The sequence below is a fragment of the Christiangramia aquimixticola genome (assembly GCF_048285835.1).
Lineage (GTDB): Bacteria > Bacteroidota > Bacteroidia > Flavobacteriales > Flavobacteriaceae > Christiangramia > Christiangramia aquimixticola.
Map to the genome: position 1 here is coordinate 220,424 of NZ_JBLVTL010000002.1, position 57,671 is coordinate 278,094.

The 57,671-nt window shown below is 39.3% G+C and carries 46 protein-coding genes (1 of these 46 cut by a window edge); 17 read left to right on the plus strand and 29 right to left on the minus strand.

Annotated elements, in window-relative coordinates:
* On the plus strand, positions 1-1,015 hold a 1,015-nt coding region (locus tag ACNKXV_RS04620; protein ID WP_417906530.1), incomplete at its 5' end, for a WD40/YVTN/BNR-like repeat-containing protein.
* Positions 978-1,538: a GNAT family N-acetyltransferase gene (locus ACNKXV_RS04625; protein ID WP_417906531.1), complete on the plus strand. Its 561-nt coding sequence runs from the start codon at positions 978-980 to the stop codon at positions 1,536-1,538. The genes ACNKXV_RS04620 and ACNKXV_RS04625, both read left to right, overlap by 38 nt.
* Here the strand turns inward: ACNKXV_RS04625 and ACNKXV_RS04630 are convergent, their stop codons facing one another.
* From ACNKXV_RS04630 to ACNKXV_RS04640, 3 genes are read right to left on the minus strand one after another with little or no spacing between them, the layout of a single operon-like run.
* Positions 1,539-1,829 (minus strand): chaperone modulator CbpM, encoded by a 291-nt coding sequence (locus ACNKXV_RS04630; protein WP_417906532.1) that lies wholly within the window; start codon positions 1,827-1,829, stop codon positions 1,539-1,541.
* Positions 1,826-2,743, minus strand: coding sequence for a DnaJ C-terminal domain-containing protein (locus ACNKXV_RS04635; protein WP_417906533.1), 918 nt, complete (start codon positions 2,741-2,743; stop codon positions 1,826-1,828). The genes ACNKXV_RS04630 and ACNKXV_RS04635 overlap by 4 nt, the downstream gene beginning before the upstream one ends.
* Before the next feature lie 3 nt (positions 2,744-2,746).
* Positions 2,747-3,256: a DinB family protein gene (locus tag ACNKXV_RS04640; protein ID WP_417906534.1), complete on the minus strand. Its 510-nt coding sequence runs from the start codon at positions 3,254-3,256 to the stop codon at positions 2,747-2,749.
* Between the two features lie 264 nt (positions 3,257-3,520).
* Here ACNKXV_RS04640 and ACNKXV_RS04645 point away from each other — a divergent pair, with 264 nt between their 5' ends.
* The 6 genes from ACNKXV_RS04645 (at position 3,521) to ACNKXV_RS04670 (ending at position 9,732) form a co-directional block, all read left to right on the plus strand.
* Positions 3,521-4,237 (plus strand): succinate dehydrogenase cytochrome b subunit, encoded by a 717-nt coding sequence (locus ACNKXV_RS04645; protein WP_417906535.1) that lies wholly within the window; start codon positions 3,521-3,523, stop codon positions 4,235-4,237.
* A gap of 3 nt (positions 4,238-4,240) precedes the next feature.
* The gene (locus ACNKXV_RS04650; RefSeq protein ID WP_417906536.1) at positions 4,241-6,244 is read left to right on the plus strand and encodes a fumarate reductase/succinate dehydrogenase flavoprotein subunit; all 2,004 of its coding nucleotides are present in this window, start codon (positions 4,241-4,243) and stop codon (positions 6,242-6,244) included.
* An 80-nt stretch (positions 6,245-6,324) separates the two neighbouring features.
* Positions 6,325-7,068 (plus strand): succinate dehydrogenase/fumarate reductase iron-sulfur subunit, encoded by a 744-nt coding sequence (locus ACNKXV_RS04655; protein ID WP_417906537.1) that lies wholly within the window; start codon positions 6,325-6,327, stop codon positions 7,066-7,068.
* A 78-nt stretch (positions 7,069-7,146) separates the two neighbouring features.
* Positions 7,147-8,298, plus strand: a complete 1,152-nt coding sequence (locus ACNKXV_RS04660) for a methionine aminotransferase (protein ID WP_417906538.1) — start codon at positions 7,147-7,149, stop codon at positions 8,296-8,298.
* A 1-nt stretch (position 8,299) separates the two neighbouring features.
* On the plus strand, positions 8,300-8,935 hold the full coding sequence (gene pdeM, locus ACNKXV_RS04665) for a ligase-associated DNA damage response endonuclease PdeM (protein WP_417906539.1): 636 nt from the start codon (positions 8,300-8,302) through the stop codon (positions 8,933-8,935).
* Positions 8,936-8,946: 11 nt separating this feature from the next.
* A complete protein-coding gene (locus tag ACNKXV_RS04670) occupies positions 8,947-9,732 on the plus strand; it encodes a tryptophan-rich sensory protein (protein ID WP_417906540.1) in 786 nt (261 codons plus the stop codon).
* 5 nt (positions 9,733-9,737) lie between these two features.
* Here the strand turns inward: ACNKXV_RS04670 and ACNKXV_RS04675 are convergent, their stop codons facing one another.
* Positions 9,738-11,093, minus strand: a complete 1,356-nt coding sequence (locus ACNKXV_RS04675) for a dihydrolipoyl dehydrogenase family protein (protein ID WP_417906541.1) — start codon at positions 11,091-11,093, stop codon at positions 9,738-9,740.
* 189 nt (positions 11,094-11,282) lie between these two features.
* Here ACNKXV_RS04675 and mfd point away from each other — a divergent pair, with 189 nt between their 5' ends.
* Complete coding sequence (mfd, locus tag ACNKXV_RS04680) at positions 11,283-14,663, plus strand: transcription-repair coupling factor (RefSeq protein WP_417906542.1); 3,381 nt, start codon at positions 11,283-11,285, stop codon at positions 14,661-14,663.
* A gap of 1 nt (position 14,664) precedes the next feature.
* Here the strand turns inward: mfd and ACNKXV_RS04685 are convergent, their stop codons facing one another.
* Complete coding sequence (locus ACNKXV_RS04685) at positions 14,665-16,044, minus strand: DUF5689 domain-containing protein (protein ID WP_417906543.1); 1,380 nt, start codon at positions 16,042-16,044, stop codon at positions 14,665-14,667.
* Between the two features lies 1 nt (position 16,045).
* Positions 16,046-18,838: a TonB-dependent receptor gene (locus ACNKXV_RS04690; RefSeq protein ID WP_417906544.1), complete on the minus strand. Its 2,793-nt coding sequence runs from the start codon at positions 18,836-18,838 to the stop codon at positions 16,046-16,048.
* Between the two features lie 96 nt (positions 18,839-18,934).
* Here ACNKXV_RS04690 and ACNKXV_RS04695 point away from each other — a divergent pair, with 96 nt between their 5' ends.
* Positions 18,935-19,990, plus strand: a complete 1,056-nt coding sequence (locus ACNKXV_RS04695) for an endonuclease/exonuclease/phosphatase family protein (RefSeq protein ID WP_417906545.1) — start codon at positions 18,935-18,937, stop codon at positions 19,988-19,990.
* 90 nt (positions 19,991-20,080) lie between these two features.
* Here the strand turns inward: ACNKXV_RS04695 and ACNKXV_RS04700 are convergent, their stop codons facing one another.
* From ACNKXV_RS04700 to uvrC, 12 genes are all read right to left on the minus strand, one after another.
* Positions 20,081-20,518 (minus strand): hypothetical protein, encoded by a 438-nt coding sequence (locus ACNKXV_RS04700; protein WP_417906546.1) that lies wholly within the window; start codon positions 20,516-20,518, stop codon positions 20,081-20,083.
* A gap of 48 nt (positions 20,519-20,566) precedes the next feature.
* Positions 20,567-22,195: an Ig-like domain-containing protein gene (locus tag ACNKXV_RS04705; protein WP_417906547.1), complete on the minus strand. Its 1,629-nt coding sequence runs from the start codon at positions 22,193-22,195 to the stop codon at positions 20,567-20,569.
* A gap of 107 nt (positions 22,196-22,302) precedes the next feature.
* Positions 22,303-24,018 carry a hypothetical protein gene (locus tag ACNKXV_RS04710; protein WP_417906548.1) on the minus strand — a complete coding sequence of 572 codons (1,716 nt, stop codon included), beginning with the start codon at positions 24,016-24,018 and terminating at the stop codon, positions 22,303-22,305.
* A gap of 10 nt (positions 24,019-24,028) precedes the next feature.
* Complete coding sequence (locus tag ACNKXV_RS04715) at positions 24,029-26,563, minus strand: TonB-dependent receptor (RefSeq protein WP_417906549.1); 2,535 nt, start codon at positions 26,561-26,563, stop codon at positions 24,029-24,031.
* 349 nt (positions 26,564-26,912) lie between these two features.
* Positions 26,913-28,547 carry a glucose-6-phosphate isomerase gene (gene pgi / locus ACNKXV_RS04720; RefSeq protein ID WP_417906550.1) on the minus strand — a complete coding sequence of 545 codons (1,635 nt, stop codon included), beginning with the start codon at positions 28,545-28,547 and terminating at the stop codon, positions 26,913-26,915.
* Complete coding sequence (locus ACNKXV_RS04725) at positions 28,548-29,780, minus strand: peptidoglycan DD-metalloendopeptidase family protein (protein WP_417906551.1); 1,233 nt, start codon at positions 29,778-29,780, stop codon at positions 28,548-28,550. It lies immediately after the preceding gene.
* Between the two features lie 5 nt (positions 29,781-29,785).
* The gene (locus ACNKXV_RS04730; RefSeq protein WP_417906552.1) at positions 29,786-30,754 is read right to left on the minus strand and encodes a tryptophan 2,3-dioxygenase family protein; all 969 of its coding nucleotides are present in this window, start codon (positions 30,752-30,754) and stop codon (positions 29,786-29,788) included.
* Positions 30,755-30,756: 2 nt separating this feature from the next.
* Positions 30,757-31,533, minus strand: a complete 777-nt coding sequence (locus ACNKXV_RS04735) for a DUF3108 domain-containing protein (RefSeq protein ID WP_417906553.1) — start codon at positions 31,531-31,533, stop codon at positions 30,757-30,759.
* A gap of 295 nt (positions 31,534-31,828) precedes the next feature.
* Positions 31,829-32,971 carry a 4-hydroxyphenylpyruvate dioxygenase gene (gene hppD / locus ACNKXV_RS04740; RefSeq protein WP_417906554.1) on the minus strand — a complete coding sequence of 381 codons (1,143 nt, stop codon included), beginning with the start codon at positions 32,969-32,971 and terminating at the stop codon, positions 31,829-31,831.
* A gap of 104 nt (positions 32,972-33,075) precedes the next feature.
* A complete protein-coding gene (locus ACNKXV_RS04745) occupies positions 33,076-34,248 on the minus strand; it encodes a homogentisate 1,2-dioxygenase (RefSeq protein ID WP_417906555.1) in 1,173 nt (390 codons plus the stop codon).
* 161 nt (positions 34,249-34,409) lie between these two features.
* Positions 34,410-36,635, minus strand: coding sequence for a patatin-like phospholipase family protein (locus tag ACNKXV_RS04750; RefSeq protein ID WP_417906556.1), 2,226 nt, complete (start codon positions 36,633-36,635; stop codon positions 34,410-34,412).
* Positions 36,636-38,429 carry an excinuclease ABC subunit UvrC gene (gene uvrC, locus ACNKXV_RS04755; protein WP_417906557.1) on the minus strand — a complete coding sequence of 598 codons (1,794 nt, stop codon included), beginning with the start codon at positions 38,427-38,429 and terminating at the stop codon, positions 36,636-36,638.
* Positions 38,430-38,583: 154 nt separating this feature from the next.
* On the opposite strand from uvrC, the gene ACNKXV_RS04760 reads away from it, so the two are divergent.
* Genes ACNKXV_RS04760 through ACNKXV_RS04785 form a run of 6 tightly spaced genes read left to right on the plus strand, consistent with a single transcriptional unit; the run spans position 38,584 to position 43,372 of the window.
* The gene (locus tag ACNKXV_RS04760; RefSeq protein ID WP_417906558.1) at positions 38,584-39,036 is read left to right on the plus strand and encodes an ATP-dependent zinc protease family protein; all 453 of its coding nucleotides are present in this window, start codon (positions 38,584-38,586) and stop codon (positions 39,034-39,036) included.
* Positions 39,005-39,877 carry a 30S ribosomal protein S6--L-glutamate ligase gene (gene rimK, locus ACNKXV_RS04765; RefSeq protein WP_417906559.1) on the plus strand — a complete coding sequence of 291 codons (873 nt, stop codon included), beginning with the start codon at positions 39,005-39,007 and terminating at the stop codon, positions 39,875-39,877. The genes ACNKXV_RS04760 and rimK overlap by 32 nt, the downstream gene beginning before the upstream one ends.
* A 3-nt stretch (positions 39,878-39,880) precedes the next feature.
* A complete protein-coding gene (locus ACNKXV_RS04770; protein WP_417906560.1) occupies positions 39,881-40,876 on the plus strand; it encodes a succinylglutamate desuccinylase/aspartoacylase family protein in 996 nt (331 codons plus the stop codon).
* Entirely contained in the window at positions 40,863-41,435 is a 573-nt protein-coding gene (locus ACNKXV_RS04775) for a 5-formyltetrahydrofolate cyclo-ligase (RefSeq protein ID WP_417906561.1), read from the plus strand. The genes ACNKXV_RS04770 and ACNKXV_RS04775 overlap by 14 nt, the downstream gene beginning before the upstream one ends.
* A gap of 54 nt (positions 41,436-41,489) precedes the next feature.
* Positions 41,490-42,944 (plus strand): PAS domain-containing sensor histidine kinase, encoded by a 1,455-nt coding sequence (locus tag ACNKXV_RS04780; protein ID WP_417906562.1) that lies wholly within the window; start codon positions 41,490-41,492, stop codon positions 42,942-42,944.
* Between the two features lie 11 nt (positions 42,945-42,955).
* On the plus strand, positions 42,956-43,372 hold the full coding sequence (locus ACNKXV_RS04785; RefSeq protein WP_417906563.1) for a response regulator: 417 nt from the start codon (positions 42,956-42,958) through the stop codon (positions 43,370-43,372).
* Here ACNKXV_RS04785 and ACNKXV_RS04790 read toward each other — a convergent pair whose 3' ends face one another.
* The 7 genes from ACNKXV_RS04790 to gdhA all read right to left on the minus strand — a co-directional run bounded on the left by ACNKXV_RS04790 (position 43,373) and on the right by gdhA (position 53,606).
* On the minus strand, positions 43,373-43,987 hold the full coding sequence (locus ACNKXV_RS04790) for a lipoprotein signal peptidase (protein ID WP_417906564.1): 615 nt from the start codon (positions 43,985-43,987) through the stop codon (positions 43,373-43,375).
* A gap of 43 nt (positions 43,988-44,030) precedes the next feature.
* Positions 44,031-44,648, minus strand: coding sequence for a DUF4097 family beta strand repeat-containing protein (locus tag ACNKXV_RS04795; protein WP_417906565.1), 618 nt, complete (start codon positions 44,646-44,648; stop codon positions 44,031-44,033).
* Positions 44,649-44,881: 233 nt separating this feature from the next.
* Positions 44,882-45,265, minus strand: coding sequence for a TraR/DksA family transcriptional regulator (locus ACNKXV_RS04800; RefSeq protein WP_417906566.1), 384 nt, complete (start codon positions 45,263-45,265; stop codon positions 44,882-44,884).
* Between the two features lie 2 nt (positions 45,266-45,267).
* Positions 45,268-48,672 (minus strand): isoleucine--tRNA ligase, encoded by a 3,405-nt coding sequence (gene ileS, locus ACNKXV_RS04805; RefSeq protein WP_417906567.1) that lies wholly within the window; start codon positions 48,670-48,672, stop codon positions 45,268-45,270.
* A 397-nt stretch (positions 48,673-49,069) separates the two neighbouring features.
* Positions 49,070-51,469 (minus strand): TonB-dependent receptor, encoded by a 2,400-nt coding sequence (locus ACNKXV_RS04810; RefSeq protein ID WP_417906568.1) that lies wholly within the window; start codon positions 51,467-51,469, stop codon positions 49,070-49,072.
* The gene (recO, locus tag ACNKXV_RS04815; protein ID WP_417906569.1) at positions 51,470-52,189 is read right to left on the minus strand and encodes a DNA repair protein RecO; all 720 of its coding nucleotides are present in this window, start codon (positions 52,187-52,189) and stop codon (positions 51,470-51,472) included.
* 73 nt (positions 52,190-52,262) lie between these two features.
* Positions 52,263-53,606 (minus strand): NADP-specific glutamate dehydrogenase, encoded by a 1,344-nt coding sequence (gdhA, locus tag ACNKXV_RS04820; RefSeq protein ID WP_417906570.1) that lies wholly within the window; start codon positions 53,604-53,606, stop codon positions 52,263-52,265.
* A 201-nt stretch (positions 53,607-53,807) separates the two neighbouring features.
* On the opposite strand from gdhA, the gene ACNKXV_RS04825 reads away from it, so the two are divergent.
* Positions 53,808-54,584: a THC0290_0291 family protein gene (locus ACNKXV_RS04825; protein WP_417906571.1), complete on the plus strand. Its 777-nt coding sequence runs from the start codon at positions 53,808-53,810 to the stop codon at positions 54,582-54,584.
* Here ACNKXV_RS04825 and pncA read toward each other — a convergent pair.
* The 4 genes from pncA to ACNKXV_RS04845 form a co-directional block, all read right to left on the minus strand.
* Positions 54,581-55,189 carry a bifunctional nicotinamidase/pyrazinamidase gene (gene pncA / locus ACNKXV_RS04830; RefSeq protein ID WP_417906572.1) on the minus strand — a complete coding sequence of 203 codons (609 nt, stop codon included), beginning with the start codon at positions 55,187-55,189 and terminating at the stop codon, positions 54,581-54,583. The two genes, ACNKXV_RS04825 and pncA, sit on opposite strands and share 4 nt — an antisense overlap.
* The gene (locus ACNKXV_RS04835; RefSeq protein WP_417906573.1) at positions 55,186-56,598 is read right to left on the minus strand and encodes a nicotinate phosphoribosyltransferase; all 1,413 of its coding nucleotides are present in this window, start codon (positions 56,596-56,598) and stop codon (positions 55,186-55,188) included. Before ACNKXV_RS04835 ends, pncA begins: the two co-directional genes overlap by 4 nt.
* A 10-nt stretch (positions 56,599-56,608) precedes the next feature.
* Positions 56,609-57,145: a macro domain-containing protein gene (locus ACNKXV_RS04840; RefSeq protein WP_417906574.1), complete on the minus strand. Its 537-nt coding sequence runs from the start codon at positions 57,143-57,145 to the stop codon at positions 56,609-56,611.
* Positions 57,146-57,252: 107 nt separating this feature from the next.
* A protein-coding gene (locus ACNKXV_RS04845; protein ID WP_417906575.1) for an inorganic phosphate transporter crosses the window boundary here: on the minus strand, positions 57,253-57,671 show its end. It continues 1,825 nt past the right edge of the window; 419 of the gene's 2,244 nt are visible here — the last part of the coding sequence; its start codon lies off the right edge, out of view; its stop codon occupies positions 57,253-57,255.

The window sequence follows — 57,671 nt, forward strand, 5'->3', positions numbered from 1 at the left end:
AAACAAATTGATGAGAAGTATGGATCAGGGAGAAACCTGGACTGCAATTTCAAATGATCTAACCGGTGGCGGCAAAAAAGGTGATGTGCCTTTTGGAACCCTTGCCACAATTTCTGAATCACCTTACCAGTTTGGATATTTATATACAGGAAGTGATGACGGTAAAATCTACCGAACAAAAGACGGTGGCGGTTCCTGGACCAATATTGGCGAGAAATTACCACAAGATCTGTGGGTTTCGAGAATAATCGCATCACAGCACGCAAAAGACAGGGTATATCTGAGCCTTAATGGCTACCGTCAGGATGATTTTACACCTTATATATATGTATCCGAAAATTCGGGTGAGAGCTGGAAAAGCATCAGCTCAAATTTACCCTTAGCTGCGGTAAATGTAATACGGGAAGATCCAAATAATGAGAATATTCTATATCTGGGAACAGACAATGGGCTATATATTTCTTTAAACCGCGGTGAAAGCTGGGATGCCTTCAGCACTAATTTTCCAAATGTTCCCGTGCACGATCTAAGAATTCATAAAGAAGAAAGAGACCTGATTGTAGGTACCCATGGAAGGTCTATCTATATTGCCGATGTTGCGGCAATTTCAGAAATGAAAAAGGAAAATTTAAAGGACGCCTTAAGCCTTTCAACAGAAGAAAGTATTCGCTTCTCACCAAGATGGGGTAATTCTTATAGTAAATGGAGAGATCCTTACCAGCCAACGATAGATTTTACTTTTTATTCAGCTAAGGCTGGGAAAGTAAGTATCACTATTGAATCTACTTCCGGAGTCGTTTTACAAAAGATCGATATGGATGCAGAAAAAGGTTTCAATACCGGTGAATATGACCTTACAATCACCTCTGATGCCGCTCAAAATCTTGAAAAGGAAAATAAGGACACAACCTCTTCAAAAGCAGATAATGGCCTTTACTATATTCCGAAAGGAAAATATAAAATGGTATTAAAGCTTAATGGCAAAACTGCTGAAGAGAAATTTGAGGTTAAATAAGCTTATGACGGAGGTTAAGATATTCGAAACGGAAAGATTATGGATAAGACCAACTTCAACTGAAGATGCGAAATTTGTTTTCGAACTGTTCAATTCTCCAAAATGCCTTCGTTTTATAGGTGATCGAAATATTCACAATATAGATAAGGCCAGGTTATATATAGAGGATAAAATGTTGCCTCAATTTGAGAGATTAGGCTTCTCCTCTTATACGGTAGTTCAAAAAAGTGATGAGAAGAAAATTGGGGCCTGCGGATTATACGATAGGGAAGGTATCGAAGGTATAGACCTTGGTTTCGCATTTTTACGGGAATTTGAAAAGAAGGGTTATGCCATGGAGGCTGCTTCTTTCCTTGTAAAGGCGGCTAAAACCTATTTTAATTTAAAGGAGTTATCTGCAATTACAGTAGAGGAGAATTCCGGTTCCCAAAAATTACTTGAAAAGCTGGGATTCGAATTTATAGAATTTACCACGATTCCCAACGATCCCGCCAAACTGATGCTTTATAAAAAGGAATTGTAATCACTCATATAGGTCCAGGCGGTTTTTTAATCGCCTGTTATCTTTTTGCAATTCCTCAACCTTATTCAACAGGTGATTTATGGCTTCCAGGCCTTCCATATTTATTTGAAGGTCCCGGTGAAGCCTCATCATTTTCTCAAACTGGGCCAGATGATCACAATGTATATATTCAGTTTCCTGCTGCTTGATTATCTCAATAATTCCACTTTCACCAAGAGCGTTTACAAACCACCGTTCTACCTTATATTGAACGCAAATTACATCTGCAGGAATTAAATCTTGTTCTTTCATAATCCTGTTTTTTTCAATTCCCGGAATAATTCCGTTTGTTTCTCAGTCAGTTGCTCTGGAACTTCAATTTTGTAAGTAATGTACAGGTCTCCAAATTCATTTTGTTTCTTATAACGAGGAAAACCTTTTCCTTTTAATTTAACCTTGCTTCCACTCGCGGTTCCCGGTTTTACCTTTAGTTTAACCTTTCCATTGAAGGTATTTACTTCAATTTCTCCACCAAGAACAGCAGTAGTTAAAGGTAAATTATGAGTGGTATAAAGATTTGCTTTTTCTCTCCTGAAATTAGTATCGTTAAGTATATTAAAGGTGATATAAAGATCCCCTTTGGGACCTCCCTGAATTCCGGGGCCACCATAGCCTTTAATTTTAATGGTTTGCCCATTCTCTACTCCGGCAGGGATTGTGAGTCGTATATTTTTCCCATTTACGGTAATGGTATGTTTTTTACTATCATATACATCACTTAATCTTAGCTGAAGTTCCGCATTAAAATCCTGACCTTTAAAATGTGCACCCCTGTGGGCACCCTGCGCTCTTGCTCTACCCCCAAACATTTGCTCAAAAAAGTCTGAGAAAGTATCATCATCAAAATTTCCGGAGTAGCCCTGGGATTGAGCACCTCCAAATCCACCACCAAAACCTCCCGAAGAGGCTTGCTGTCTTTTAGCTTGCTCAAATTGATCGGCATGTTGCCAGTCTTTGCCGTACTCGTCGTATTTCTTTCGTTTTTCAGGATCACTTAAAACTTCATGCGCCTCATTGATCTGTTGGAATCTTGCCTGAGCTGTTTTATCATCGGGATTAAGATCCGGATGATATTTACGAGCCAGTTTACGGTAGGCTTTTTTGATCTGCTCAGGAGTAGCAGACTTATCAAGTTCCAAAAGTTTATAGTAATCTATAAAATCCATCTATCAAGCTTTAAATATTCCTGCGTCAGTTTCAGATTTTTTAAACTGACTGGAGATCAATCCAATTTGACCAATGTGATAAATATCATGCTGAAGGATACCTCTTATCAAATAGGCGAAATCATAATCTTTGCCTTCTACTTTCTCCTCCAGATATGAATCATCAGGTTTATTATTTAAGAATTCATAGATCTTGGATTGTATAGCCACAAGTTCCTTTTTAAGGTCTTCCCAGGCTTCCTGAGAATTTACTGTCACAGGCGGCCAGTCCTTTTTGGAATCTATTTCAATTTCACAGTCTTTGTCCTTCTTCAATTTCGCCAGAGCAAATTTTTTCCAGCTTATAAGATGTCCCACAATTTGCGCTACGCTATGTGAATCCGGAATGCAGGATTTATACCCAACTTTATAAGGTACATTTTCCAATTGCCGCATTACGGAATCTCCATACCAGGGATCACCTTCAAAGGTTTCAGACAACATTCGTATTAATTCTTTGGTTTTCTCCTTCATAAATTTTGCTATGATCTGAAATTACAAAAATTGAATTTTGAAGGCAGTTAAGCTTTTCCCAAAACAGATTTAGAGAAATATTAATTCCGGAAGAATAAATAATTGAGCCTGATTATTTATGAAGTTAGAATTTAAAAAATTCAGCAAATTATGAAGTACTTTAAATTAGTTCTAAATAGATGGGAAAAAGACACCTAAAGTTTGTAATAAATTCAAATGAACTGTATTTTTGCTGCACTCTTATCAAAATAATTCAAAACACTTATGGCGAAATCTGCGCTTTTAAAGTCATCACTGGCAAAAAAATACTGGATGGCTTTCACCGGCCTTTTTCTGTGCCTGTTTTTAGTAGGTCATTTACTAGGAAACCTCCAATTACTCTTACCGGTAGGTGACGCGGCAAAGGATCAGTTCAATGAATATGCATTATTCATGTCTACTAATCCGGCTGTAAAAATTCTTTCTTATTTAACTTATATCAGTATCCTGTTCCATGCGATCGACGGTTTAATGTTAACCATTAACAACCGCAAGGCTAGACCACAGGGCTATGTAAGCTTTAAACCTTCTACCAATTCAACCTGGTCTTCAAGAAACATGGGAGTTCTTGGAACAGTAATTCTGGCCTTTATCATTATCCATATGATACAATTCTGGTCTGAGATGAAATTTGGCGGACTGGACGATACAATTTACGTAACCGAGAACGGAGCCGAGGTTAAAGATCTATACACCCACACCATCAGAGCTTTTCAGGATGTAGAATACGGTCTTATATGGGCCTTTGCATATGCGATTGCCATGCTGGCCATTGGGTTCCACCTTTACCACGGATTTGGAAGTGGATTTCAATCATTGGGTGCCAATCACCCAAAATACAATGGGTTTATCAGAAAAACAGGTTATGCATTCGCAGTGCTGGTTCCTCTGGCATTTGCTGTTATACCTTTTTATATTCACTTTGTACTAGAAAAAATATAAGCTATGGGATTATTTGAATCGAATACACCTAAAGGCCCATTGGCAGAAAAGTGGACCAATCATAAAAACGACATAAACCTGGTTAACCCGGCCAACAAACGAAACATCGATGTTATCGTGGTTGGAACCGGACTTGCAGGAGGTAGTGCAGCTGCGACTTTGGCTGAACTTGGTTATAATGTGAAAACATTTTGCTACCAGGATTCGCCTCGTAGAGCTCACTCTATTGCTGCTCAGGGTGGTATTAATGCCGCTAAAAATTATCAGGGAGATGGTGACTCTGTTTACCGTCTTTTCTACGATACTATTAAAGGAGGGGATTACCGCTCCAGAGAGTCCAATGTATATAGATTGGCAGAAGTATCAGGAAATATTATTGACCAGTGTGTGGCACAGGGAGTTCCTTTTGCCCGCGAATACGGTGGTCTATTAGATAACCGTTCTTTTGGAGGAGTACTTGTTTCAAGAACTTTCTATGCAAAAGGACAAACAGGTCAGCAATTATTGCTTGGAGCCTATTCTGCTATGAACCGCCAGATAAACCGTGGTAAGATCAAATCTTACAACAGACACGAGATGCTGGATATTGTAAAGGTTGATGGTAAGGCACGGGGGATCATTGCGAGAAACCTTGTAACCGGAGAACTTGAAAGACATTCAGCTCACGCGGTAGTGATCGCTTCCGGTGGATATGGAAACGTTTTCTTCCTTTCCACAAATGCAATGGGAAGTAATGTTACTGCAAGCTGGAAAATTCATAAGAAGGGTGCATATTTTGCCAACCCTTGTTTTACACAAATTCACCCTACCTGTATTCCTGTTTCCGGAGATCATCAGTCTAAACTAACCTTGATGTCTGAATCTCTTCGAAATGATGGTAGAATCTGGGTTCCTAAGAAGAAAGAAGATGCAGAGGCTATTAGAGCCGGAAAGAAAAAACCAACAGACCTTTCAGAAGAAGAAAGAGATTATTATTTGGAAAGAAGATATCCAGCCTTTGGTAACCTTGTACCACGTGATGTGGCCTCAAGGGCAGCAAAGGAACGTTGCGATGCCGGGTTTGGTGTAAATAAAACCGGTGAAGCTGTTTATCTGGATTTCAGTTCTGCGATCATGCGTTACGGAAAAGAAGCCGCAACCACGCAAAAACTGAATAATCCTTCAGATGAGCAGATCAAAAAACTTGGAAAAGAGGTTGTAGAAGCCAAATATGGTAACCTTTTCCAGATGTATGAGAAGATCGTAGATCAAAATCCATACGAAACTCCTATGATGATCTATCCTGCGGTACACTATACTATGGGTGGAATCTGGGTAGATTACAACCTGCAAACAACCATCCCGGGTTGTTACGCGATTGGAGAAGCAAACTTCTCAGATCACGGAGCAAACAGGCTTGGAGCTTCGGCTTTGATGCAGGGACTTGCAGATGGATATTTTGTGTTGCCTTATACTATTGGTAATTACCTTTCTCAGGATATTAGAACCGGAAAAATTCCAACAGATTCTCCTGAATTTGATGCAGCTGAAGCTGAGGTTAAAGAAAGACTTGAGAAATTAGTGAACAATAACGGAACAAAATCTGTTGACCACTTCCATAAGATCTTAGGAAAGATCATGTGGGACAAAGTTGGAATGGCCAGAAATGCTCAGGGATTAACTGAAGCTATTCAGGAAATCAAAGAACTTCGCGAAGAATTCTGGAAAGATGTTAGAGTTCCGGGATCTACCAACGAAATGAATGCTGAGCTTGAAAAAGCCGGTCGTGTTGCAGATTTCCTTGAATTAGGAGAGCTTTTCGCAAAAGATGCACTTCACAGAAATGAATCTTGTGGAGGTCACTTTAGAGAAGAGTACCAAACCGCAGAAGGTGAAGCTCTTAGAGATGATGAGAACTTTATGTATGTTGCAGCCTGGGAATACACTGGAAATCCCGGAGATGCCATCCTGCATAAGGAAGCACTGGATTACGAAAATATCGAAGTTAAAACAAGGAGTTATAAATAGATTTGAGATTTGAGATTAAAGAACGGGCATTCGCCTAAAAATTTCTAAGATCTCATTTCTAAACGCTCAATACTTTAAGTATGAACCTTACATTGAAAATATGGCGTCAAAAAAACGCCGACACTAAAGGAAAAGTGGTAACCTATCAGGTAACAGACATTTCATCTGACATGTCTTTTCTTGAAATGATGGATGTTCTTAATGAACAACTTATCAATAAAGGTGAAGAACCGGTTGCATTTGATCACGATTGTCGTGAAGGAATCTGCGGATCGTGTAACCTTCAGATCAACGGGGAACCTCATGGTCCCGATCGCGGTGTTACTACGTGTCAACTGCACATGAGAAAGTTCAAGGATGGAGACACCATTGTTATTGAACCTTTCCGCGCAAAAGCATTTCCGGTAATCAAGGATTTAGTAGTAGACCGTAGTGCCTTTGAACGTATTCAACAGGCCGGTGGTTATATTTCGGTAAACACTTCCGGAAATACTCAGGATGCCAACTCTATTCCAATTGATAAGGAGAGTGCAGATATGGCTTTCTACGCCGCAACCTGTATTGGATGTGGAGCTTGTGTTGCTGCTTGTAAAAATGCCAGTGCCATGCTTTTCACCTCGGCTAAAGTAAGCCAGATGGCTTTACTTCCACAAGGTCAGGTTGAAGCAGATCGCAGGGTTCTACAAATGGTGGAGCAAATGGATAAAGAAGGATTTGGTAACTGTACCAATACCGGAGCCTGTGAAATTGAATGTCCTAAAGGAATCTCTCTGGAGAACATCGCAAGGATGAACAGAGAATATTTGAAAGCATCTATTAAGTAATTCTTATCAGGCTAATAAATATCAATCCCGGGCTTTGCAGTCCGGGATTTTTTATGCAATTTATTTAAAAATTGATCTATGGCCTCTTTAGACCTCACTTCAAAATTACCCGGCACTAAAACGAGCATTTTTTCCAAGATGAGCAAAATGGCTCAGGAACATGATGCCTTAAACCTGTCTCAGGGATTTCCAAATTTTGAGACAGACAGCAAACTTCAGGAATTGGTAACAAAAGCGATGGAGAATGGCCATAACCAATATCCCCCAGACGCTGGAGTTGTAGAACTGCGGGAGATGATCTCTGAAAAATTCAGAAGTCTGTATGGCTACACTTATAATCCTAACAATGAAGTTACGGTAACTTCTGGTGCTACTGAAGCTTTGTTTTGTACCATTTCAGCATTTGTAAAAAAAGGGGACGAAGTAATAGTATTAAAACCTGCCTACGATAGTTATGAACCCACAATCCAACTTGCTGGCGGGAAGCCTATTCAAATTCAGCTTAAAGGCCAGGATTACAAAGTTGACTGGCAGGAAGTGAAATCGGCAATTACTTCCCGAACAAGGATGATCATCATTAATACACCGCATAATCCAACGGGAACTGTACTTTCCAAAGAAGATATGCTGCAATTACAACAGATCCTTGAAGGAACCAATATAATCCTGCTGAGCGATGAAGTATATCAGCACCTCATATTTGACCAGCTCGAACATAACAGTGCGGCACGTTTTCCCAAACTGGCTGAGAGAGCCATTATTTGCGGATCTTTTGGCAAAACATTTCACAATACAGGCTGGAAGACGGGCTATTGTGTCGCTCCGGAATTTTTAATGCAGGAGATAAGGAAGATCCATGAATTAACCGTCTTTTCGGTTAATCACCCAATGCAGCGCGCCTATGCTGAATATTTGAAAGAGCCTGAACACTATTTGGAACTTCCTGAATTTTATCAGAAAAAACGGGACTATTTTCTAAATCTCATCCAGGGATCAAGATTCACCTATATCCCGTCTAAAGGGACTTATTTTCAGCTTCTTAATTTTTCTGGTATAACAAGTGAAAATGATGTAAATTTCGCAGAACGACTGGTTCGCGAATATAAACTCGCGGCCATCCCGGTTTCCGTTTTTAATATTAATCAACAGGATAATAGTCAGTTAAGATTTTGTTTCGCAAAGACTGATGAAACCCTGGAAAAAGCTGCAGAGATACTTTGCAATCTATAATATGAACCTGAACATCAGGATACGTCAACAGGATTTTGTATTACACCCACTGGGAGCGGCTTATTGGCCTGAACAGGAGATCTTACTGGTAGCAGATGTGCATCTTGGCAAGGTTTCTCATTTCAGAAAATACGGAAGTGCGGTTCCGGTACAGGCCATAGTACAAAACTTTATACGCATGGACCAAATTCTAAAAGATTTTGATCCCGAACATATCTTATTCCTGGGAGACCTTTTTCACAGCTCGCTTAATATGGAATGGGATATTTTCTCAGATTGGGTTGAAAAAATAAATAATCAGGTTCACCTTATCGCCGGAAACCATGATATTATCTCCCCGTTACAATACGAGGCTTTAGGGATAGATATTTTTTCACAGCTCCAGATAGGAGAATTTATGCTTACACATCACCCCGAAGATCATGGTGATCTTTTTAATATTTGTGGTCATGTTCATCCGGGTTACAAAATGCGCGGTGGCGGTAGACAATTATTAAAGCTGCCTTGTTTCTTCAGAAGCGGGAATCAAATGATCCTACCGGCATTTGGGGAATTTACAGGGAATTATTTCATGAAACCTGAAGAAGGCGACAGGATCTTTGCCATTACCGGCAAGGAAGTGATCCCGGTAATTTGATTTTACAACATATGTTCAAAAAACTCGCTCTTTTCAATTTCCTTTCAGTAATCCTCACTATTGCTGTCAACTTCTTTGCGCAAACAGGAAAAATAAATGATACTACTATAGGAGAAATGAGCGCTAAGTATGCGAATTTATTTACTCCTGCGGGTTATGCCTTTTCCATTTGGGGAGTGATTTATCTGGGATTGCTTGCGCTAACCGGTTTTATGTTGCATCAGGCCTTCACAAGAGAAAAACGCACCGATTTTATTAAAAATACGTCCGGCTGGTTAATTTCTGCCAACCTTAGTTCCTGTGTTTGGGTAGCAACCTGGCTTTATGATCTTCCCGGAATTTCAGTTCTCTTCATGTTTCTTATTTTATTCAGCCTTTGCATGGTCATTATCAAAAATAAAATGGAGATCTGGGATGCGCCTCTGGCTGTCATCGCCTTTTACTGGTGGCCAATTTGCTTTTATTCCGGATGGATCACCGTAGCCAGTATCGCCAATGTCGCTGCCTGGCTTACTTCGCTTGGCTGGAATGGAGCCATTTTTTCAGCACAACAATGGACTATTATAATGATTATTATCGCCACTGTTATTAACGGACTAATGATCTATTATAGGAACATGAGGGAATTTGCCCTTGTAGGAGTATGGGCTCTGGTTGCCATCTATTCTAAACACACAGATGCAAATCCTGAAATTGCCTATACGGCGCTAAGTGCCGCGTTCTTTCTTTTTATTTACGTTAGCTACCACGGCTTTAAAAACCGGAAAACCAATCCCCTATCTCAACTATTAAAATAACCGGATCAAATCATTGATTTTATATCTCCTGCCCAACTAGGATATGTAAAGATCATGCTTTTTAAGGTTCCGGAATCTAATTTTCCGCACATGGCCATTACAAACATATTGATGGTTTCACCTGCCTCACTGCTTAGCAAATGCGCTCCCAATACCAGGTCTGTTTTGTTATCCACTATGGTTTTATAAGCGTAGATATCTTCATTGATCCTTTTTGAATTGAACCAATCGGGTACACATTTAGACTCTACCCGAAAGTCATATCCTTTTTCTTTAGCCTGCTTTTCAGATAAGCCCACAAAAGCCAGATTTGGCAAGGTGAAGACTACAGATGGTTGTGGCGGATAATCATATTCCCTGGGCCTATCCAAATTAAGAATATTCGCACTTACCACTCTTCCTTCCTGCGAAGCCAGCGGTGTTAGCGGCAAACCTTCACTATTGGACACATCCCCACAGGCATATACATTCTTATTGGAAACGCTTTGGAGATTCTTATTTACACTTATTCCTTTGTTGGAATATTCCACATTTCCCTTCTCCAGCTCAAGCTCGCCGATTGCCGGCACTCTCCCTGCCGCGTTCACCACGCAGGCGGCCTTGAACTCAACCTTTTTCCCGTTTTGATCGGCAATTACCCGATAGTTTTTCCTAAGCTTTTCAATTTCGACCACTTCAGCATTAAAAATGAATTTAATTCCAATCTTTTCTGAATACTCTACCAGATATTTTACAAGGTCTGCATCAAAATTATTTAAAGGCGCAGGCGCGGTATCTATTACAGTAACGTCAACCCCGCAACGCACCGCGATATGAGCAAACTCCATCCCAATGTAACCGGCTCCAATAAAGATCATACTTTCCGGCAATTCCTCCAGCTCCAGGAAATCATCACTTTCAATGGGAAATTCCCTTCCCGGGATTGGTAATTCCATTGGCTTCATTCCTGTGGCGATCACCAGTTTATCAAAGTTTACGGTCTTCCCTTCTACAGAGATGGTGGTTTCATCAATAAATTTTGGTGACTGGTGATACATCGTGATCCCTAAATTTTCCAGATCAATTTCGGTAGCTGCAGGAACGGCTTCTGTAAAATTTCCTTTAAATTTCATAAGATCTTTCCAGCTCATTTTTGGCATGGCACTTATCCCATTCCCTTTCATTTTCTCTGCCCGGTCCATGATCTCGGTAATCCCAATAAGTACTTTTTTAGGATCACAGCCTCTGTTGGCACATGTTCCTCCAAATTCCCGATTATCGGCAATAGCCACTTTCAAACCTGCTTTTGCACATTCTTTAGCAACACTTTTTCCCGCTGTCCCGGTGCCTATAACAAAAACATCAAATTTTTCTATTCCCATTTCCCTCAAATTCAATTCCTAAAAAACTTTTTTCTGAAGATATATCCCTGTCTTCTCATTAGCCGAAAGGTACGCATGCCCTCTACTTTCTTATGTTAGAGAAGTGGTAAAAAAAGTTGAATGCTATATAATCGTTAAAAATCAATGATCTGGTTGTAAGGCAATTTGTATGAAATTATCTTTGTGGTAATGAGTACAAATCTTATCGCCCAGAATTTTGCACAATCCCTGCAACAGCAGGAATTGCAAACCGCCATTGCCTCTTCTGAAAAAAACCGCTCGAACATTCATCTTAAGGGACTCGTAGGCTCTGCCCTTTCCTTTGTGGTGGCGAACGCATTTAAAACTGCAGAAAGACCGTTTTTGCTGGTTTTTAATGATAAGGAAGAAGCCGCTTATTATCTCAATGATCTTGAGCAACTGGTTGGGGAAAAGAATGTACTTTTTTATCCGGGGAGTTATCGCCGGCCTTATCAAATCGAGGAAACAGATAATGCCAACGTACTTCTTAGAGCAGAAGTTTTAAACCGAATCAATTCCAGAAAAAAACCTGCCCTTATCGTTACTTATCCCGATGCGCTTTTTGAAAAAGTGGTAACCCGAAAGGAACTGGATAAAAGTACCTTAAAAATCAGTATTGGCGATGAATTGTCGATTGATTTTGTAAATGAAGTCCTGTTTGAATATCAGTTCAAACGAGTGGATTTTGTTACTGAACCCGGAGAATTTTCAGTTAGAGGAGGGATTATAGATGTCTTCTCTTTTAGTCATGATGAGCCTTACAGGATCGAATTTTTTGGAGATGAAGTGGACAGCATCAGAACCTTCGATGTGGAAACTCAGTTATCTACAGATAAAAAGAAAAAGATCTCTGTAATGCCGAATGTCGAGAACAAGCATCTTGACGAGGTTAGAGAAAGTTTCCTCAAATACATTTCAGAAAAGACGGTCACCTTCATAAAGAACCTGGATCTTTTAACCGCTCAGGCAGACAAGCTCTTCAAAAAAGCGGAAGAGGCATTTAAACAGCTTCCACAGGAAGTGAAGCATAGTGAACCTAAAGAACTGTTTTGTAACGGGAAATTAATTAAAGAGCATTTACTCTATTATACCGCAGTAGAACTCAGTAATACCGCCTTCTTAGATTCGGCCAAAACCATACAATTCAACACCAAACCACAGCCATCTTTCAACAAGCAATTCGACTTATTGATAGATAACCTTATTGAAAATCAGGAAAGCGGTTATCAAAATTTTATTTGTTGTGTTAGTGATCAACAGGCACGACGTTTCCATGATATTTTCGAAGATCAGGAAAGAGAAGTAAAGTATCAAACTCCGGTCTTTTCAATGTTCCAAGGGTTTATCGATGAAGATTCAAAAACTGTTTGTTATACAGATCATCAGATCTTTGAACGATATCATAAATTCCATCTTAAAAATGGATATGCCAAAAAGCAGGCCATTACTCTTAAGGAATTAACCAATCTGGAAGTTGGCGATTACGTTACGCATATTGACCACGGGATAGGGAAATTTGGCGGTCTACAGAAGATCGATGTAGAAGGCAAAAAACAGGAGGCGATAAAGTTGATTTACGGGGAACGGGACATCCTTTACCTGAGCATACATTCCCTGCATAAGATCTCAAAATTTAATGGGAAAGATGGGATACCTCCCAAGATCTATAAACTGGGAAGTAACGCCTGGAAGAATCTTAAGAAAAAGACTAAAGCCCGCGTAAAACATATCGCCTACGATCTTATTAAACTTTATGCGAAGCGAAGAATGGAAAAAGGGTTTAAATACGATCCTGATTCCTATCTGCAACACGAACTCGAGGCTTCTTTCATGTACGAGGACACTCCCGATCAAAGTTCGGCCACTGCAGCGGTTAAAGCCGATATGGAAAATGAAAGACCTATGGATCGCCTAGTATGCGGGGATGTTGGTTTTGGAAAAACTGAAATTGCCATCAGAGCTGCTTTTAAAGCAGTGGATAATAACAAACAGGTAGCTGTTTTGGTGCCTACTACCATTCTGGCATTTCAACATCATCAAACCTTTACTGAAAGGCTTAAGGATTTCCCGGTAAGGATCGATTATTTAAACCGATTTAGAACGGCAAAAGAACGAAAAGCAACTCTTGCCGATCTTGAAGCTGGGAAAGTTGATATTATAATAGGAACCCATCAACTGGTTAGCAAAGCGGTTAAATTCAAAGATCTTGGCCTGCTTATAGTTGATGAAGAACAGAAATTTGGAGTTGCAGTAAAAGATAAGCTAAAGACCATCAAAGAGAATGTGGATACCCTTACTCTTACAGCAACACCGATTCCCCGAACTCTTCAATTCAGTTTGATGGCCGCCCGTGATCTTTCCACGATCACTACTCCGCCGCCAAACCGTTATCCTATCGAAAGTCATGTGATCAGATTTTCTGAAGAAACCATTCGGGATGCTGTATCATATGAGATCCAACGTGGCGGACAGGTTTTCTTTATACATAATCGCGTGGAAAACATCAAAGAAGTTGCCGGAATGATCCAGCGGCTTGTGCCAGATGCCAAAATTGGTATAGGTCATGGCCAGATGGAAGGAAAGAAACTTGAGAAACTGATGCTTAGTTTTATCAATGGTGAATTCGATGTTTTGGTTTCCACAACCATTGTGGAGAGCGGACTAGATGTATCTGAAGCAAACACCATTTTTATAAATAATGCCAATAATTTTGGGTTGTCAGATCTGCATCAAATGCGAGGAAGGGTTGGAAGAAGTAATAAAAAAGCTTTCTGCTACTTTATAACTCCGCCATATTCTGCAATGACCGAAGATGCCCGCAAAAGGATCACGGCTCTGGAGCAATTTTCAGAATTAGGAAGTGGATTCAACATTGCCATGAAGGATCTTGAAATTAGAGGTGCCGGAGATCTTCTTGGTGGCGAACAAAGCGGATTTATCAATGATATTGGATTTGACACTTATCAAAAGATCCTGAACGAAGCAATTGAGGAATTAAAAGAAAATGAATTCCGCGATCTGTATGCTGAAACTGAAGATGTGGAGCACAAGGATTTTGTTAAGGACACTCAGATCGATACAGATTTTGAACTGCTGTTCCCTGATGATTACATCAATAATATTGCTGAAAGGCTCAACCTGTACACCAAGCTAAATGAACTCAAGACCGAAGAAGAACTTCAGAAATTTGAAGCAGAACTGGTAGATAGATTTGGTGAATTACCAACACAGGCAGTAGATCTCCTTAATTCTGTTCGAATTAAATGGATCGCCGCAAAAATTGGTCTGGAAAGAGTGATGATGAAAAAGAATAAAATGATTGGATATTTTATAGCCGATCAAAAATCGAGATTTTATCAAACTTCTAATTTCACCAAGGTTTTACAATACGTACAAACGCACAGGCAAAATTGTACGATGAAGGAAAAACAAACCCGTAATGGATTGAGGTTACTACTGACTTTTGATAAGATCACATCAGTTAATAAAGCGCTTAAAGTACTGGAACCCCTGGATTTTAGAGAGAAAAAAGAGGAAGCTGTAAGTTAATTTAATTGCTCAGCACACTGAAATTATCCAGATCATAAGTGGTGGTTTTGTCTGGCGCTGCTCCAAGATATTTAAAGCCTATCCAGAGTTTGCCTTCCACACAGGAAAGATCAATCTGAGATTTTTTAAAGAAATCTTCGTTCCTGCCTGATGGACCCATGGGCACGCTGGCATCAAGCGGGATCCAGGATGTGGTTCGTGGATCTCCTGTAAAATCTGTGGTTACAAACACCTTTAAAAACATTCCGTTATCAAAGGATGAGAGAATATCAAATTCCACTACCCTATTTGGATAAACATCGATAGGCGGGCTTACCAGCCATGCTTCCAGAGGATTTTCCAAAGTATTGTATGCTGAAATCCTTAAAACCCGATTTCCATTAACCATGGTTGGAGTAAATTTTTTCTCACCTCCACTAACATTGATATTGGTCCATTTTCTCGAGGTGAGTATAGAATTGGAGGTAACTCCATCGAAATTTTCTTCGAATCTTACCTGAGAAGCCGGATCTGAATTTTCGCCACAATCCAGAAATTCCACATCACATCTTGGACCATCCAGTTTTATAGCTGAAGGATCATTCACCATAATTACATAATGTTCATCATAATAATCCCGGCTAAGAATTCCCTTCACACTTCCCGATCCCGTAGGTAACAATAGGGATCTAAAATTTGAAAATGTACTCGTGCTTAAAAATATGGTTTCACGGGTGGAGCAACTTTCCATTTGTCTTTCGCCGTCATAGCGGTCATACCGATGGGATGCGAATGAAAATATGTCATTTTCTCTTACCAGGTTTACATCGAATTGGAGATCTTTTAATTCTACAAATATGTTCTTCAACTCTGGCCGGATATCAGAAATATGAATAGGCAGTGCTTTTATTTCTGAAGTTATTTCAGATCGAATTATATGATCATCGATAAGAGAAGGCGGAATAGGCACTATGTCTCCCCTGTTTTGTATTCCCAGTTGATGAACTCCATTACTGTAGCCTAAGCTTAATCCATCCAGTTTTACGTATATTTTCCGACCAAAATTATAGGTTTCATACAGGGAATTATCATCTAAAAGTATATGAATTCCGGCATTGGGATTTTCAGGAAGATCCTGAACGATGAGTTCTTTATAGAAATTCCCGGCAGCATCGTTGCTAATTACATAAGCCTCGAACCAGGTATTAGTTTCGCTAAAATTATGGATCTCCCCTGTATCAGGTTTAAAATTGCCTTTTACGGCCGCGATACTGGTAAGATCACCATCGATTTGAATGTTTTCCAGAGGTAATTCCGGCAGTTCAAAATCGTCTGTCTGCACGCAGGAGACCAGTAATGCGTTTATAACAAGCAATAACCAAAGTAAGCTCCTCTTCCTCATCTTAAAACCTATAATTTAAATTCGCAAAAAATGTTGTCCCCTGCCCGAACCAGTATTTATTTCCAAAGACCGGCATTTTCCTCGCTCTGTCCTCTTTTAAGGTCCTGAAATTTGAATTCCGTGCCTGCTCAAATCCACCCGATTTGTAAAATTTATCGAACAGATTATTGATACTCACGAACATTCCCAGATTCTTATTCTTGATCCGCCAGCTTTTACCACCAATAAGATTGGTTATAAAATATCCCGGAAATTCTTCCTGTTGCAATAAATCTCGAGCTTCTTCCGCATCATATTCCACAAGCGGCAACCCATCATAATCCTTTTGGAAATTAGTTGTTCTAAGAAGCGGATTAATATCTATAAATGCCTTCTCAAAATAATTTACGGAAGCACCAAACCACCAATAGGCGGGATCGCGATATTCGAAACCTAATTGAAAAGCATTTTGTGGCCCACCCGGCAGGCGGTAATTCTTAAGAAAGGCCTGGCCGTAATCCAATTTTTCGGGAAAGGCTGAAGAACTGAGTTTGAGTTGTGGGTTATTGGAATAAATGTACTCACCTAAACCTGCTGCTGCTTTTAGTTTAATCGTGGAGGTGACCTGATACTCGGCCCCGAATTCCAGCCCCATATATTGTTTATCCACATCTGTTAGTATCTCCTGCACAAAAGCACGGGTATTCTCCCGACCAAGCCCGGAAAGGCCATCTGTATAATAATAGCTTACTTCAGTAATTTTCTTTATTTCTGAATAGAACAGGCTTAGGCGGGTATTAAATTTAGAAGTACGGTAACGATAACTTAGATCTGAAGTGAAAATCTGCTCCTCATCAATTTCCGGAACCAGTAAATTATTTACTCTGGGATTCAGGAATACGTTTTTGTAAGCGGGCGGATTGGTTAAAACCGCAGCATTGAATTGAAAATTCTGTTTCCCGGACAGTTTGTACAGTACTCCACCTTTTACCCCATATTCCCGGAAATTCGATTGTTCACCTTCGCCGTAAGAATTTCCCGGATAGGTGCCATTTTGATAGTTGCCCGTACGTTGAAAACTAACAGCTCCAATTTTGCCGGCAAGGCTTAATTCCAGTTTGTCTTTTCTAAATAGAAGCTGTGAAAAACCTTCCCAGCTTTCAGAATCTACGATATAATTATATTTATAAGTTTCACTTTCAGCCACAGTTCTATTAAGATTCCGAAGATCACTTTGAGCGGAATTTGAAAAAATATCTACATCTAAGAATCTATCGGCCCCGAAGAGATCTTTAATTCTGGCAAAATTTTCGCCGGAGAGTTTAGCGAATTTTACGCCGCCAATTAATTTTAAGTGGTCGTGAGGAGTCCAGTTTAAAACTGAATTTCCGTGCAACAGTCTGTCCCGGTTAACATCTTCTGCAAGGGCATAAATAGCATTTCCATCAACCCCTAAAATATTTCCTTCATATAAACCTGACCAGTTCAGTTGTCCGTTAGTAAGTATATCTTGTCTGGCGCGATAAGCTTTTTCAAAATTTTCGTCGCCTTCAAACCGCAGAAAATAAGAAGGCAACTTTTGATAATATACCGGATCAGGGTTGGAGCCCGCACCATAAAAGAATTCCTGTCCATTGGCATCTGCAATGTTCATTCCTCCATAATCGATTCGGGAATTGGCCACTTCACCAAATTGAAATGAGAGTCCGGAATTTATTTCAATTTCAGAATTTAAGATCCATATATGATTTAGCATTACTATTGGTTCTTTCACTTCCCTCATTCGGCTATTCCTGATCTTTCCATTCTGATAGCCCCAATATGGATTGTAAGTAGCGCCTTTTAAATTTAATACCTCACTGGTTAAAGGCGCAGATCTTCCACGCGTCACCGGGGTATAGATCGCGGCGAGATTCAGTGAATGGGCAGGATTAAGTTGTTTCTCAATAGCAACAAAAAAGGAATTGGCAGAGAAGACTGTTCCCTCAATGTAACCTTCTTCGGAATAACGCCTACCTGTAGAAAAAGCATAAAACCAGCCACCGGAAAGCTCACCCGAGGCATAGGTAGCCATTATTCTACCGGTATAACTTCTATTAGAACCAGAAAGGGTTAACCTACCGTTGTTCGGATATTTAGATGCCCGCATCAGGATATTTGTGGTTCCTCCCAGCCCACCAAAATCATAATCATCTGGACTAATTCCCGGAGACAATTCCTGATTTCGCTGTACGTCATTAAGCCCTCCCCAATTGCTCCATTGTGGCCTTCCATCATACAATTTGTTCATTTCGATGCCGTTGATCAACAGTTTTGCATTTTCAGCTCCAAGGCCCCGAACCCGGTAAAAAGTCTGTCCAAAATCAAAAGCAGCCGCATTTAAATATGGATCTTTTGATGCCTGGAGAAGGCCCGAAATATTATCAAATTCGGCTTCCTCCTGTAAAATTTCAGCATCAGTTAATGAAATGCTATTTTGCGCAGCCTTTTCGTAAAACGGATCGGGCTGCAAAACAATTATCCCCAGATCCTTGCTTTCTGAAGTTATTTTAATAGCCAGCCTTTTGGACAGGAAGTTGGGATGTGAAAGTTGAAGAATGATTTCAGAAGAGGCAAAATTTGTTGCCTCCAGAGAAAAGTATCCCTCCGGATTTGTAAAGACTTCTGTAAAAGAGCCTTCGGTTGCAATTTTTACCTGTGGTAAGGGCACATTGGTGATTGCATCTACAATCCTGCCGGTAACGACAGGAGTTTGGGCGTTAAAGCTAAATGTGATAAAAGTAAGCAGACACACCCAAAAAATCGAAATTTTCATTTGTGCCTTATCCTCAAAAATGTATGATAATTTTAGAAATTTAATTTATAACTACCAAATTTTCAGTACTTTAAATTCATCAATAAATTATAAAATTTGAAACATTCATTTTTAGAAATATGCCTAACGCTCTGGCTTATTTTATTTGTTCCTATCCACGTCCTTGCTCAGGGTGCTAAAGATTATCACATTGAAACCATTGCTTTTTATAATGTGGAAAACCTGTTTGACACAGAGAACGACACCTTAACTTTTGATGATGACAGAACGCCTTTAGGAAAGGACAAATGGACCCAGGAGCGATACCGGGTTAAAATTGCCAATATCGCCCGGGTACTTTCAGAAATTGGGACAGAACGAACCGGAAAGCCACCTCTGGTAATTGGACTATGTGAAATCGAAAATAGAAGCGTTCTGGAAGACCTTATTTCACATCCCTTGCTTACAGATTTCAAGTACGGGATCGCTCATTACGATTCTCCAGATGAGCGTGGGATCGATGTAGCTTTACTTTACAGGAAAGAAAAATTTCTACCTTTAAATTCTCAGGCCAGGAAATTATTGATCTTTGATGCCGAGAAAAGAGATTACACCAGAGATCAATTGGTAGTTAGTGGACTTGTACACGGAGAGGAAATTAATTTTATAGTGAATCACTGGCCATCTCGTTCCGGTGGCGAAGCAAAAAGCGCCTATAAACGCGAGAAAGCTGCACTCCTAAATAAAAGAATCATCGATTCCTTATACCGGTTAGATCCTAAGGCCAAAATTATAAGCATGGGCGATTTTAATGATGACCCCACCAATATAAGTTTTAAAAAGATTCTTCAAACAAAATCAGACATCATCGGTTTAAAGGAGCAGGAACTCTATAATCCTATGGAAAAAATGTTGAAAAATGGTCAGGGAACTTTAGCCTACCGGGATTCCTGGAATTTATTCGATCAATTCTATGTTTCACAGAGTTTGGTTTCCAGGGATTTTAAGGGTTTTCAGTTTTATAAAGCCGGGATATTCAACAAACCATTTCTAATTAGTCAGAACGGGCAATACAGAGGGTATCCAAGAAGAACTTATGGCAGTTCCGGATATGAACCCGGGTACAGCGATCACTTTCCGATTTATATGTATCTGATAAAAGAAGCTAAATAATAACCCATAAAAAAACCTCCCGTCACAGGAGGTTTTTTATTAGTCAAATCGCCTTCAGAATTAGCTGATGGCGCTTTAGTTATTTTTTGATTAGAACCATGCGCTCCATGGAATTCGGGAAAGCACCACTACAAAAGCAAAGCCGTAAAAAATGGCCAGCATCTTGAATTTTGGTCTGGAGGTTAATTTTTTCTTATGTTTTGAATATCCAATCGTGATCAAAGCTATGGCAATGATCATCATTAAAGGATGTTCCACATTATAGAGTCTAAGCGTGGAATCGCTCATTACTCCACCCATACCTGCTTCAGCCCACATTTTAAAATAAGGGGTTGTAAAATACAGGAAGAACCCTATCAATAACTGAATGTGTGAAACAATCAGTGTAAAAAGAGCAATTCTGAAATTGGTGGCAGAATATTCTTTATTGGAAGCAAATCCTATAATGGCATTAAAGGTTGCGATCAGCAACATGAATAGCACCAGATATGCCCAATATGAATGGATGAATAAAATAGTCTTGTACATTTTTAATCGTATTAATTAGTCAGTTGAAGTTAATAAAAGCTTATTAGATTACTCCCAGCGATTTTCAGCCGCCTCTCCGCCCCAAATAAGGGTTGCAAGGTATGGATTGTCTATAAAAGGATTTCTGTTTCCCTGAGCGCCTTCAATTACGTTGTTACGCTGTAATTCGAATGCCGAAACAGGATCTTCACGATTCCATTTCAAGAACAGGTCAAGATTTCCTACTTCCTCGAAATTATCACCGTAACTAATATTCACATACATCACAATTCTGGCAACATCCCCTCTCCAGTCATCACCAGGGAACCATTTGTCCCCATCCACAAGTTTGTAAACCCCGCTACCTTCAGTAAAAGGATAATTCAATCTCTCTGAATTTACCTCTACATCTACCACACGTAATAAATGAAGGTCATTTTTAGATTCTTCAGTATCAAGCTTGGATTGCGGATAAATATGTTCGGTATTATAAGTCTCTCCTTCGTTAAGATCGCCTAATTGATATTCATCATCCGGTCTAAGTTCTCCCGAATACATTAAAACAACCATACTATCATCGTCAAGATCTGCATCTGCATCATAAAGATAATCGTGCCTTTGGAAATACTCCAGCCTGTTAGTATGCATTGCATCTGTATGGCTTGCAAGTTCACTGTATAATAGTGTTGGATCTACGGTAAAGGTAACATCCGAATAATAATCCTGAAGATGAGCAGGAACATTAAAACTTACCGGATCAACAACAGTAACACTAACGGTTGCCGTTGAACAGGTGTTATCATCATCGCAAATGGTATACGTAAAACTATCTGAACCTGTAAATCCTGAAGCCGGAGAATAAACTACCGTCCCATCATTACTCAAAATTACTGTTGCATTGGATCCACTTGCATCTATAGAAGTTAACACCGCATCGTCACTAAGATCATCATTGGAAAGAAGACTTACTAAATTAACATTCACAGCATTCTTTTCAACCACCACTTCATCATCCTTAGCCGTTGGCTCACCTTCATCAAGTACAGTAATACTTATTGTTGCGGTAGAGCAGTTTGGAGTCTCATCGTCATCGCAAATGGTATAGGTAAAAGTATCTACCCCGTGGAAACCATTTGTAGCGGTGTATCTAAAAGTTCCATCTTCTTTAACTTCTACGGTTCCATTGGTACCCGTAGTATCAATTCCTGAAAGGTTTGCGTTATCTACAAGATTATCATTATCAAGATAGTTGGAGATATTATAAGATTTATTCTCAGTAGTTTCATAGCTATCATCGTTAGCTACAGGAGTACCGGCATCTGAAATGGTAATTTTTACTGTTGCCGAAGAACATCTATCTGCATCTCCCGGAACACATAAGTTATAGTCAAAACTATCTTCACCAGTATAGTCGGCGGGAGGAGTATAGGTATAAGTTCCATCTCTGTTATCAACCACTTCCCCACCCTTGGTGGTATTAGCATCAAAACCGGAAATCCTGGCATTGTCTACAACGGTATCATTGCTTAAAAGATCTTCGCCGGCAATAACCTTTTCTTCATTCTCTACAGCATTCACAGTATCATCTACTGCTACAGGGCTTTTTTTGGTGGGAGTTGGAGTTGGTGCCGGAGCAGGTTCTTCTGAGCTACATCCAAGAAAGGCTATACATGTAGCTAAATAAAATAATTTTTTCATTGTAGATTTTTATATCAGGATTGCAAATATCATATAAATCAACCAATTAAAAAACCTCTTACCCGGGGGATAAGAGGTTTTTATAAAATATGTATGTTAGATCCTAATTAGAATCGCACCCACTCACCATTTTGTTTGATAAGTGAAATGCTTTCTGTAGTATTAGAACCATTGTAAATATCGAATGTTAGAACATACTTCTGACCTTCAGCTGCATTTGGAGCGATCTCGTTAAGGAACGCCTGCATTGCAGTAAGGATCATCTCATCATTCCAGTATGCACTTGCACCTGGTCTACGGTCGAAGTTAGAGTAACGCTCCATACTTGCGATCTGAGTTTCGAAACCAGTTGTACCAGACAAAGCATCTGCGATGATACCATAATCTGCTTTTATAAGCGAGTATTTAATGGTATTATCAGGTACCCATGTTCCATTCTCGTAACCAAACTGAAGAGTTTCAGAAGTTACAGAAGGAATAGCCTTCCACTTACCGTTTTCAAATACGTAGTTCACATATTCTGTTACAGTTTCAGATCCATTGTAGAATCTAAATCCAACAGCTTTATATTCACCTTCTTCAGCATAAGGGAAGTTTCTTCCAAGGAAGATAGCGATTTTAGCGTAAGCTTCGTCTTTATCTCCAAAGTTACCAAAACGCTGACCGAATTCTTCAGTATAGCTGTTTGCAGGAAGCATATAAGGCTCATCCCAATCGTCGTTAGTAAACGCGAATACTGTAGTTTCCTCGATAGTTGAAACAGAAGCTTCAGTATCGATCACATAAGTACCACCATCCAGAACAACATTCATAACAGCGACACCTGGAGAACCGTTATAGATTTTATAGGTAACAATGAATTTATCACCGTCTACAGCATTTGGATAAGCATTATCAAGAGTAAAATTAAACGCCTCTAAAAGCATTGATTCACTCCAGTAGTTTCCACTTGTAGATCTTACATCAAAAGATCCAAATCTTGCCACGTTTGCAGCAGGACCAGGATAAGCAGTAGCAAATTCCACACCTATTGCATCGTAATCACCAGAAGATAATTCGTAAGATGTACCACCAACTTTGATATAAGCATTACCGTCAAACTGAACAGTCATAGATTCAGTTCCCGGGCTACCATCATAAATAGGGTAAGTCACATTATACTTTTGTCCGGCAACATCTCCAAACTCTTCAGAAATTACTACTGCAAGAGCTTCCAGGATCATGTCGTTACTCCAGTAAGCATCTCTACCTTCTCTTCTATCGAAGTTATTGTAATTAGCAGCACTTGAAGCAGGATCTGGGTAAACATCACCTAATTCATCCTTCACAACATCAAAATCTTCATCGGTTAAAGTGTACTCGATTTCCTCTGCAAGGATATTGTAAGTAAGTTTTACGTACTCCCCATTTTTAGCCTGAGGATATTTAGCCTCAAGAAAATCTACGATCTCACCTCTTCCAGAGAAATAATCTACAGAAAGATCGATCATCGCGTAATCTGATCCTGCAACAGTATAAGATTTTACTCTTAGAGGGTTGTAAAGATCAAATCCTACATTAATAATAGATCCAGCACCGTAAGTTGGGTAAAGATCTGAAAGCAAAGTAGGGATCAATGTCTTTGCGTCATCAACGGAACTGAAGTTAGGAAAGTTTTGACCAAGGTCATCATAATCATCTTCAGTAAGCACATAATCAGCCTGAGCAACAGCAAGACGATTGTCCAGCTCGTTGTCAATTTCATCATGAATATCATCAAGAGGGTTACAGCTAACTACAACCAGTCCTAATAACATCAATAAAAGGTTAAAAGACTTTTTCATTATTATTTTTTTAGAAATTAAGTTTTGCTCCAACAGTATATGTTCTTCCGAAACCGTACCATACTCTTGCAGTACGTGCATCGTTATTAAGACCGTTCTGTGCGTTAGCAATATATTCTGTATTGGTCATATTATAAACGTTAGCGTTCAAAGTAGCATCAAATCCAGCTACAGAGAAATCATACGTTAATCCAAGGTCAAGAGTTCCAAAAGCTGGTAATTTCCAAACTTCAGGAGTGTTCTCGCTTGTACGGCTTACAGGATCGAAATCTGAATAGAAATCTGCGAAATAGTTATAGTTCGCTCTGAATCTCATATCAGTTAAGAATTCGTAATCCAATCCTAAACCTGCAGTAGTTTGTGGCGTACCACCTACTTTAGTATCACCTATGTAAAGGTCGATCTCTTCGATAAGTTGTTGCTCTTCGTCAAAGATCTGAACACCAGTTACATCATCTTTCCAGGTAAAGTCACCTACAGAAGCAAAACCTGTGATGCTTAGTTTATCGAATGGACGGTACTCGAAATCGAATTCAAGACCCTGGTGAAGTGCATTTACTCCAAGAATGTTAGCAACTCCAAGAGATCCATCAGGATTGTTATAAGAGTAGATCAAAGAACGGTCACTCCATACAGTTCTATAAGCGTTAAAGTTAGCTCTTAGTACTGAATTTCTAAATGTATAACCAAGTTCTGTACTGAAGATTTTCTGGTTTTCAGCATCAGGGTTTACATCATTTACAAAGTTAAGGAATACTGCATCAAAGAAAGGAGCTTTCTCGAAGTATCCTATGTTAGCGAATAAACCACTGCTCTTAGTAAAGTTGTAGTTAGCACCACCTTTTACAGAGTAACCAAAGAAGTTATAAAAATCTGTTTCCTGGTTAGGATCTGAATCAAGGTAGTTGAAGTAATCAATTCTCTTATAAGAAGTGTTAGAAGCTGCAACAGAAACAAAAGCATCAAGGTCTCCCTTAGAGTACTCAGCCTGAAGGAATCCACCTTCCCAAAGTACGATACCATCATTCCAGTAGTTAATCTTGTCACCTACTCTTGCAAGGTTTACAGGATCATTCTCATTAGAATCATCGTAGTAGTACTGTCCACCAAGAAGGTTAGTTACCTCCTGGAAGTGCTTCCCTTTGTAGTATCTAAGATCTACACCTGCAAGCAATTCGATATCTTCTGTAATATCTGTAGAAAGAGTTGAAAGTGCTCCGTACCAGTTGTGGTCGTTTCTTGAAGCTCTAAGGATAGTTTCAGATCCTTCAGCTCCTCTTTCTATGTTTTCTTCAACGATCATGTCGAAATTTACCGGCTGTAAATAACCGTCTCTGTATTTTGAGTCAAGACCAAACTTGTTAGTTCCGGCCCATCCGCCTCCACCACCTGAACCAAAAGAGGCATATACAGCAGTAGATAATTGAGTTTTCTCACTAATATCCCAATAGTGGTTTAAAGACATTTGAGGCTTGTGGTAGAAGTTATCCTCGATATGAGTAACTTCTCCATTTAGGTAACCCCAGTCACCATTGAATTTGATACCACGGTCACTTTCTCTGTAAGTTTCCATAGTGTATCTGTTTTGACGCTGACCGTGTCTTTGTGGTGCACCAAAAGCAGTAAAAGAAATTTCATGATCTTCACCAAGTTCCTTGGCAATGTTCACGAAGTAGTTGTATCCAATAAATTCAGTCCCGTCAACATATCCGTCTCCAACAGTTTTTGAAGCAGATACAGTAGCAGCAAGTCCATTTTCAGTTACACCGGTAGAAACAGTAGCACCAAATTTAGTGTACCCGTCATTACCTGTAGCAACATAAATGCTTCCACCTTTTTCAGCATCAGTAGTTTTAGTAACTACGTTCACTGTACCACCAATAGAAGGCACAGCTACTTTTGCAGCTCCAAGACCTCTTTGAGTTTGCATGGTTCTGGTAACGTCTGAAAGACCTGCCCAGTTACTCCAGTATACACGACCGTTTTCCATGTCGTTTACAGGAACACCATTAATCATTACCGCAATGTTCTCTCCTTCAAAACCTCTCATTCTAAGTTCAGCATCTCCAAAACCACCACCGGCTTTGTTAGCATAAACCCCTGGAGTGGATTTTAAAACTTCAGGAAATTCCTGGTTTCCAATTTTAGTTTCAATTTCAGCAGCGCTGATAGTAGATACCGCAACCGGCGTCTTTCTATCAATTGCTAAAGAGAAACTCGTTACAACGATCTCTTCAAGAGCATTGTTATCTGGATCCAGCACGATTCCACCAAGGTCCTGCGTACCGCCAGATAGGTTAAATTGAATCTCCTTTGGAGCGTAACCTACGAAACTAACCTTAATAGTACCTTTAGATCTTTTCACTTCAAGAGAGAAGTTTCCATCAAAATCGGTCATGGTACCGTTGTTAGTACCAACTACCATAACGTTAGCTCCCGGGAGCGGTCCGTTCGTTTCAGAATCTATAACCGATCCGGTGATAGTTCCTTGAGCAAAAATCGTAGCAGATGTCAAAAACATTGCTAAGAGAAATAATTTCCTCATTTGTTTTGTGTTTGTGATTGTTTTTAATTCGCAGCAAAAAAAAGCATTTCTTGCTTAATATCCATTATCTTACTGTTAAGAATTTTAACTTTTTAGAGACAGAAAATAACAGATTCACCCTTTTGGATACAAAAACATCCTCACAAAACCTCTGTTATTTACTGATTGTCAATAATTTACATTCAATTTCCCTGCGCTTAAACCATTGTTAATAAATAAGTTGCGGTCTCCTCTATAAAAAAAGCCCTGAAACATATCAGGGCTTAATTTTCAAAGTTTTATAAAATTTATATCCGGGCACAGAGATTAAAAAATATCACCAGGAAAATTCAATTCTTTTTTCGAAATTTTATTTTTTCAAATAAAATTTAAGAAGGTTTGAGGTAGAAGAATCATGATCATCAATCTCTCCTCTTTCAAATTCTGCCAAAATCTTGTTCGCCAGTTGTTTCCCTAACTCTACTCCCCATTGGTCGTAGCTATAAATATTCCAGATGACACCCTGCACAAAGATCTTATGTTCATACATAGCAATTAGCTTTCCTAAACTCTCCGGCGTCAATTTTTCAATTAAAATGGAATTGGTAGGATTATTACCCTCAAAGACCTTGAAAGGTTTGATTCTGTCGATTTCCTCCTGACTAAACCTCATGGATCTAAGCTCCTCCTCTACTACATTCTCAGTCTTACCATGAAGTAAAGCTTCTGTCTGCGCGAAATAATTCGCCATCAATTTATCATGATGAGATTCATCTCCAAACAAAGAATTTTTAAACCCGATAAAATCTGCCGGAATAAGTTTAGTTCCTTGATGTATAAGCTGAAAGAAGGCATGCTGTGAGTTGGTTCCCGGTTCTCCCCAGATAATGGTTCCGGTTTGGTAGTTTACCTTTTCACCATTCCTGTCCACACTTTTACCATTGCTTTCCATAATGGCCTGCTGCAGATAGGACGGGAATTTATCTAAATATTGAGTATAAGGAATAACCGCTTCACTTTCAGCCTTGAAAAAGTTGTTATACCAGACACTTATTAGTGCCAACTGCACCGGAATATTATTTTTAAAAGAAGAACTTCTAAAATGCTCATCCATTTTTCGGGCGCCTTCCAGTAAAGATTCAAAATTATTATAACCTATACCCAGACTTATAGAAAGGCCTACCGCACTCCACAGTGAAAATCTACCTCCAACCCAGTCCCACATAGGGAAAATATTTTCTTTGGATATACCGAAGCCTTCAACTTTGGCCAGGTTAGTAGATACCGCTACAAAATGTTTCGCAACTTCTTCCTGAGGGGCAGTCTTCAAAAACCATTCTCTCACTGTAGTGGCGTTGCTAATGGTTTCCATGGTGGTAAAAGTTTTGGAAACGATCACAAAAAGGGTGGTTTCAGGATTGAGATCCTGAATAATATCGTGCACATGATCACCGTCCACATTGGAAATAAAATGAAGATTAAGATGATTTTGATAATACTTCAAACTATCAACTACCATCACCGGTCCAAGATCTGAACCTCCAATTCCAATATTTACAACATCTGTAAAAGCTTTACCGGTGTATCCTTTACGGGTTCCACCTATAATTTCCTCACTAAATTGACGAATCTGTTTCTTAACTACTTCAACTTCCGGTAAAACATTTTTTCCATCAACTTCAACAGGAGTATCTCCAGCCGCTCTTAAAGCAGTATGTAAAACTGCTCTGTTCTCCGTCTGGTTTATCGCTTTTCCTTCAAAATAGCTTTCGATTGCTTCCTTAAGACCACATTCTTCGGCTAACTGAAGTAATAAATCAACAGTTTCCTCTTTTAATCTGTTCTTACTGAAATCAACGAAAAAATCCTCCCATGCTATGGTATACTTTCCCGCTCTCTCCCTGTCATTCATGAACATATCTCTCATATGTTCATTTTCAATATTTTTAAAATGACTTTCTAATTCCTTCCAGGCTTTGGTAGTGGTTGGATTTATATTTTTCATCTAAATGTTTTTAAATGGAATAGCTTCCAGTTCTTTTTTCAAAGGTTCGATATGAGCGAAATACTCATCTTTTAAATCATTCGTGATATGTTCAGCTGAAGGTAAATTTTGTCGATATGGATCCACCTGTTTCCCATTTACCCAGAAACGGTAACAAACGTGGGGTCCGGTAGCCAATCCGGTACTTCCAACATACCCAATAACATCTCCCTGCTTAACTCTTTGCCCGTTTCTCACGGCCCGCTTAGTCATGTGCAAATACTGGGTGGTATATTTCCCATTATGCTTCACTTTAACATAATGACCATTTGCTGACGTATAAGCTGAAGCGATCACCGTACCATTCGCGGTACTTACAATAGGAGTGCCCCGTGGTGCAGCATAATCTGTTCCCAGGTGAGCTTTCCATCTCTTTTGAACCGGATGGAACCGCCTTTTGGTATATCTTGATGAAATTCTCGAATAATTTAGTGGTGCTTTCAAAAAAAATGACTGCAGCGCTTTAGCTTCTTCATCATAAAAATTTGGCTGTCCCGAAATACTATCTGTTGTATACCTAAAAGCATAGTAAGGCTTATCTGAATGTTTGAATACCGCCGCATCTACTTTATCGATCCCGGCAAATATGGTATCATCGATATACTTTTCGTGATAAACCATTTTAAATTGATCACCCTTCTGAAGTTTAAAGAAGTCAATACTCCACTGGTAGATATTTGATAATTCGTAAACCAGAAGATTACTCAAGCCTTGAGCCTGCATAGCTTCTGAAAGGGAAGAAGTGATCACCCCGGAAACTTCTCTCTTTTTAATGGTTACCGGACGCTTTTTCTTATTAGCATAAATGCTGTCACCCAGCGCTACCACAGTATAATTTATCTTATCATTTTCATAGATAAAGTACTGCGCAGTTTTAGCTGAATCTTTAGCCTTAAGCACCATATACTTCTTTCCGGCTACGATTCTCGCCGGATTAAAAGAATCTTTTACAGTTTCTGAGATCTCAAAAACCTTACCATGGCCAACACCATTTTTATCCATGATATAGCCAAAGCTATCTCCGGATCTCACAGTATCTCTTACAACTTCAAAATTGTTGAGAATAAACCCGTATTGTTTTTCTACCCGTTCAACCTTTTTTGGTTTCACCTCAGCCAGATCCTGGTCTTTCTCCTCATCATTGCAAGCCACGGTGGCCAGCATCAACATTAACAATAAACCTATTTTCTTCAATTTTTTTATCCTTTTTGTTTTTCCGTATTAAAAGTATGGTTCACCCATTGTTTTCCCCAGTCATTAAGCTCTTCTTCACTCCATATTTCAGGGAAGAACGAGATCTTCTGGAAGCTTGGCGGAAGGAATTTTTTCCAGTTTGTTCCACCGGTTGCTTTTACAGTCTCCTTGTCTTTACTCAAATACCTGTAAGCCGCTCCCATATGCATCAACAACCAGTTGATATTTACATTCACATCAAAATTACGCATTGCCTGAATTAGATCTTCATTAGACCTATCCTCCTCATGCATACTCAAATAACGCTGGTATATGGTTTTCCCATAAACTCCATTCGCTATCCTTAAGAATCGCGGAGTGTACCGTTCCTCAAACTGTTTTAAGGTTAAGGTCTTTTCTCCGGTTTTTAGATCGATCCCTCCTTTTTTCCAGTAAATATTCTCGAAAAGTTCTTCAGCAGAATTGTTATTAGAGAAATTAGCTCTGGTTTCAGCCGAAACCAGATTCTCCAATGGAGTTGAATACAACTCGATCATCCTGAATTGCGCAGATTGGAATCCACTCGCAGGCAATAGAGCCATTCGGAATTTCAGGAATTGCTCCCTCTCCATTCCTTTTATCATCACATCAAACGAATCTATAAGTATCCTGAAATACCTGTTCATCCTGTTCAATTTCTCAACAAAATAGGATGGAGTTAAAGTTTCGCTGTTAATGATCTGTTTTTGCTCATGAATAATAAGCTTAAAGTACAGTTCTGTGATCTGATGATAGGTGATAAAAATCGTTTCATCAGGAAAGTGAGTATTTGTTTTTTGCAGACTTAAAAGAGTGTCTACACTTATATAATCCCAATAGGAAACATAGCGGTCATAAAGAAGGCCATCCAGATAGGAACCCATATCCTGTCCCGAATTCCTGAACTTTTCTTCAAGTTTAACAATCCGTTCTGCGATTTCGGGCTTTATCTCCATATTTACTTCATTATAATACTAAATTGATGCTTAAGTCCTTTATAAGCTTCAAGATCGGCATCTAAGGATCCCACTGCGAGATCTGCTTCTATTTTGACCGGGATTTTATTTTTATCGTCACTTATCCAAAACGTCAAACTTTCTTTTTCCTTAAAGACTCTTCCTGCCAAAACATAGGGCCGGAATTTAAGAGTTGCGACCTTTCCAAATTTGGTTCTTATCGTATCTCTTCCAAGGAAAACCAGCTTAAAATCAAGGTTTTCGTCATCGATGAACATATTCAAACGCATCTCATCGCCGGGCTCAAGATCGTCTGTTTTAATTTGGTTGCGAATATAATAAAATGATGATAACATATCGTGTACATTCTCGGGTACAGAATATGTTTTTCTTTGATTGCTCTTTCGGTTTAAAACGTGGGCTTTATTCTTTTTTTGGTCAAAATCAATAACCAGGTCTTTGGTATAACCGCCTTCATTTATATTTCGAATAAACCTGTAAGGCCTTCCGGTCCTTTTATCAATGTAAGTCTGGTAATCATCATTCACCTTAAAAAACAAACTCAACAATCCGGTGGATTTACCAACTCCCTTCACATGATAAACCGGAGTATTATTATAAGTGGACTCCTCTACCTCTAAGGTTGCATAGCTGGCATTGAACATCCCGTAGTGAATACGAAACTTGAACCATTCTCCTGCCTGAAAAGCACTTTGTGAAAAAACCTGAGTCGTAGCAAGAAAGCTAAAGATCAAAGTAATTGTAATATATTTTCTCATAATTTTTGAATTCGTAAGTTACAGTCCATCTGGGGTTAATGCCGATTACAATTACTATTCCAAAAGTATTAAAACAAAAAACCCCATCAAATTAATGACGGGGAATTTTATCTTATTAACCAACTAAAACTTAAATTATGAAAAAAATTTACATTTATGGTAACCACTCCAGAAATGCGGTGCAAAAGTCCTGTATTTCTACCTTACCCGCAACCCTTAAATAAACTTTAACAGTTTTATTGAGTGATTTTCAAATAAATTATTTCAAAAATTATAATTCAGCAGGTTTTTTAATCTAATTTAATGTACCTCGCAAATCCTGTTCTCTTTCAATTGCTTCGAAAAGAGCTTTGAAGTTTCCTTTTCCAAAAGACTGAGCTCCTTTTCTCTGAATAATTTCAAAGAACATGGTTGGTCTGTCCAGAACAGGTTTGGTAAAGATCTGTAACAAATAACCTTCATCATCTCTATCTACCAGTACTCCTAATTCTTTTAAAGGTTCAAGATCTTCATCGATCTCACCTACACGATCAAGCAGATCGTCATAATAAGTCTCCGGAACATACAGGAACTCAACCCCCCTGTCTCTTAGAGCAGTTACAGTTTCGATTATATTATCTGTAGCAAGAGCAATATGCTGCACCCCTGCTCCATTATAGAAATCTATATATTCCTCGATCTGAGATTTTTTCTTTCCTTCTGCAGGCTCGTTAATCGGGAATTTAATTCTTCCATTCCCGTTACTCATCACCTTACTCATAAGAGCAGTATAATCTGTTGAAATATCTTTATCATCAAAAGATACCAGCTGAGCAAATCCCATTACCTGAGCGTAGAATTCTACCCACTTGTTCATCTCATTCCAACCAACATTACCTACCATGTGATCTATGAACTTTAGACCTGTATCCGGCGCTTTAACCTTGGTATCATAAGCGCGGTATCCGGGAAGGAAAGGACCTTCATAATTTTTTCTCTCTACAAAAAGGTGCACGGTCTCTCCATAAGTATGGATCCCTGAAATTACAGCTTTCCCGTTCTCATCGTCGATCTCATGAGGCTCAACATAAGACTTGGCTCCTCTTTTGGTAGTTTCCTCATAACTTTTGCGGGCATCGTCCACCCATAGTGCTACGAATTTAACTCCGTCACCATGTTTCTCGATATGAGCATTTATATCTCCGCCTTTTTCAAGAGGCGAGGTAAGAACTAATCTAATCTTCCCCTGTTGAAGCACGTAAGAAACACTGTCTTTTTTACCTGTTTCCAAACCTGCATAAGCTACCGGCTGGAAGCCCCATGCATGTTGGTAATAATAGGCTGCCTGCTTGGCATTACCTACATATAGCTCTACAAAGTCAGTTCCCAGGATTGGAAGAAAATCTTCAGCTTCCGGTACTACTTTCTCTAATTTTAATGATGTGTTATCTGTTGACATTTCTAATTGTTTTTAATGGATAAATTGAATAATAAAAAATTGAGAGCTTAACTCAAAACTTTTACCACATCGCTCTATCCTGTGCTGATAAATCCTCCTTCTTATTAATGCTCATGACCATCTTCCAACCATGATTTATGGTAACTATCATCTGCGATCTCCATCGCATCTTCGGTTAGCATAAGTGGCTTAAAAGTATCCACCATGACCGCAAGCTCTTCAGTTTCTACCTGACCAATGCTTCGCTCCACAGCTCCCGGATGCGGACCGTGCGGAATTCCTGCAGGGTGAAGCGAGATGTGACCTGCTTCAATATCGTTCCTGCTCATAAAGTCTCCATCAACATAATACAACACCTCATCACTATCAATATTACTATGGCTGTAAGGTGCCGGAATGCTTTCCGGATGGTAATCGTATTTACGCGGACAGAAACTACATACCACAAAAGCATCGGTCTCAAAAGTTTGATGCACCGGTGGCGGTTGGTGTATTCTTCCGGTTATAGGTTCAAAATCATGAATTGAAAATGCATACGGATAGTTATAACCATCGTATCCCACTACATCAAATGGATGAGTAGCATATACCATATCAAAGATTCTTCCCTGTTTCTTGATCTTTATAAGGAAATCTCCTTTTTCATCGTTCGTCTCTAATTCATGTGGCTGTCTAAGATCACGTTCGCAAAATGGTGAATGTTCCAGTAGTTGGCCAAACCAGTTTCGGTATCTTTTAGGCGTATAGATAGGACGACGGGATTCAACAATAAAGAGCCTGTTGTTCTCATCATCAAAATCCATTTTATAAATGGTTCCGCGAGGGACTAACAGATAGTCTCCATATTTAAAATCCAGATTCCCCAAATGTGTACGCAGTTTTCCACTTCCTTTATGCACAAAGATCAACTCATCTGCATCTGCATTCTTATAAAAGTAATCTGTAGTGGACCCTTGCGGGGAAGCCAGGACTATATCGCAGTCTGAATTTGTTAGGACTGCTTTTCGGCTTTCAAGATAATCCGGGTGAGGCGTAATCTGGAATCCTTTTAACCTGTAAGATTTCAGATTATTCTCAATGGCAATTTTTGGCTTTACATCATAACTGCCTTTGATCTCTTTGACCTGAGTTGGTCGATGCTCATGGTAAAGGTTAGACGACATTCCGTCGAAACCAATGGTACCAAATAGCTGTTCGTAATAAAGACTTCCATCAGGCTTCCTGAAGATCGTATGACGTTTATGTGGGATTTTACCAAGCTTATGATAAAAAGGCATAATTATGGGTTTTGAAATCGATCAAATGATATAATACTTTGAAAGATTATGATTATTTCATGTTTATTTTTCGATTTATACAAATATCATTAAAATTTACCGATTTTATCTTAAATCCAAATCAAAAAAGGGGTCATTTCAGTATAAAAATAATCGAAAATCTAAAACCAGAATCCAAGGCTAAAAAACCAGTAGCTGTTCTTTACTTGTGGTGAATAGGTATATTTCACTTCGAGTGGCCCCATAAAAGTTTCTAATCCATATCCCAGGGCATACCCTGAATAGTCCGGCATACTGAGCCAATTTCCCGTAGTATATAACCTGTCTTCAACATTAGCAATATTTGCACCCGCGATCACATGATTTTTTCTGAAGATCTCGTAATCAAGCTCCAGAGTAGCTTTTATATAACTATCTGCGGAGAGGCTTAAAAAATCATAGCCATAGAAAGGCTTGATATTATTTATAAAGTCATTTCCATATCCGCCAAGGAAAAAATCCAGAACCTGAGTTCGATCATTTCCAATTTTAAAACCTGTTTCTGTAGAAATGTGGGTAGTGAAATTTTCCCAGGGGGTAACCGCATAACCTATCGCTCCTTTAGCTATGGAGAATTCAGCAAAATTATTGTTATAATCTGAAGAATACAGGTAAATATGGAAATCTCCCTGAAAGCTTAAACCTTTGGAAGGAAAGTATTTATTATCGTAAGAATCGAATTTTAAATACCCGAATCCTCCGGCATAATGGCTGTTATCAAATCTTAATTCACTGGTGGAATCATCTGCAGCATTTACAGTTGCACTACTTATCTTTAAATATTTATGTTCCAGCCCGATCCCAATGGAAAACACCTGCTGAAAAAGGGTTTCGAGATAGATCTGGTTTGTAAAATCCTTGAAATTCACTTCCAGCTCCCGTACAGACTGCAGTCTCTCGCTTATTTCTTCATTAACCGCCGCAAGATCTATATCATTTTCAAAAGTATTATAGCGTGAATTCAAGCCCACGCTCCAGTAAAAGCCTTTATCCAGATAATAGTTAAAATTATACCGAAGATTATCCCCAACAATGAGATCCAGAGAGGCCACATCATTCGTGAACAGTGAACTTTTTCTGGTAAGATTCACCAGCGCACCACTTTTATACAACTCGTCATAATGCAGCCCCATGCGAAGCAACATTTTATTTTCTGTTTCTTCCATCTGCATGGCGAGTATATAATTTCCGTTATTATCCCTTGGAATTAACTGATAATTTATCCTGTCAAAATTCCCGGTTGCAGTAAGGTTGTTGATCCCAATGCTTAGATCATCAAAATTATAGGGTTTATCGTAATCCAGTTTTAGCTTCCCCTGCACATAAGCACGAGGATATGTACTGTTCCCTTGAATGGTCAAGGCGCTAATATTAAAGGTGGTGATTTTCTTAACCGGCTTCCGGTTCATTGCCTCGCCAATTCCTGAACTTAATTGCTGAAGCTCTTTCAACTTATCCAGTGCTGCCACTTTTCCGGAGTCAATAATCGCTTTTCCCTGATCAAAGGACATTACAGAGAAAGGGCTAATATTGGGTTTTATGTAGATATCTGTTAGCGGCCGCTTATTTTTCATGTCATTTATAGTCCTGAAGTTGGAGATCTGACTCATGATCTCAAACACACTTCTAAGCTTGTCCCGTTTTACGAGACTATCCTGAACATCTACTCCAATAATAATATCGGCTCCACGACGGCGAAGTTCCTCTACCGGATAATTATTAGCTACTCCCCCATCTGTAAGCAACTGCCCGTCGATCTTAATGGGGCTCAATAAAGTTGGAATAGCTCCACTGGCAGAGATCGCTTTGGCCAGCGATCCCTGATCGAGAATTACCGCGTCTCCGGTCTCTACATTGGCAGCCACACAAAAGAAGGGAATAGGAAGTTTGCTAAAATCATCCACATCACTTACATGCATGGTGAGCCTCGTCATTAAATTATAGATATTCTGACCTTTAAAAAGCCCGCTGGGAAAGGAAATATCAAAATTGTCAAAAGGCAGCGTGATAGCATACTTTTCTGAATCTTCTTTTTCGTAAAAAGTTTTAGCACGCCTGGGAAGGTCATCCTGAATCAAACGGTTAAAATTGGTATTTCTAAAGATGGAATCCAGTTCATAAGCCGTATAACCAGAAGCATATAATCCTCCAATTATAGCTCCCATACTGGTCCCGCCAATATAATCAACCTTGACCCCCTGCTCTTCGAGGACTTTAAGAACACCAATATGAGCAAGCCCTTTCGCTCCTCCTCCACTTAAAACCAGTCCTATCTTAGGCGATTCCTTTTCCTGGGAAATGGAAAAAAGAGAATTGAATAAGAATAACAGAACCAGTAATTTTCTCATTTATTCGGTATGGTAAAAATTATAGACGATGCTTGCTTTAGAGGAACCAACCACTTCTGAAAGTTCTTTTAAACTTGCTTCTTTGACCCTTTTAAGAGACCGGAAATTCTTCAGCAATTCCACCACAGTTTTTTCTCCAATTCCCGCAATTGATTCCAGCTCGGTATTAAGTGCGGTCTTACTTCTCTTATTTCGGTGAAAAGTGATCCCAAACCTATGCGCCTCATTCCTTAAATGCTGAATAACTTTCAGACTTTCAGATTTTTTATCCAGATAAAGCGGAATAGAATCTCCCGGGTAAAATATTTCCTCCAGTCGCTTGGCAATTCCTATGATCGCTATTTTTCCGCGTAAATCCAGCGCTTCCAGAGCTTTGACACCACTTGACAACTGCCCTTTACCTCCATCGACGATAATTAACTGTGGCAATTCCTCTCCTTCATTCAGCAACCTTTTATATCTTCGGAATACCACTTCTTCCATCGAAGCAAAATCATTAGGACCTTCTACGGTCTTGATATTAAATTTACGATAATCTTTTTTACTGGGCTTACCATTCTTAAAAACCACGCAGGCTGCTACAGGATTACTTCCCTGAATATTCGAATTATCAAAACATTCAATATGCCTGGGCTCCTCGCTTAATCTTAAATCCTCCTTCATTTGAGCCATGATCCGGTTTACATGCCTGTCCGGATCCACAATTTTCATCTGCTTGAATCGTTCCTGCCTGAAATACTTCGCATTACGCTCAGATAACTCTACAATCTTTTTCTTATCGCCCAGTTTAGGCACGGTGATCGTAAGTCCTTCCCCTACATCAACTTTAAAGGGCACAAATATCTCTTTGGAATTGGAATTGAAACGCTGTCTTATTTCCACTATGGCCAGCTCCAGTAATTCCCGGTCACTTTCATCCAGTTTTTTCTTCATTTCTATAGTATGTGACCTAATGATCGCGCCATGAGAAAGCTGAAGAAAATTCACATAGCCATAACCTTCATCGGTCACTACAGAGAAAACATCAACATTATTGATTTTTGGATTTACGACTGTTGATTTAGACTGATAATTCTCCAGCACATCAATCTTATTCTTGATACGCTGAGCATCTTCAAATTCCATATTCTCTGCATGCTCTTTCATTTGATTTCTAAAACGCTGCAGTGAATCTTTAAAATTTCCCTTAACTATCTGCCTTATGGCATCTATATTTTTATTGTATTCTTCTTCGCCCTGAAATGCTTCGCACGGTCCTTCACAATTTCCCAGATGATATTCCAGACAGACCTTATACTTCCCGTTCCTGATTTTATCTTCAGCCAGATCGTAGTTACAGGTTCTTAATTTATAAAGACCTTTGATCAAATCCAGCAAGGTATTTACCGTTTTAAAACTGGTAAACGGGCCGTAATACTCACTCCCATCCTTTATCAATCTACGGGTTGGAAAAACTCGTGGAAATCTTTCATTCTTGATACAAATCCATGGATAGGTCTTATCATCTTTAAGCATCACATTAAAGCGTGGCTGATGCTTTTTGATAAGGTTATTTTCCAGTAAAAGCGCATCGGTTTCTGAAGCAACCACGATATGTCTTATTTCGTGGATCTTTTTAACCATGACTCCTATCCTGTGGCTGTCATGTTTTTTATTAAAATATGAGCTAACTCGCTTTTTGAGATTCTTCGCTTTTCCAACATATAAAATCTTCCCGTTCTTATCAAAGTACTGATAAACACCCGGGTTGCTGGGCAGAGTTTTTAATTGTACTTCCAGTGCAGGTTTTTCCATTACCTCAAAAATAAACATTAAAAATTGGTCGCTAAACCTTTTTTAAAATCTCCTGAAAAATTTAAGAATATTCGCTTCCAATGGTGAATAATTGGAGAATGTTTGCTTTAATTTGCCCTGCCCTAAAACTGATGGGTTTTTATTATATTGCATTATGGATAAGATCGTGATCGGCAGGTTTGATAAAGCAGATTTTCCTTCCCTGCAACTAAATGATATTGCCATAAAAATAGATACCGGAGCATACACTTCCTCTATACATTGCGACAATATTTTTGAAAAGGATGATGAGCTTCATTGCACTTTTCTGGATGAAGAACACCCTTTGTACAATGGAAAACTTTTTGTATTCAGGGATTATGATATTGTATTTGTAAGAAGCAGTAATGGCCAGATCCAGAAAAGATATCAGGTACAATCAAAAATAGTACTCTTTGGTAAGGTCTTTAAAATTTCATTATCCTTATCTGACAGGCAGGAAATGAGGTTCCCGGTACTTATTGGAAGAAAATTTTTAACCAAAAAATTTGTAGTAGACACAGAGCTTATAGACGTGTCTTTTAATCTGAAGTTAAATGAAGATAAGAATTCTATCACGAAACCCTAGGCTATATTCAACGAGCAGGTTAGTAGAAGCAGCGAAGAAAAGAAATCATGAAGTTGAAGTTATAGATCCTATAAAATGTGATCTTATTATAGAAAAGAAAAAACCCAGCATATTTTACAAAAATCATTTTCTTGACGATACAGATGCAGTAATTCCAAGGATTGGTGCTTCCGTTACCTTCTATGGTACCGCGGTAGTACGACAATTCGAAATGATGGGAACTTTTACTACTACAGAGTCACAGGCACTAGTAAGAAGCAGGGATAAATTAAGAAGCTTACAGATACTTTCCAGAGCCCGGTTGGGATTGCCTAAAACGGTATTTACCAACTATTCAAAAGATGTAACCGAAATTCTGGAACATGTTGGAGGAGCTCCCGTGATTATAAAATTACTGGAAGGTACTCAGGGCCTAGGTGTGGTTCTGGCCGAAACTCAAAATGCAGCCGAATCTGTTATCGAAGCTTTTAATGGTTTACAGGCGAGAGTAATTGTGCAGGAATTCATCAAGGAAGCCGGTGGAGCAGATATACGTGCCTTTGTAGTAGACGGGCAGGTTGTTGGAGCCATGAAACGACAGGGAAAAGAAGGAGAATTCCGCTCTAATTTACATAGAGGCGGATCTGCTTCTGTAATTCAGCTTACAGATGAAGAAGAAAATGCTGCGATTAAAGCTGCCAAAGCTATGGCACTGGGAGTGGCCGGGGTAGACATGCTTCAAAGTAGCCGTGGTCCCTTAATCCTGGAAGTTAACAGCTCTCCCGGTCTTGAAGGGATAGAAGCTGCTACCGGAAAAGATATTGCAAAGACCATCATTAGATATATTGAAAGAAATGTATAGCCTATGCCGCGAATAGACAAGAACAATGTTCTTGAAATTTTAGGGGAAAAAGTATTACCTGGAAAAAGAGCTACCATTAATTTCAACATGGCTAAGCTCTATACGACCACTTCAGTAGAAGTACCGGTAATTATTGAGCGATCCAAAAAACCCGGCCCCGTGGTTCTGCTAACTGCCGGAATTCACGGTGACGAGATCAATGGGGTGGAAATCGTTAGGCAAATCATCGCCAAGGGGATCAATAAACCCAAAGTTGGGACGGTGATATGTATTCCGATTGTAAATATTTTTGGCTTTTTAAATATGGCCCGGGAATTTCCTGATGGCCGTGACCTGAATCGCGTTTTTCCCGGCACCAAAAATGGCTCCCTTGCCAGCAGATTTGCTTACCAGTTCGTAAAAAAGATTTTACCAATTGCAGATTTTTGTCTGGACTTTCACACGGGAGGCGCTGCAAGATTTAATGCTCCCCAGATAAGAGTTAAAAAAGGTGATGAACAAAGCATTAATTATGCCCGAATTTTCAATGCTCCATTTACCATTCACTCCAAAACCATAACCAAATCTTACAGAGAAACCTGCTCCAAACTTGGGATTCCGGTACTTTTATTTGAAGGTGGAAAATCTTTGGATAGCAATAAAGATGTGGCTAAATGTGGTGTGGAAGGCGCCATGAGAATTTTAAGCCACCTGGAAATGCTGAACGATAAATTCGATTATCCGGATGCGCGAAAAGACACTGTGTTAATTGAAAACAGCTCCTGGCTTCGTGCGAAATACAGCGGTTTACTTCACGTGAAAATCCCCTGCGGGAAACATGTGGAAAAAGGGGAATATATCGCCACTATTACAGATCCTTACGGCAAGTTCAGCCATAAGATCAAAAGCCAGAATGAAGGTTATGTAATCAATGTAAACGAATCTCCAATCGTTTATCAGGGAGATGCCATATTTCATATTTCCAGTCAAAAGAAATCTGATAATCATGCAGAAGTCTGAGCTTAGAAAAAAATATAAAACATTAAGATCCGGGCTGGATGAAGAAAGCATCGAGGAAAAAAGCCTTGAAATTGCCAATCGCGCTTTACAATTACCTATCTGGGAAAAGCGATACTACCACATTTTTCTAAGCATCGCTGAAAAAAAGGAAGTAAATACAGAATATTTACTTCACGTCCTACAAGGAAAAGACAAGGAAGTGGTTATTCCAAAGTCAGATTTTGAGACCGGAAAAATGACAAATTTCCTGTTAACAGATCATACCGTGATCAAAAAGAATGAGTGGAATATTCCCGAACCCCAGGACGGCATAGAAATCCCAAATCACAAGTTAGAAGTGGTCTTTTTACCGCTACTTGCCTTTGACAAAGCGGGTCACAGAGTAGGCTACGGAAAAGGTTTTTACGACCGATTTCTGGCAGATTGTAAAAACGACATTATGAAAATAGGCCTTTCTTTTTTTGAAGCCGAAGAGAAAATAGATGAACTCTTCAGTCATGACGCGCCATTAGACTACTGCATCACTCCAAACCGGGTCTATAACTTCAGCAATAAATAAAGTTTGTAAAGCAAGACTTTATACGCTATTTTTAACCTGACCAATTAACCCCCCATGCTTAGCGACTTACAGTTAAACAGCATATTACAGGATTTCGATATCGCCTACTGGAAGATAAACCTGTTTTCCAGAGATATTACTTGGTCAGATCATTTTAATATTCTTGTAGGAAAACCAAAAGTAGATGAGGATAGATTTGAATTCTTCATCAACCATATTCTCCATCCCGATTACCGATACGATTTTAGAATCAACTTTGAGAAACTGGTCAAAGAGGACGAGCCTTTCTGCTTTGAAATTAAATTAAAGCTGGAAAACGGAAAGTATCGCTGGTTCGAATGTAAAAATCTAAAAAGCAAGGATCAAAGTTTCAGAGAAACCGCGGTTCTCCTTTTTGTAAATATTCATCAGTCCAAACGGGATCAGTATACCATTGAAGAGAATTTCTTTTATTACCGCGAAACCGCAGAAATGACTTCTACCGGTGGCTGGTATGTGGATACTATTAACAAGAACATTTACTGGGACGATGTTTCCAAGAAAATTCTCGATTGCCCCCGGGATTTTCAACCTGCGTATGAAGACAGAATGAAATTCTATGCAGAGGAACATCATAACCGCATGCGCAATGCATTTGATAAATGTGAGAATTTTGGTATCCCATTTAAACTGGAGCTTAAAATGGTTTCATTTCAAAACCGGGAATACTGGACCCGTCTTACCGGCAAACCTGTTTATAATGATGAGCAGCAGGTTATTGGAATTCGCGGAGTTTTACAAAATATTGACGAGAATAAGAATAACGAGCTTAATCTCCAGAACTCACTGGATATTATCGCAACCCAAAATTCAAGACTTTTTAATTTTGCGCACATAGTTTCACACCATTTGAGGTCTCACAGCAGTAACCTGAGTTTGATTGTAGAACTGCTTCGGGAGTCAAAAACAGACAGGGATAAACTTGATCTCCTGGCAAATGTTGAAGACGTGGCTGGAAATCTGGACACCGCAATTTCCAGATTAAATGACATTGTTAGCATTCAAACAAGCCTGCGAAAAGAAAAAGTCAACATCAGGTTTGATGAAGCTCTTGAAGTAGTCTTAGCTTCAATTTCCTCGCTTATTAATCGGGAAAATGCAAAAATCGTCGCTGAATTTCAAGATTTGAAAGAAATTCGCTATATCCCTGAGTATCTTGAAAGTATTTTATTAAATTTAATTACAAATGCGATTCGGTACAAGCAACCGGGCCGCAAACCAGTGATCTTTATTCAAACTTATACTGAAAACGACAAGGAATTTCTTGAAGTTAGTGACAACGGTATGGGGATAGACCTCGATGAATATGGGGATAAAATGTTTGGAATGTATAAGACCTTCCATCAACAAAATACAGAGGCAAAAGGAATTGGATTATTTATAACTAAAAACCAGATCGAGGCCCTTGGAGGGACTATATCTGTTAGTAGTACCCTTGACATTGGGACTACTTTTAAAATTAAATTCTAGATCTATTTGTTATGGGGCAAAAAGTAGAACTAGCGTGTATCATCGATGATGATAAGATATACGTGAATCTTGTAAAAAAGATCATTGAGATCAAAAAGCTATCTGAAAACCTTCTTATTTACAAGAACGGGAAAGAAGCGCTTGATTACTTTAAATATATCATGGAAACCGCTACAGAAGAGGATAAACTTCCTGATATTATTTTCCTGGATCTCAATATGCCTGTGATGGATGGATGGGAATTCCTCAACGAATTCATTAAAATCAAGAATAACCTTAATAAGAAAATAACCTTATATGTGGTTAGTTCTTCTATTGATCCGCGGGATCTTGAAAGAGCTAAATCCTTTAATATGGTTACAGATTATCTTATTAAACCTATAGAGCTTAAGAAGTTCGAAAAGATATTCGAAAAAACGGCTGCCTGATTATTTTTCTTCCTTTTCGGTTTTCGGGAATGCTTTTTTGTTGAACAAAAGAAGCAACGCCACACCTACACTTATTGCTGAATCTGCAATATTGAAAACCGGTTCAAAAAAGGTGAAATATTCACCACCCCAGAATGGAACCCAGCCCGGCAAATATCCTTTCCATAAAGGGAAATAAAGCATGTCTACCACCTTTCCATGAAAAAGAGTGCCATAGCCTCCCGCTTCAGGTAAAAAGCTCGCTACCTGCCCATAACTGTCATTAAAAATAATACCGTAGAATACAGAGTCAATTATATTTCCAAGAGCGCCGGCAAAGATCAATGCGATGGCACTAATTAAAATTCGCGAACCCTTATTTTTAACCGCATCCCAAAGCCAGTAACCAATCCCAACGATTGCTGCAAGCCTGAAAAGGGTAAGTGCAAGCTTCCCATATTCACCGGGAATCTTGGTTCCCCAGGCCATCCCTTCGTTTTCTACAAACAAAATACGGAACCAGTCAAATACAGGAACCTCTTCTCCAAGGGCAAAATGGGTTTTGATATAAAATTTCGAAATTTGATCTATTAAAAGGATCAGGATGATAATTACTCCGGCTTTTTTAAGCGACATGGGTATATTTTAATTGGAAACGGCTCAAAAATACTAATATTATTTAGTTTTTTCGCACCAATATGTTGCCGTCTACACTGTTAAGTTTAATTGAATTTCTGCCCGGTAAAAGTTCAGAAATATTTACGTTTCCATTTCGGGAATTTGCCTCTATCTTTCCTATAGAAGTCTCCACCATAATATTGCCGTAATAGGTATTTACCACAGCACTTCCTGTAAAATCAAAAAGCTGGCAATAGCCCTGATTTAAATTCACCTGAACCGTCCTGAACTTTCCATGAGTAATTAGAGAAGCAATATTCGAATCTACTGTCAGGTACAAATTTTCAGGTAATTCTATTTCGATCTCCAGAGAAAATACTTTATGCGCACTTAGTTTATCATATCCACCACTTAATATTTGCGGATACCGCGTAGTAATCATCAGAGTTTTATCAATGATCCTGGTTTCCAAAATGATCTCATCGTAGTACTCCCCTTCTGAATGAGTTTTTATACGAATCCCCGGTGACTTTGAAGAGAGGACCTCAATTTTAAAAACCTCATCTGTATCAATATGAATGTTGCGTACCTGCTCTGCATCCAGAATTTCACGCGTATCCCGCTGTGAAAACATCTGTAGGCTTAGCATCATACTTAACAATAAAAGAATCTGCTTCATTTAAGTTTAATAAAAAACCCTCCTTATTCAGGAGGGTCAAATAAATATCATAATTTTTGAACCTGGAAAATCATAATCTCAATCTATGATTTTTCATTCAGTTTCCTTTTGTTTCTGGGCACCATATCAAATCCGTAGCCTAAGTATGAGATTAAACCAGGGTTTATCCCATTACACTTATTTAAAACTAACGGTAAAGTATAGCAGGCAAAAACGAAATAAGTTTTTCTTTATTATCGCTGCATGTTCTTAGCTTCTATACTAAGCGTAGCATGCGGTACAAGCAACAACCTTTCTTTTGCGATCAACTTCCCGGTAACTCTGCAGATACCGTAAGTTTTGTTCTCAATTCGCGTCAAGGCGTTCTTAAGATCTCTGATGAATTTTTCCTGACGAATGGCCAACTGAGAGTTAGCTTCTTTGCTCATAGTTTCACTTCCTTCTTCAAAAGCTTTGAAGGTTGGAGAAGTATCATCTGTACCATTGTTCCCGTCGTTCTTGTAAGCAGTTTGATAGATCTCGAGTTGCTCCTGAGCTTTCTCAATTTTTTTCTTGATAAGGGCTTTAAACTCGGCAAGATCTGCATCGCAGTAACGTTCTTTTACATCTGTTCCCATAGCTAGTGCTTTTTAATAAACAATTTAGTGGCTACATCATCAAATTCAACCTCAGCACCTTCACTCACCACCTCTGCAAATTCGAGAGTTGCAGTTAATGTTTCGTTCTTAATATAAGTTATATTATCGTTTACGGCATCCTCGACAACGCCGTCCTTTTGTAGGGTAACATCTATTGTATCAGTCACTTCGTAGCCTGAATCCTTTCGGAGATTCTGGATCCTGTTTACCAGTTCTCTGGCAACACCTTCCTTTTTCAACTCCGGACTAATACTAACGTCCAGGGCTACTGTTAGGTTACCACTGCTGGCAACCAGCCATCCTTCTATATCCTGTGAGGAAATTTCCACCTCTGATAGGGACAATTTAACATTTTTTTCATTAATGTTGAACTCTATTTCCCCTTCTCTTTCAATTTTAGTAATATCAGCAGCGTCAAATTTACTTATTGCATTGACAATCAGCTTAATATCCTTACCAAATCTTGGGCCAAGAACTCTGAAATTTGGCTTTATTTGCTTGACCAACAGGCCTGAAGCATCATCGATGAGTTCTATTTCCTTAACATTTACTTCAGATTTGATCAAATCTGCCACTGCTTCGATCTCCTGCTTTTGATTCTCATCAAGTACCGGAATCATTACTCTTTGTAATGGCTGGCGAACTTTGATCATCTCTTTTTTACGTAAAGAAAGTACTAAAGATGAGATAGTTTGAGCCTTCTCCATCTTGCGCTCTAAAGATTTATCAACAAATTTAGGTTCATAAACCGGAAAATCTGCTGTATGCACAGAATCTGACTTGTCTTTTCCTGTGGCAGCATTTAGATCTCTGAACAACCTTTCCATAAAGAACGGCGCTACCGGAGCTCCAAGTTTAGCCACTGTTTCCAGGCAGGTATAAAGTGTCTGATATGCAGAGATCTTGTCCTGCTCATAGTCACCTTTCCAGAATCTTCTTCTGCTTAATCGTACGAACCAGTTACTCAGGTTTTCCTGAACGAATTCAGAAATCGCTCTGGTAGCTTTGGTAGGCTCATAATCTGCATAGAACTTATCAACTTTCTCAATAAGCGTATGCAACTCTGAAAGTATCCAGCGATCTATTTCAGGTCGTTTAGACAGCTCCACATTATCTTCAGCATAAACGAATTCATCAATATTCGCATAAAGCGTGAAGAACGAATAGGTATTATATAAAGTTCCGAAGAATTTTCGCTGCACCTCTCCAATTCCTTCAATATCAAATTTAAGGTTATCCCATGGGTTTGCATTGGAGATCATATACCATCTGGTAGCATCGGGCCCGTAGGCCGCCAATGTTTCAAATGGATCCACGGCATTTCCAAGACGCTTGGACATCTTTTGTCCGTTCTTGTCAAGAACAAGTCCGTTGGAAACCACATTTTTATAAGCCACATCATCAAAGATCATGGTGGCGATGGCGTGTAGCGTATAGAACCAACCACGTGTCTGGTCTACACCTTCAGCAATAAAATCGGCTTTTCGCCATTTATCTTCTACTTTCTCTTTATTCTCAAACGGATAGTGCCATTGTGAATAAGGCATGGAACCGGAGTCGAACCAAACATCGATAAGATCGGCCTCACGCTTCATAGGTTTTCCGGAATCTGAAACCAGAGTAATAGTGTCAACCACATTTTTATGAAGATCTACTTTCTCATAGTTCTCTTCACTCATATCTCCGGCAACAAAATCTTCAAAAATATCTTTCTGCATTACCCCGGCGTCCACAGCTTTCGCCATTTCCTCCTTTAGTTGAGCTACAGAACCAATAACTTTTACTTCTTTCCCATCTTCACTTCTCCAGATAGGTAACGGGATTCCCCAATACCTGCTTCGGCTTAAGTTCCAGTCGTTGGCATTTGCCAGCCAGTTTCCAAAACGACCTTCCCCTGTTGATTTTGGTTTCCAGTTGATGTTTTGGTTAAGCTCATGCATTCTATCCTTGAATTCGGTCACTTTAATGAACCAGGAATCCAATGGATAATATAAAATTGGCTTATCAGTTCTCCAGCAATTTGGATAACTGTGCACATATTTTTCTACTTTAAAAGCTCTGTTCTCTTCCTTTAGCTTGATGGCGATCTCAACATCTACCGACTTTTCCGGAACCTGTTCTTCATCATAATATTCATTCTTCACATACTTCCCGGCGAATTCACCCATTTCTGGTCTGAATTTACCCTGAAGGTCAACAAGAGGAACAAGATTTCCATTCTCGTCTTTCACTAAAAGTGGCGGAACTTCAGGACTTGCCTGTTTAGCTACAAGCGCATCATCTGCACCAAATGTAGGCGCGGTGTGAACAATCCCGGTACCATCTTCTGTAGTTACAAAATCACCCGAAATTACACGGAAGGCATTTTCAGGATTGTCGTTTGGCAACGCATAATCCAGCAGTTGCTCATATTTTATTCCAACAAGATCTTTCCCGGCAAAGCTTTCGCCAACCAAATAAGGGATCTTCTTATCTTCTTTTGTGTAGGAATTCAGATCTGCCTCAGACTCAGCTTTCCTGAATTTTTTATCGAATTGTTTCTCAGCCAGATCTTTTGCCACGATAATGGTAATCGGTTCAAAAGTATACTGATTAAAAGTTTTTACAGTTACATACTGGATCTTTGGTCCAACTGTAAGTGCGGTATTAGACGGCAACGTCCAGGGAGTTGTGGTCCAGGCAATGAAGTAAAGATTTTCTTTCTCCTGCTGAAGAAACTCCGGAAGGGTTTCTGCCTTTGCTTTGAACATCGCAGTTACGGTAGTATCAGTAACATCCTGATAAGTTCCCGGCTGGTTAAGCTCGTGTGAACTCAAACCGGTTCCTGCCTTTGGAGAATATGGCTGAATGGTATAGCCTTTATAAATAAGATCTTTTTTGTAGATCTCTGAAAGCAACCACCAAACCGTTTCCATGTATTTGGATTTGTAGGTTATATATGGATCTTCCATATCTACCCAGTAACCCATCTTTTTGGTAAGGTCGTTCCAAACATCGGTATAACGCATTACCGCATTTTTACATGCTTCGTTATACTTTTCAACGCTTATTTTGGTTCCAATATCCTCTTTGGTTATTCCAAGTTCTTTTTCCACGCCAAGCTCGATTGGAAGACCATGGGTATCCCATCCCGCTTTACGTTTAACCTGATAACCTTTTTGTGTTTTATATCTACAGAAAATATCTTTTATAGATCGCGCCATTACGTGGTGAATCCCAGGTAATCCGTTTGCAGAAGGCGGACCTTCAAAAAAGATATAAGGCTCTTTTCCTTCGCGAGTGCTGATACTTTTTTCGAAAATATCATTCTCTTCCCAATAATTGAGGATTTCTTCTGCCACTTTAGGCAGGTCAAGACCTTTATATTCAGGGAATTTTGTACTCATTTTCTCCTTTTTTCAAATGATGTGCGAAAATAAGGATTTTTGGGAAGATAGTTATTGGTTAAATAAAAAAACCGAGATAAGAATCTCGGTTTAGTTCAACTCTTAATTATTTCTTCTTTCCCTTATATGTAAAAAGTCTTTTTCCTATAAGCTCCATAAATATAAAGTTCAATATCATGGCTATAACAAAGAGTATTAAAAGCTTAAAGAAATCTATATTATCTTCCTCAAACCATATCGGTCCAATTACTATTATTGGAAATAAAAGATAAAAAAAGAAAAGTTTAATATATTTCATTTTAATAATCCTAATCAAATATATTAAATTAACGCTTTGGTAAAAAATAAGGTTGTTTTTTACCTGTTGGATTTATAAAGATGAGCCTGTCTAAAGAAATTAAAAAGTGTAAGAAAGTGCTATGATCAAATTCCTTCCGGCAGAAGCAATTCCGGATGAATAGGTACGATAACGCTGATCTGTAATATTTTCTACAGAAACCGTTGCCAGCCAGTTCATGTTCAGCTTATACTGCCCTGTAAGATTAAGCGTATACCATGCCGGCGAATAAGGATTGCCATTGGCATCGAGTGCATAGAGGTAAGCTTTGTCCTGCTCCCCAGGCGCAAGATCTTCAAAGGCAAATTCGCCATTATATTCAGCAAAAAGATCGAGTTTCACCCGGCGCTTATTCCAAACCAAATGGGTATTTCCAAACATAGGTGCCGCATGCCTCAAAGGCACATAATTTCCGCCTTCATCCTCCCGTCCATAGGTATAACTAAACTGTGAATTCAACCTAAGGGCTACCGAAAAATCCACTTCCAGCCCAGTTTCTATTCCATATACATAGGCATTTGCTGCATTCTGTATCGCCTGTACTTTACTTGGCTCACCCTGATAATCTATTTCGGTTTCACCATTAAGATCAAAGTCGCGACGCACCATGGCGTTATCCAGATAAGTATAATATCCTGTAAGGGCTAAACGAATATTCTCATTGAAACTAAAGTCTGTTCCAAGTTCCGCATTATAAGCGTACTCCGATTTAAGGTCAGGGTTTGGTACTACTACAGCGCCCGGTTCAGAATCAAAAATTTTCCCTATATCATCAATATTAGGGGCACGAAATGCCGAAGAAAGCCCCAGTCTCCAGTTTATAAAATCATTTTGCCTCCAGTTGAAACCAAGACTTCCGGTTAGCGCACCGGTACTTATATCGGCTTTTTCAAAAGGAAAATCATAGAAGCGATCATTAAAATTCGCATTTATAAGAATATGATTATACCTCACTCCTGTTTGTAAAGTTAGTTTCTCATTAATCGCCCAGTGATAACTGGAGTATGCCGCCAAAGACTGCCAATCAGATCCATTTGGATATCTGCTTGCAGTTTCACCCATTTCTTCGGTGTCAATATTTCTGAAACTTCCTTCAGAGGATATATTATTCAGCACATATTCGAAGCCATAAAACAATTTACTTTCAGTAAAACCTTTCTCAAAATCCAGATTAGCCGAATAGGCATCCACATTTTCTTCAGTAGAAAACAACACCGGCTTAGCAAAATTCCTATCATTCCGGCTTTCAGCAAAATACTGGTAAGCGCCGGTAAACTGAAGTTTATCATAAAGCTGAGACTTGCTGCGATGATTGATATTGAGATTTCCCAAAAACCAGGTTTGTGGACCGTAATACCATTCGGCTGATCTTAAAACTCCATCCCTTTTTCTAAACAGTCTGTCATATCTTGGGAAATCTGAAGTATTTGAATATACCAGGCCAAGATTAAAATCCCAATCCTTCACCGGCATGTATTTTATTTTTTGCAGGAGATTGATCTGGTTATAGCCTGTAGGTTTTTGAACCAAAGGATCCGGATTTTTAACTATAACGTCTATTCCATTCTGCCTTTCGACATACTCCGTTCTCAAATAATCGTCGGGGCCGTGTTCCCCCATCTTTAGATCACCAAAATCTGAATAGGTGATACCGGTTCTAAAAGCCCAGTTCTTTCGGCCTATATTAACATCAGCATGAACCGTATTTTCATTATTAGCCGTAGAAAATCTGGTATACATATTACCTGAAAATGAGGTCCCTTCAGTAAAGCTAAAATCAGGCTTGAGGGTATAAAAATTCATCACCCCACCAATGGCATCACTTCCATACACCACAGATCCCGCCCCCAGGATCACCTCTGCGCTTTCCACCATCATAGGATCCACAGAGATCACATTTTGAAGGTTTCCGCTTCGGAAAATTGCAGAATTCATACGCACGCCATCGACTGTCAAAAGCAAGCGGTTAGTGGCAAAACCTCTTATCATGGGGCTTCCTCCTCCTAACTGACTTTTTTGAACATATACCTGTCCTGTACTTTCCAAAAGATCTGCTGAAGTTTGCGGACTGGAAATCTGAATTTCTGATGGAGAAATACTGATGATCTTTTGAGGAATTTCATCTTTTCTCAGCTTAAATCTGGCTACAGATAAGGTTACCTGCTCCAGTTGATTTTCACCCGGCTCAAGATAGACCAGATTATTATTTTGCTGAATCTCCCGTTTACGACGAAAGGCTTCTTTATAGGAAAGCGATTTAAAAATGATCACTTCAGTATCGCTAAAAGCTGAAATATCTGCCTTGCCCTGAATATCAGAAACCACCGAGGTGGAATGGTCCTTATTATATATGGCAACGTTAGTTACCGGTTCCCCAGTTTCCCCATCGAGGACCCGGATTTCCTGAGCATTGGTAATGGTAAAAAATAAAAGAAAAACAATGAGTAAGCCTGATCGCATTTATCCAAATATTTCATTTAACACCCCTAACGACTTAGGTTTTCGAAATCCTTCTATATGTAATTCGTAATAAAGAATCAACATATTAAGAAAGTCACTACGGGTTGCCTTATTCATTTTTATATGTTGCAGAGCATCAAATTCAGTGCCCAAAAGACTTTTAAGCAAATCTACATTTTTACCTTCTATACAATAATCATTTGTAGAAACTTCCTGAAAAATGCCATCCAGTAAATTAAAATATTGCAGATCCCTTACCCCTAACTCCGGCTGAAAACCTAAATATCTGGTTAGATTAAGCAAAAAGAGCAGATGGAAGTTCGCAATATGCGGAGTCGCATCAAGATATTGAAAACTGTACTCCAGGTATTTGAACAGCGCTTCATTCGATTCTTCTTCATGAATGGAATTGCGCAACATCTCTGCAAGAAACATTACCAGCGCCTGTTTAACAGGATGCGTGTGCAGGTTGTGATAATTCGCAATAACCTTAGCTTCTTTTAAATATTCGAGTTTTCCGGTATCCCGGTGGTTAGCCACGATATCGAGCTGAGTCAGACTCTGGAACATGGAGGCTTTAAATTTTCCCTTCCGCGATTTCAAGACCCCTTTTAACATATAAGTTCGCAAACCATTGGAAAGCGTATAGGCCTTCACAATAAGGTCTGCTTCCCCATATTTAAGAGCACTAATTACGATCGCTTTGGTATGAACCACCATTCCATTTAATTTGGGGTGAATTTATAAAAAAAGCCGCTGTTCAGCGGCTTTTCTAATTTTATGGAGAGATGTATTAAACAACTCCCTGAGCAAGCATGGCATCTGCCACCTTAACGAAACCTGCAATATTGGCTCCCTTAACGTAATCTATATAACCATCTTCTGTTTTACCATATTCAACACACTGCTCATGAATGTTGTTCATGATCTCGTGCAATTTGTTATCAACCTCTTCTGCAGTCCAGTTGTATCTCATAGAGTTTTGAGACATTTCAAGTCCTGAAGTTGCAACTCCACCAGCATTAGAAGCTTTACCCGGAGAGAAAAGGATCTTTTCTTTCTGGAAAACTTCAATTGCTTCCGGTGTACAAGGCATATTAGCTCCTTCACCTACGCAAATACATCCATTATCAACTAATTTCTTAGCATCATCCCCGTCAAGCTCATTTTGAGTAGCACAAGGCAGAGCGATATCACATTTAATACCCCAAGGAGTTTCTCCTTCGTGATATTCAGCTGAAGGATATTGATCAACATATTCGCTGATTCTTCCTCTTCTTTCGTTCTTAAGCTCCATTACGAACTGAAGTTTCTCAGCATCGATTCCATCTTTATCGTAGATGAATCCGCCAGAATCTGAAAGTGTAATTACTTTAGCTCCTAACTGAGTAGCTTTTTCGGCAGCATATTGAGCCACGTTTCCAGAACCTGAAATAACAACGGTTTTACCTCCCATTTCTTCACCTCTGGTCTTCAGCATATTTTCTGCGAAATATACATTCCCGTATCCGGTAGCTTCAGGTCTAATTAAAGACCCTCCGTATGAACGACCTTTCCCGGTTAGAATTCCGGTAAATTCATTCTGAATTCTTTTGTACTGGCCAAACAGGAATCCTATTTCACGGCCACCAACTCCAATATCCCCAGCAGGAACATCGGTATCAGCACCAATATGTCTTTGCAGTTCTGTCATAAAACTCTGGCAGAAACGCATTACTTCATTATCTGATTTTCCTTTAGGATCAAAATCTGATCCTCCTTTACCTCCACCCATTGGAAGAGTGGTAAGACTATTCTTGAAAACCTGCTCGAAAGCAAGGAATTTAAGAATACTAAGATTTACTGATGGGTGAAAACGCAAACCACCTTTGTAGGGTCCAATCGCAGAGTTCATCTGGATACGGAATCCGCGGTTTACCTGAATATCACCGTTATCATCTAACCATGGCACTCTGAACATCACGACCCTTTCCGGCTCTACCATTCTTTCCAGAAGCATTTTGTTCTGGTATTTTTTATTTTTTTCGATAAAAGGAATTACGGTTTCGGCCACCTCATGAACCGCTTGCATAAATTCCGGCTCATTCTGGTTTCTGGTTGACACCTTTTCCAGGAAATTTTTGATGTTTTTTTCCATAATGACTGGCGCTATTATTAAATTATAAATTTTTAGTCAATTTTGTGAGGCAAATATAAATATTCTATAAGGATTACAGGATTCATTTTTGCATTTGATATAAAATTAACTTTTATTCTACAAGCTTAATGGGTATGCGGTTTTATTAATTTTATCTTAAAGTAGTTTTGCTATATTTGCTAACACTGCAAGCCGTTAGAAATGATTTATACCAGGGCTATCTTTCCTTTCCTTATGGTTCTCTTACTTTGGTCTGGGAATGCATCTGCGCAATTGAGTTTCTCAAATGAGCTCGGGGTGATCTCTGGTCCTGCTGGTTTTTTTACCGATTATGGCGAACGCTGGAATGTAAAAAACAATCTTGAAAACGGAGGTTTTGGATTTGGGCTGGTACATTATATGAATTTTGCCTTTAAACCTGAATGTAGCTGCAGGCCCAGAACATTATGGTTTACCAAACATATTAGAATTAGAAATGAAATAGATTACCTAAGGTCGAATCTGGAGCATTTTGGTCCGGTGGCATCTTCAGGTGGGGAAAGCGGAAAACGTTTACGCGCCATGCACGGGGAAACCCAGGTTATTGAAGCCGGAACCGCAATAGAATACCATTTGTTCGGGATCAAAGAAGCCAGGGACTTTTCGGTAATTCTTGCCCCATATGTTAGTCTGGGAGTACATTTTGTACATTTTAGTCCCACTGCATATTCAGATCTTGGAGACCTGGAAAGCCCAAAGGTTTTGTTTCCCACCTTTGAAGACGGCTTGTTCCTTGAACCGGCAAATACATTCGCAATTTTAGGAAGCGCAGGAGTGAGGTACAGGATTGGCCGTTATAACGACCTTCAACTGGAAGCAAGAGCCACTTATTATGACACAGATAAACTTGAAGGTTTAGATGTGCAGGCGCCTCAGAATAAATTTAATGACTTTGTACTGTGGTTCAATGTTGGATACATTTACTATCTCGACTTCTAGAATCTTACGGAATCTGACTTAATTATTTTTCCACCACGACGCAGGATATCAAGCTTTGCTTTTTCAAAATCTTCGGCATTAATAGGCCTGGTGGCATCCTCGATCAAAATAGCATTAAAACCTTCCTTGATGCTGTCGATAATAGAGAAGTAAACGCAAAATTCAGCAGCGAGACCAACGAAGTAAAGATCTTTAGCCCCTTTTTCCTTTAAGTATCCGGCCAACCCGGTAGATTTTAAATGGGCATTATCATAAAAACCGCTGTAACTGTCAATTTGCGGATCTGTTCCTTTCCTGAAAATAGCTTCGACTTGGGAAGTATTTAAATCCGGATGAAACCCCGCACCTTCGGTATTTTGCAAACAATGCTCCGGCCACATAACCTGATCGATGCCGTTCAAGTCGATAACTTCAAAAACCTTTGCGTCATTGGAAGAAGCAAAACTGGCGTGACCGGCAGGATGCCAGTCCTGAGTTGCAATTACCAGATCAAATTGTGGTTGAAGCTCATTAACAACAGGAATGATCTTATCACCATCTGGCACCGCAAGAGCCCCACCCGGAGTAAAATCATTTTGAAGATCTATGATTATCAATGTTTTCATTTCAGCTTATCTTTAAATGTTTTAATAAGTTGGTCCCTTTCCGCTTTTAATCGTTCGCTAACCCCAATTTTATAGATATGAGGGTTATTAAATCGTTTATACTCCTGCGGAAGCTCTGCAAGACGGGAACTACTATAAGCCGCAATCTCTTTGAGACTGCGTTTCTCGATAAGCACCTTTCCATTTTCCATCACCAATTTTAGCAAAGGTTCCTGAATAAATTTCCCCACTTTCATCGACTTATAAGGCTCATATGGATGGCTCATCTCCTCGATATGCTTTTCTTCAAACATCGCTACAGCATCGGCTCCAATACATTTACCTTTAGCATCTTTCATTCTAAAAACCTGTTTTTTATGCGGAAGAGTTACTTTTACGATGCTTTCTGAAATTTTAATTCTCGGTTTTCCATCAGAAAATACCAGTTTATAAACTCCGTCAAGAGCACCGTCAGGATCACCGGTCACCAGATTGGTTCCAACTCCAAAAATATCAATAGGCGCCTGTTGCTCCAGCAAACTCTTGATCACAAATTCATCCAGCTGATTGGATGCCGCGATTTTCACATAATCCAGACCTTCTTTATCTAACATTTTTCGGCCTTCACGGGCGAAATATGAAAGGTCTCCGCTATCCAGGCGAATGGCCAGAAGTTTAAGCCCTCTTTCCTCCATTTCCTTTGCAACCTTAATGGCATTAGGAATTCCGCTTTTTAGGGTGTTATAAGTATCTACCAGTAAAACACAATTTTGCGGGCGGCCTTCAGCAAAATCCCGAAAAGCAGTTAATTCATCATCATAACTTTGAACGAACGAATGTGCCATGGTGCCCGAAACCGGGATATCAAATTCACTTGCAGCGATGACATTACTGGTACCATCAAATCCACCCACGATAGCTGCCCGGGTTGCGAAATATCCACCGGTAGCCTGCGCACGTCTTAAACCGAAATCCAAAAGCGTTGCATCTCCGGCAACCAATCTCATTCTGCTGGCTTTAGTAGCGATAAGGGTCTGAAAATTCAGAAGATTAAGCAATAAAGTTTCAATTATCTGCGCTTCGATAATATTAGCTTCTACCTGTAAAATTGGTCTGGTTGGGAAAACCACATCCCCTTCAGCCACAGAATAAATTTTTCCGCGGAATTTGAAATCCTTCAGATACTCTAAAAAGTCATCTTCAAAACCTTGTTTTTTCAGGAATTCAAGATCGGCCTGAGAGAATTTTAAATCGGAAATGATTTTCAAAAGGTCCTCCAGGCCAGAAAAAATCGCATATCCGCTTCCAAAAGGTAGTTTCCGAAAATAATATTCAAAAACAGCCTCCTTTTCTCTGGCTGCTTTCTTAAAATAAACCTGGGCCATGGCCAGTTGATATTGATCTGTATAGGTAGCGGTAAATTGATCCATTAAGTAAGTTTTATCCGAGACTGATCTTTTTAAAGTTATCTTCATAAAGTTGAAGGTCTGTCTCACTGAAAAGCACAAATTTAATCTTTTTAAGGTGTTTTAGTTTTGGCAAGTCGGCCAAAAGCGCATTAAAAACCACCTTTACAGCCAGTTCTGGCGGATATCCGTAAATCCCTGTAGATATAGCGGGGAAAGCAATCGAGGAGAGCGAATGTTCCTCTGCCAGTTGAAGGCAACTGCGATAACACGAAGCCAGTAATTCCTGCTCCGGATGATCCCTGCCATATACAGGACCTAAGGTATGGAGCACAAACTGGTTTGGTAATGCATACGCCCGGGTAATCACAGCTTCACCGGGATAAATCGGCGCACTGGGCTTACATTCTTCGTACAGCTGCGGGCCAGCGGCATCATGAATTGCACCGGCTACTCCGCCTCCCGGAGCAAGCTGAGGATTCGCTGCATTCACCACCACATCAATTCCCGGTTGATCTGCAATATTCCCTTTTGAGATCCCAATGTCTATTCCCTGTAATTTAATTTCCATATACCTTAAAACAGAAAGTTACATATTTTATAAGAGCCGGGGATACCTGAAGTTCTAAAATAAAAAAGCCACTTCTTTCGAAGTGGCTTAAATATTAAGGTTTGAATTTATACCTTTTTATAACTGGAGTGATATTCCTCCATAAGGTTCATAAGAGCGTGCATAAGCTCTTTTGTTTCCAGTAAAATATTAAAGTATAAAGTAGTGTTCTTAGGACTGGATTCTTCAGTTCTTGTTCTGGCCACCTGCTTTTCTATCTTATCTGAAATGCTGGTTAGGATCATATCCTTTTTCGCAATAATACTGCTTATTTCCTCGAATTTGCGTTCTGTGAAAATTCGGTCAATTTCAGCCAGTAATTCTGAAAGGGTATCATCCACTTCCTTAAGCTCAGTAATTTGATTGTACTTTAAAGCTTTGTGATTGTTATTAACGTGCTTATAACTCTTCTTGGAAATATACTCCATAGACTGAGCAATATCCGTAAGATAACCAAGGATGGCGATGTAAAAACTACTACCTCGTA

Excerpts from the sequence above, each read along its gene's own strand:
- ACNKXV_RS04625 (WP_417906531.1), top strand. The coding sequence starts at position 978 with ATGGCAAAACTGCTGAAGAGAAATTTGAGGTTAAATAAGCTTATGACG.
- ACNKXV_RS04660 (WP_417906538.1), top strand. The coding sequence starts at position 7,147 with ATGGCCTCTTTAGACCTCACTTCAAAATTACCCGGCACTAAAACGAGC.
- mfd (WP_417906542.1), top strand. The coding sequence starts at position 11,283 with ATGAGTACAAATCTTATCGCCCAGAATTTTGCACAATCCCTGCAACAG.
- ACNKXV_RS04645 (WP_417906535.1), top strand. The coding sequence starts at position 3,521 with ATGGCGAAATCTGCGCTTTTAAAGTCATCACTGGCAAAAAAATACTGG.
- ACNKXV_RS04655 (WP_417906537.1), top strand. The coding sequence starts at position 6,325 with ATGAACCTTACATTGAAAATATGGCGTCAAAAAAACGCCGACACTAAA.
- ACNKXV_RS04795 (WP_417906565.1), bottom strand. The coding sequence starts at position 44,648 with ATGAAGCAGATTCTTTTATTGTTAAGTATGATGCTAAGCCTACAGATG.
- rimK (WP_417906559.1), top strand. The coding sequence starts at position 39,005 with ATGAAGATAAGAATTCTATCACGAAACCCTAGGCTATATTCAACGAGC.
- pdeM (WP_417906539.1), top strand. The coding sequence starts at position 8,300 with ATGAACCTGAACATCAGGATACGTCAACAGGATTTTGTATTACACCCA.
- ACNKXV_RS04710 (WP_417906548.1), bottom strand. The coding sequence starts at position 24,018 with ATGAAAAAGTCTTTTAACCTTTTATTGATGTTATTAGGACTGGTTGTA.
- pgi (WP_417906550.1), bottom strand. The coding sequence starts at position 28,547 with ATGAAAAATATAAATCCAACCACTACCAAAGCCTGGAAGGAATTAGAA.
- recO (WP_417906569.1), bottom strand. The coding sequence starts at position 52,189 with ATGGTGGTTCATACCAAAGCGATCGTAATTAGTGCTCTTAAATATGGG.
- ACNKXV_RS04640 (WP_417906534.1), bottom strand. The coding sequence starts at position 3,256 with ATGAAGGAGAAAACCAAAGAATTAATACGAATGTTGTCTGAAACCTTT.
- ACNKXV_RS04785 (WP_417906563.1), top strand. The coding sequence starts at position 42,956 with ATGGGGCAAAAAGTAGAACTAGCGTGTATCATCGATGATGATAAGATA.
- ACNKXV_RS04780 (WP_417906562.1), top strand. The coding sequence starts at position 41,490 with ATGCTTAGCGACTTACAGTTAAACAGCATATTACAGGATTTCGATATC.
- ACNKXV_RS04750 (WP_417906556.1), bottom strand. The coding sequence starts at position 36,635 with ATGAGAAAATTACTGGTTCTGTTATTCTTATTCAATTCTCTTTTTTCC.
- ileS (WP_417906567.1), bottom strand. The coding sequence starts at position 48,672 with ATGAGTACAAAATTCCCTGAATATAAAGGTCTTGACCTGCCTAAAGTG.
- ACNKXV_RS04685 (WP_417906543.1), bottom strand. The coding sequence starts at position 16,044 with ATGAGGAAGAGGAGCTTACTTTGGTTATTGCTTGTTATAAACGCATTA.
- ACNKXV_RS04675 (WP_417906541.1), bottom strand. The coding sequence starts at position 11,093 with ATGGGAATAGAAAAATTTGATGTTTTTGTTATAGGCACCGGGACAGCG.
- ACNKXV_RS04715 (WP_417906549.1), bottom strand. The coding sequence starts at position 26,563 with ATGAGGAAATTATTTCTCTTAGCAATGTTTTTGACATCTGCTACGATT.
- ACNKXV_RS04735 (WP_417906553.1), bottom strand. The coding sequence starts at position 31,533 with ATGAGAAAATATATTACAATTACTTTGATCTTTAGCTTTCTTGCTACG.
- ACNKXV_RS04670 (WP_417906540.1), top strand. The coding sequence starts at position 8,947 with ATGTTCAAAAAACTCGCTCTTTTCAATTTCCTTTCAGTAATCCTCACT.
- uvrC (WP_417906557.1), bottom strand. The coding sequence starts at position 38,429 with ATGGAAAAACCTGCACTGGAAGTACAATTAAAAACTCTGCCCAGCAAC.
- ACNKXV_RS04690 (WP_417906544.1), bottom strand. The coding sequence starts at position 18,838 with ATGAAAATTTCGATTTTTTGGGTGTGTCTGCTTACTTTTATCACATTT.
- ACNKXV_RS04825 (WP_417906571.1), top strand. The coding sequence starts at position 53,808 with ATGATTTATACCAGGGCTATCTTTCCTTTCCTTATGGTTCTCTTACTT.
- gdhA (WP_417906570.1), bottom strand. The coding sequence starts at position 53,606 with ATGGAAAAAAACATCAAAAATTTCCTGGAAAAGGTGTCAACCAGAAAC.
- ACNKXV_RS04745 (WP_417906555.1), bottom strand. The coding sequence starts at position 34,248 with ATGCCTTTTTATCATAAGCTTGGTAAAATCCCACATAAACGTCATACG.
- ACNKXV_RS04760 (WP_417906558.1), top strand. The coding sequence starts at position 38,584 with ATGGATAAGATCGTGATCGGCAGGTTTGATAAAGCAGATTTTCCTTCC.
- ACNKXV_RS04790 (WP_417906564.1), bottom strand. The coding sequence starts at position 43,987 with ATGTCGCTTAAAAAAGCCGGAGTAATTATCATCCTGATCCTTTTAATA.
- ACNKXV_RS04835 (WP_417906573.1), bottom strand. The coding sequence starts at position 56,598 with ATGGATCAATTTACCGCTACCTATACAGATCAATATCAACTGGCCATG.
- ACNKXV_RS04700 (WP_417906546.1), bottom strand. The coding sequence starts at position 20,518 with ATGTACAAGACTATTTTATTCATCCATTCATATTGGGCATATCTGGTG.
- ACNKXV_RS04775 (WP_417906561.1), top strand. The coding sequence starts at position 40,863 with ATGCAGAAGTCTGAGCTTAGAAAAAAATATAAAACATTAAGATCCGGG.
- ACNKXV_RS04810 (WP_417906568.1), bottom strand. The coding sequence starts at position 51,469 with ATGCGATCAGGCTTACTCATTGTTTTTCTTTTATTTTTTACCATTACC.
- ACNKXV_RS04730 (WP_417906552.1), bottom strand. The coding sequence starts at position 30,754 with ATGGAGATAAAGCCCGAAATCGCAGAACGGATTGTTAAACTTGAAGAA.
- ACNKXV_RS04840 (WP_417906574.1), bottom strand. The coding sequence starts at position 57,145 with ATGGAAATTAAATTACAGGGAATAGACATTGGGATCTCAAAAGGGAAT.
- ACNKXV_RS04800 (WP_417906566.1), bottom strand. The coding sequence starts at position 45,265 with ATGGGAACAGATGTAAAAGAACGTTACTGCGATGCAGATCTTGCCGAG.
- pncA (WP_417906572.1), bottom strand. The coding sequence starts at position 55,189 with ATGAAAACATTGATAATCATAGATCTTCAAAATGATTTTACTCCGGGT.
- ACNKXV_RS04635 (WP_417906533.1), bottom strand. The coding sequence starts at position 2,743 with ATGGATTTTATAGATTACTATAAACTTTTGGAACTTGATAAGTCTGCT.
- ACNKXV_RS04650 (WP_417906536.1), top strand. The coding sequence starts at position 4,241 with ATGGGATTATTTGAATCGAATACACCTAAAGGCCCATTGGCAGAAAAG.
- ACNKXV_RS04705 (WP_417906547.1), bottom strand. The coding sequence starts at position 22,195 with ATGAAAAAATTATTTTATTTAGCTACATGTATAGCCTTTCTTGGATGT.
- hppD (WP_417906554.1), bottom strand. The coding sequence starts at position 32,971 with ATGTCAACAGATAACACATCATTAAAATTAGAGAAAGTAGTACCGGAA.
- ACNKXV_RS04630 (WP_417906532.1), bottom strand. The coding sequence starts at position 1,829 with ATGAAAGAACAAGATTTAATTCCTGCAGATGTAATTTGCGTTCAATAT.
- ACNKXV_RS04770 (WP_417906560.1), top strand. The coding sequence starts at position 39,881 with ATGCCGCGAATAGACAAGAACAATGTTCTTGAAATTTTAGGGGAAAAA.